General features: G+C 66.5%; 49 protein-coding genes (2 of these 49 only partly in view). 28 read left to right on the top strand and 21 right to left on the bottom strand.

From position 1 onward, the window contains the following. Positions 1-20 carry the 5' portion of a PLP-dependent aminotransferase family protein gene (locus tag ACPTTF_RS27925; protein WP_423369058.1) on the bottom strand. The gene continues 1,447 nt to the left of window position 1, outside the view, so the window shows 20 of its 1,467 coding nt (coding positions 1-20); the start codon lies at positions 18-20; the stop codon falls past the left edge of the window. Between the two features lie 314 nt (positions 21-334). Between ACPTTF_RS27925 and ACPTTF_RS27920 the strand changes: the two genes are divergently transcribed. Further along, complete coding sequence (locus ACPTTF_RS27920) at positions 335-985, top strand: pyridoxamine 5'-phosphate oxidase family protein (protein WP_423369057.1); 651 nt, start codon at positions 335-337, stop codon at positions 983-985. Positions 986-1,123: 138 nt separating this feature from the next. Here ACPTTF_RS27920 and ACPTTF_RS27915 read toward each other — a convergent pair whose 3' ends face one another. Further along, a complete protein-coding gene (locus ACPTTF_RS27915; RefSeq protein ID WP_423369895.1) occupies positions 1,124-2,821 on the bottom strand; it encodes a DUF3300 domain-containing protein in 1,698 nt (565 codons plus the stop codon). 453 nt (positions 2,822-3,274) lie between these two features. Continuing rightward, on the bottom strand, positions 3,275-5,107 hold the full coding sequence (locus ACPTTF_RS27910) for a S53 family peptidase (RefSeq protein ID WP_423369056.1): 1,833 nt from the start codon (positions 5,105-5,107) through the stop codon (positions 3,275-3,277). Positions 5,108-5,891: 784 nt separating this feature from the next. Between ACPTTF_RS27910 and ACPTTF_RS27905 the strand changes: the two genes are divergently transcribed. Then, positions 5,892-6,686, top strand: a complete 795-nt coding sequence (locus ACPTTF_RS27905; RefSeq protein ID WP_423369055.1) for an APH(3')-II family aminoglycoside O-phosphotransferase — start codon at positions 5,892-5,894, stop codon at positions 6,684-6,686. A gap of 294 nt (positions 6,687-6,980) precedes the next feature. On the opposite strand, the gene ACPTTF_RS27900 is transcribed toward ACPTTF_RS27905, so the two are convergent. The 5 genes from ACPTTF_RS27900 to ACPTTF_RS27880 form a co-directional block, all read right to left on the bottom strand. Then, a complete protein-coding gene (locus tag ACPTTF_RS27900) occupies positions 6,981-7,592 on the bottom strand; it encodes an ankyrin repeat domain-containing protein (RefSeq protein WP_423369054.1) in 612 nt (203 codons plus the stop codon). Positions 7,593-7,669: 77 nt separating this feature from the next. Beyond that, the gene (locus ACPTTF_RS27895; RefSeq protein ID WP_423369053.1) at positions 7,670-9,205 is read right to left on the bottom strand and encodes a catalase; all 1,536 of its coding nucleotides are present in this window, start codon (positions 9,203-9,205) and stop codon (positions 7,670-7,672) included. Between the two features lie 333 nt (positions 9,206-9,538). Then, positions 9,539-11,026, bottom strand: a complete 1,488-nt coding sequence (locus tag ACPTTF_RS27890; RefSeq protein WP_423369052.1) for an efflux transporter outer membrane subunit — start codon at positions 11,024-11,026, stop codon at positions 9,539-9,541. A gap of 13 nt (positions 11,027-11,039) precedes the next feature. Continuing rightward, complete coding sequence (locus ACPTTF_RS27885) at positions 11,040-12,626, bottom strand: MDR family MFS transporter (RefSeq protein ID WP_166953784.1); 1,587 nt, start codon at positions 12,624-12,626, stop codon at positions 11,040-11,042. Beyond that, entirely contained in the window at positions 12,619-13,740 is a 1,122-nt protein-coding gene (locus ACPTTF_RS27880; protein ID WP_166953782.1) for an HlyD family secretion protein, read from the bottom strand. The genes ACPTTF_RS27885 and ACPTTF_RS27880 overlap by 8 nt, the downstream gene beginning before the upstream one ends. Positions 13,741-13,832: 92 nt before the next feature. On the opposite strand from ACPTTF_RS27880, the gene ACPTTF_RS27875 reads away from it, so the two are divergent. Continuing rightward, a complete protein-coding gene (locus ACPTTF_RS27875) occupies positions 13,833-14,666 on the top strand; it encodes a CerR family C-terminal domain-containing protein (RefSeq protein WP_423369051.1) in 834 nt (277 codons plus the stop codon). 27 nt (positions 14,667-14,693) lie between these two features. On the opposite strand, the gene ACPTTF_RS27870 is transcribed toward ACPTTF_RS27875, so the two are convergent. Continuing rightward, positions 14,694-17,180: a mechanosensitive ion channel domain-containing protein gene (locus ACPTTF_RS27870; protein ID WP_423369050.1), complete on the bottom strand. Its 2,487-nt coding sequence runs from the start codon at positions 17,178-17,180 to the stop codon at positions 14,694-14,696. A gap of 300 nt (positions 17,181-17,480) precedes the next feature. After that, positions 17,481-18,440 carry an LLM class oxidoreductase gene (locus tag ACPTTF_RS27865; RefSeq protein WP_423369049.1) on the bottom strand — a complete coding sequence of 320 codons (960 nt, stop codon included), beginning with the start codon at positions 18,438-18,440 and terminating at the stop codon, positions 17,481-17,483. Positions 18,441-18,638: 198 nt separating this feature from the next. Between ACPTTF_RS27865 and ACPTTF_RS27860 the strand changes: the two genes are divergently transcribed. Further along, positions 18,639-19,037, top strand: a complete 399-nt coding sequence (locus tag ACPTTF_RS27860) for a lysozyme inhibitor LprI family protein (RefSeq protein ID WP_166953774.1) — start codon at positions 18,639-18,641, stop codon at positions 19,035-19,037. 21 nt (positions 19,038-19,058) lie between these two features. Here the strand turns inward: ACPTTF_RS27860 and ACPTTF_RS27855 are convergent, their stop codons facing one another. Then, complete coding sequence (locus ACPTTF_RS27855) at positions 19,059-19,790, bottom strand: GNAT family N-acetyltransferase (RefSeq protein ID WP_423369048.1); 732 nt, start codon at positions 19,788-19,790, stop codon at positions 19,059-19,061. Between the two features lie 1,036 nt (positions 19,791-20,826). On the opposite strand from ACPTTF_RS27855, the gene ACPTTF_RS27850 reads away from it, so the two are divergent. From ACPTTF_RS27850 to ACPTTF_RS27835, 4 genes are all read left to right on the top strand, one after another. Then, complete coding sequence (locus ACPTTF_RS27850; protein ID WP_423369047.1) at positions 20,827-21,723, top strand: NAD-dependent protein deacetylase; 897 nt, start codon at positions 20,827-20,829, stop codon at positions 21,721-21,723. Next, complete coding sequence (locus ACPTTF_RS27845; RefSeq protein ID WP_423369046.1) at positions 21,720-22,361, top strand: DUF938 domain-containing protein; 642 nt, start codon at positions 21,720-21,722, stop codon at positions 22,359-22,361. The genes ACPTTF_RS27850 and ACPTTF_RS27845 overlap by 4 nt, the downstream gene beginning before the upstream one ends. Before the next feature lie 97 nt (positions 22,362-22,458). Next, positions 22,459-23,871 (top strand): NADP-dependent phosphogluconate dehydrogenase, encoded by a 1,413-nt coding sequence (gndA, locus tag ACPTTF_RS27840; RefSeq protein ID WP_423369045.1) that lies wholly within the window; start codon positions 22,459-22,461, stop codon positions 23,869-23,871. 201 nt (positions 23,872-24,072) lie between these two features. Further along, complete coding sequence (locus tag ACPTTF_RS27835) at positions 24,073-24,417, top strand: DUF4148 domain-containing protein (protein ID WP_166953761.1); 345 nt, start codon at positions 24,073-24,075, stop codon at positions 24,415-24,417. 130 nt (positions 24,418-24,547) lie between these two features. On the opposite strand, the gene ACPTTF_RS27830 is transcribed toward ACPTTF_RS27835, so the two are convergent. Then, positions 24,548-24,868 carry a hypothetical protein gene (locus ACPTTF_RS27830; RefSeq protein ID WP_021160881.1) on the bottom strand — a complete coding sequence of 107 codons (321 nt, stop codon included), beginning with the start codon at positions 24,866-24,868 and terminating at the stop codon, positions 24,548-24,550. 425 nt (positions 24,869-25,293) lie between these two features. Here ACPTTF_RS27830 and ACPTTF_RS27825 point away from each other — a divergent pair, with 425 nt between their 5' ends. Then, positions 25,294-26,025 (top strand): peptidoglycan DD-metalloendopeptidase family protein, encoded by a 732-nt coding sequence (locus tag ACPTTF_RS27825; protein ID WP_166953759.1) that lies wholly within the window; start codon positions 25,294-25,296, stop codon positions 26,023-26,025. A 58-nt stretch (positions 26,026-26,083) separates the two neighbouring features. Here the strand turns inward: ACPTTF_RS27825 and ACPTTF_RS27820 are convergent, their stop codons facing one another. Continuing rightward, complete coding sequence (locus ACPTTF_RS27820; protein WP_166953757.1) at positions 26,084-26,722, bottom strand: Pr6Pr family membrane protein; 639 nt, start codon at positions 26,720-26,722, stop codon at positions 26,084-26,086. A gap of 234 nt (positions 26,723-26,956) precedes the next feature. On the opposite strand from ACPTTF_RS27820, the gene ACPTTF_RS27815 reads away from it, so the two are divergent. The 5 genes from ACPTTF_RS27815 (at position 26,957) to ACPTTF_RS27795 (ending at position 32,594) form a co-directional block, all read left to right on the top strand. Further along, the gene (locus tag ACPTTF_RS27815) at positions 26,957-27,493 is read left to right on the top strand and encodes a cytochrome b (protein ID WP_423369044.1); all 537 of its coding nucleotides are present in this window, start codon (positions 26,957-26,959) and stop codon (positions 27,491-27,493) included. A 155-nt stretch (positions 27,494-27,648) separates the two neighbouring features. Then, positions 27,649-28,017: a DUF2946 domain-containing protein gene (locus tag ACPTTF_RS27810; RefSeq protein ID WP_423369043.1), complete on the top strand. Its 369-nt coding sequence runs from the start codon at positions 27,649-27,651 to the stop codon at positions 28,015-28,017. Positions 28,018-28,100: 83 nt separating this feature from the next. Then, positions 28,101-30,233 (top strand): TonB-dependent copper receptor, encoded by a 2,133-nt coding sequence (locus ACPTTF_RS27805; RefSeq protein ID WP_423369042.1) that lies wholly within the window; start codon positions 28,101-28,103, stop codon positions 30,231-30,233. Positions 30,234-30,461: 228 nt separating this feature from the next. Further along, positions 30,462-31,556 (top strand): esterase/lipase family protein, encoded by a 1,095-nt coding sequence (locus ACPTTF_RS27800; RefSeq protein ID WP_166953750.1) that lies wholly within the window; start codon positions 30,462-30,464, stop codon positions 31,554-31,556. A 3-nt stretch (positions 31,557-31,559) separates the two neighbouring features. Then, a complete protein-coding gene (locus tag ACPTTF_RS27795; RefSeq protein WP_423369041.1) occupies positions 31,560-32,594 on the top strand; it encodes a lipase secretion chaperone in 1,035 nt (344 codons plus the stop codon). 27 nt (positions 32,595-32,621) lie between these two features. On the opposite strand, the gene ACPTTF_RS27790 is transcribed toward ACPTTF_RS27795, so the two are convergent. Then, positions 32,622-34,145, bottom strand: coding sequence for a PLP-dependent aminotransferase family protein (locus tag ACPTTF_RS27790; protein ID WP_423369040.1), 1,524 nt, complete (start codon positions 34,143-34,145; stop codon positions 32,622-32,624). A 108-nt stretch (positions 34,146-34,253) separates the two neighbouring features. Between ACPTTF_RS27790 and ACPTTF_RS27785 the strand changes: the two genes are divergently transcribed. The 6 genes from ACPTTF_RS27785 (at position 34,254) to ACPTTF_RS27760 (ending at position 41,513) form a co-directional block, all read left to right on the top strand. Continuing rightward, a complete protein-coding gene (locus ACPTTF_RS27785; protein ID WP_423369039.1) occupies positions 34,254-35,360 on the top strand; it encodes an ABC transporter ATP-binding protein in 1,107 nt (368 codons plus the stop codon). 77 nt (positions 35,361-35,437) lie between these two features. Then, on the top strand, positions 35,438-36,484 hold the full coding sequence (locus ACPTTF_RS27780) for an ABC transporter substrate-binding protein (protein ID WP_166953742.1): 1,047 nt from the start codon (positions 35,438-35,440) through the stop codon (positions 36,482-36,484). Between the two features lie 111 nt (positions 36,485-36,595). Beyond that, positions 36,596-37,852, top strand: a complete 1,257-nt coding sequence (locus ACPTTF_RS27775) for an ABC transporter permease (RefSeq protein ID WP_423369894.1) — start codon at positions 36,596-36,598, stop codon at positions 37,850-37,852. A gap of 37 nt (positions 37,853-37,889) precedes the next feature. After that, the gene (locus ACPTTF_RS27770) at positions 37,890-38,726 is read left to right on the top strand and encodes an ABC transporter permease (RefSeq protein ID WP_423369038.1); all 837 of its coding nucleotides are present in this window, start codon (positions 37,890-37,892) and stop codon (positions 38,724-38,726) included. Positions 38,727-39,076: 350 nt separating this feature from the next. Next, positions 39,077-40,495 carry an MFS transporter gene (locus tag ACPTTF_RS27765; protein ID WP_423369037.1) on the top strand — a complete coding sequence of 473 codons (1,419 nt, stop codon included), beginning with the start codon at positions 39,077-39,079 and terminating at the stop codon, positions 40,493-40,495. A gap of 85 nt (positions 40,496-40,580) precedes the next feature. Beyond that, positions 40,581-41,513 carry a LysR family transcriptional regulator gene (locus tag ACPTTF_RS27760; protein ID WP_423369036.1) on the top strand — a complete coding sequence of 311 codons (933 nt, stop codon included), beginning with the start codon at positions 40,581-40,583 and terminating at the stop codon, positions 41,511-41,513. Between the two features lie 14 nt (positions 41,514-41,527). Here ACPTTF_RS27760 and ACPTTF_RS27755 read toward each other — a convergent pair whose 3' ends face one another. Continuing rightward, a complete protein-coding gene (locus tag ACPTTF_RS27755) occupies positions 41,528-42,919 on the bottom strand; it encodes an MFS transporter (protein ID WP_423369035.1) in 1,392 nt (463 codons plus the stop codon). 186 nt (positions 42,920-43,105) lie between these two features. Continuing rightward, a complete protein-coding gene (locus tag ACPTTF_RS27750; RefSeq protein WP_423369034.1) occupies positions 43,106-44,839 on the bottom strand; it encodes a S53 family peptidase in 1,734 nt (577 codons plus the stop codon). A 288-nt stretch (positions 44,840-45,127) separates the two neighbouring features. Here ACPTTF_RS27750 and ACPTTF_RS27745 point away from each other — a divergent pair, with 288 nt between their 5' ends. The 4 genes from ACPTTF_RS27745 (at position 45,128) to ACPTTF_RS27730 (ending at position 46,675) form a co-directional block, all read left to right on the top strand. Continuing rightward, entirely contained in the window at positions 45,128-45,322 is a 195-nt protein-coding gene (locus ACPTTF_RS27745; RefSeq protein WP_423369033.1) for a hypothetical protein, read from the top strand. Between the two features lie 164 nt (positions 45,323-45,486). Next, a complete protein-coding gene (locus tag ACPTTF_RS27740) occupies positions 45,487-45,810 on the top strand; it encodes an ArsR/SmtB family transcription factor (protein WP_423369032.1) in 324 nt (107 codons plus the stop codon). Beyond that, positions 45,810-46,241, top strand: a complete 432-nt coding sequence (locus ACPTTF_RS27735) for an SRPBCC family protein (protein ID WP_166953724.1) — start codon at positions 45,810-45,812, stop codon at positions 46,239-46,241. Before ACPTTF_RS27740 ends, ACPTTF_RS27735 begins: the two co-directional genes overlap by 1 nt. Next, positions 46,238-46,675, top strand: a complete 438-nt coding sequence (locus ACPTTF_RS27730) for a DUF1801 domain-containing protein (protein ID WP_423369031.1) — start codon at positions 46,238-46,240, stop codon at positions 46,673-46,675. The genes ACPTTF_RS27735 and ACPTTF_RS27730 overlap by 4 nt, the downstream gene beginning before the upstream one ends. Positions 46,676-46,801: 126 nt before the next feature. Here the strand turns inward: ACPTTF_RS27730 and acnA are convergent, their stop codons facing one another. The 5 genes from acnA to ACPTTF_RS27705 form a co-directional block, all read right to left on the bottom strand. Further along, entirely contained in the window at positions 46,802-49,519 is a 2,718-nt protein-coding gene (gene acnA, locus ACPTTF_RS27725) for an aconitate hydratase AcnA (protein ID WP_423369030.1), read from the bottom strand. Positions 49,520-49,571: 52 nt separating this feature from the next. Continuing rightward, positions 49,572-51,023 carry a bifunctional 2-methylcitrate dehydratase/aconitate hydratase gene (locus ACPTTF_RS27720; RefSeq protein WP_423369029.1) on the bottom strand — a complete coding sequence of 484 codons (1,452 nt, stop codon included), beginning with the start codon at positions 51,021-51,023 and terminating at the stop codon, positions 49,572-49,574. A gap of 22 nt (positions 51,024-51,045) precedes the next feature. Continuing rightward, on the bottom strand, positions 51,046-51,561 hold the full coding sequence (locus tag ACPTTF_RS27715; RefSeq protein ID WP_011355750.1) for a hypothetical protein: 516 nt from the start codon (positions 51,559-51,561) through the stop codon (positions 51,046-51,048). Between the two features lie 230 nt (positions 51,562-51,791). Further along, entirely contained in the window at positions 51,792-52,799 is a 1,008-nt protein-coding gene (locus ACPTTF_RS27710; protein ID WP_423369893.1) for an HpcH/HpaI aldolase/citrate lyase family protein, read from the bottom strand. Between the two features lie 187 nt (positions 52,800-52,986). Continuing rightward, positions 52,987-53,973: a malate dehydrogenase gene (locus ACPTTF_RS27705; protein WP_423369028.1), complete on the bottom strand. Its 987-nt coding sequence runs from the start codon at positions 53,971-53,973 to the stop codon at positions 52,987-52,989. A gap of 288 nt (positions 53,974-54,261) precedes the next feature. Here ACPTTF_RS27705 and ACPTTF_RS27700 point away from each other — a divergent pair, with 288 nt between their 5' ends. From ACPTTF_RS27700 to sdhA, 4 genes are all read left to right on the top strand, one after another. Beyond that, the gene (locus ACPTTF_RS27700; RefSeq protein ID WP_166954159.1) at positions 54,262-55,086 is read left to right on the top strand and encodes a GntR family transcriptional regulator; all 825 of its coding nucleotides are present in this window, start codon (positions 54,262-54,264) and stop codon (positions 55,084-55,086) included. 168 nt (positions 55,087-55,254) lie between these two features. Continuing rightward, positions 55,255-55,671, top strand: a complete 417-nt coding sequence (gene sdhC, locus ACPTTF_RS27695; RefSeq protein ID WP_034185792.1) for a succinate dehydrogenase, cytochrome b556 subunit — start codon at positions 55,255-55,257, stop codon at positions 55,669-55,671. A gap of 4 nt (positions 55,672-55,675) precedes the next feature. After that, the gene (gene sdhD, locus ACPTTF_RS27690) at positions 55,676-56,044 is read left to right on the top strand and encodes a succinate dehydrogenase, hydrophobic membrane anchor protein (RefSeq protein ID WP_011355745.1); all 369 of its coding nucleotides are present in this window, start codon (positions 55,676-55,678) and stop codon (positions 56,042-56,044) included. A gap of 3 nt (positions 56,045-56,047) precedes the next feature. Further along, positions 56,048-56,839, top strand: partial view of a succinate dehydrogenase flavoprotein subunit gene (sdhA, locus tag ACPTTF_RS27685; protein ID WP_423369027.1) — the 5' portion only. Its footprint extends 984 nt past the window's final position; 792 of the gene's 1,776 nt are visible here — the first part of the coding sequence; it begins with the start codon at positions 56,048-56,050; its stop codon lies off the right edge, out of view.

Raw genomic sequence — 56,839 nt, 5'->3', positions numbered from 1 at the left:
ATGAGCAGCGCGAGATCCATGGGCTGGTTCCAGAATTTTTCGTTGGGCTGGTTCTTTTGAAGATTCGTCGCGCATCGTATCGTTCACGTTCTCGCGGTGCCGGCCGGGGCGAGGGGCTTTCCGGCGAACGTCACGGATTGCGGCACGCGCGTATTTTGCTCGATTTGGAGAGCGACTGTCGATGGGCCGATTGACCGGTCGTTCAGACGTGGAAGCTGTACGCGTTCAATTCTATTAACTTCGCAGTACAAAGATATTATGGGCGGATTCCTGCGTCGTGCCGGAACGCGGGCCGCTCGATGCGCGCAACGGTGCGCGAACAGGAAATCGAAACATGAAAGACCAGACCGTCATCTCTTCCACACCCCGCACCACCATTCGCCGCCTGCCGGAATTGGTGAATCGCGATCGCACGATGCTTCATCGCATCGTGGACGAAGCCTACGTCTGCCACATCGCGTTCGGTGCAGGCGAGGACACGCACTGTATCCCGACCGCGCACTGGAGACGGGGCGATGACCTCTATATTCACGGGTCCAACGGCAGCCGGATGATCAAGGCGCTGTCGGCGGGCGCACCGGCCTCCGTCGCGATTACGTTGCTGGACGGGCTCGTGTTGGCCAGGTCGGCCTTCAATCATTCGATGAATTATCGATCTGCGGTGATCTACGGCCGGTTCGATATGGTGGAGGGCAGTGACGACAAGCTGGCGGCGCTGGATGCATTGATGGACAAGATCGCACCCGGTCGCAGGCATGATGCGCGGCCTGGCAACGAGAAGGAAATCAATGCGACCAGCGTGCTGCGGATTGCCCTTGCGGAAGCGGCAGTGAAAGTCAGCGATTCACTGCCGTCCGACAAGGATGAAGATCTCGCGCTCGCTGTCTGGACGGGGATCCTGCCGCTGAAGACGACGCGCGGCGCACCGGTTCATGCCGACGCCAACATGCCGGTGCCGGACTACGTGCGGAACTGGGCCGAGTGAATTGCGCGGCAAGGCCGCGCGGTTTCGTGAAAAACGGCGGCGTACGGCGTGTCGGGTCGTGCCGGCTTCGCATGGCGGCGCGGTGCGTGTTTCGCCGGCCGGCAGCGCGGATGCCGCGCTGTCGTGACGGGATGCGTTTCACTCGGTGCGATGCTCATGCGTTTCGTGCGGCGGATGCGGCTCTGCAGGATGCGGTGCGGGCGCGTGCTCGGGGGCCGGTTGCCGCGGCTGCGGTGCCGTGTGTTCCTGCGGTTGCGCTTCGCTGCGCGGCGACGTCTCCTTGCGCGGTTGCTGCTGAGCCTCGTTGCGTTGCTGCATTTCTTCGTGCTGCTGTTGCTGCGCTGCATTGCGTCGCTGCATTTCCTCGCGCTGTTGTTGCTCTGCTGCGTTGTGTTGCTGCATTTCCTCGCGTTGCTGCTGCTGTGCCGCGTTGTGTTGTTGCATCGCCTCGCGTTGCTGCAGTGCCTCGTTACGCTGCTGTTGCTGCGCTTGCTGTTGTTGGGCGACTGCACGGGTTTCCTGCGCGGCGCGCTCCTGCTGCAGCGCCTGCTGCCGCTCGTCGCGCATCGCGCCGGGCGCATGTTGCGCCGGTATTTCGGCATGTGGTTCGTTCGCGCGGTTCTGCGCGAACGCATCGGGCGACGGCCGCGCGCCGGGGCGCGCGTCGTTCGCGCCGAAGTGCGGCATCGTCATCGGCGCGGCTCCCGGGTGCTGCTCCATGACCTGCCCGCGCATCGGCTGCGCGCCCGGCTGCATCGTGTTGCGTTCGATCGTCGTGTTCGTCGTGTTGTTGGTGACGTTGCCGCCGTAGTTGTTCGTGATGCGCGTGTTGCGGATGTTGGTGATGTTGTTGATCACGGTGGTCGACTTCGACACGTACGTGGTGTGGTTGTACACCACGGCCGGACGCTGCCAGCCGTCGTGCCAGCCGGGGCCTTCCGGACGCGGCGCGCCCCAGTTCATGCCCCAGGCATGCCAGCCCCAGTCGTGGTGCCCGAAGATCGCGGCGCCGACGGCAATGCCGACGCCGAACGTGATCACGCCGGCGGCAACGACTTCGCCCGTGCTGTATGAAGGCGGCCGATACACGTAGCCGGGGTAGGACGAAACCGGTTCGCCGTAGACGACCGTCGGGTTGTAAGACGGGACGTAGACGACGTCGGGCTGGGCGGATTCGATCTCGATGGCCTGTGCGGGCGGCGGCACGATCGCCGGCCCGGCGTAGCCCACGGGCGCATCGGTGGCCGGTGTATAGCCGGTCGGTGCGGCCTGCGCGGCTTGCGTGACCCGCATCTGGCCGCCCGATCGGAGGTGGCCGGACGTCTGCGCGCGCTGGCGCATCACCTGGATCGCGTTCATCACGTCGGTCGGATCGTTGTAGTACGCCTGGCCGAGCGACGTGGTCCAGGCCGGGTTCGACGCCATCTGCGACAGCACGGCGGGGAACGCGGTCAATGCCTTGACGGACGGATCCCAAGGCTGCGTATCGGTGGCAGTTGAGAGTGCCTGGCCCGTCAACGACGGATTCTGCGCCACCCAGTTATTGGCGGCCGTGGCCTGGTCCGGGTACGTTGCGCCCGCAAGCACCAGCGCGACGAGCTTGTCGGGGAAGAGTGCGATCGGCGCGACCATCTGATAGAGCTGGTCGGCAGTCGGCGGCGTGTAGGCGACGGGCGTCGAGGCGGGCTGTGCCGCCGCGGCCGCGCTTGCGTCGCTGGCCGGAGCGGCCGTGCTGCTGTCGCCGTTCTTGTTGCAGGCCGAGAGGCCGAGCAGCGACACGATGAGGGACGACGCGATCAGCGTTCTGACAGGGCGGTATGCACGTGTGTTGTTCATGTTGTTCGTTCGGTGTTGTGTCGGCGTTGGCAGGCACGCGGGCCGCGCGATCGGCTTGAGCACTGTGCCGCGACCGTCTGCGCCTGCTCCGGGGGCATCGGCCGGAGCGGGCGGCAAGGTCGTGTTCGCATGGTGGTTGTCCCGCGACGAATCGGTATATCCAGTTAAACGCACGACACGCGCGGAGGTTGTCCAGGTGTTGTGTAACAGTATGTGTACCTTGCGGTCCGAAAGCGGAATGGCGCTGAAATGTAATTGATATGAAAGTTGCGTGCGCAACAATTGCAAGGCCGGCGAGTGCGTCGTCGCGCCGGCGGCTCGCTCCGCGAGATTGCGCGGAACGCAAAAAAACCCGCGACGGCTTGGCAGCCCTCGCGGGTTATTTGAACGCTCCCATCCGGTTCCGTGCGTGCGCTTCGGCGAGTACGCGGAACCGGGGCGGTCATCGGTCCATCAGCGCGCGAAATCCGGTGTGCTCTGGATGAACGCGTTCAGCTTCGAGATGTTTACGCTGCCGAAGCCGGTCGTTGCGTCCCAGCCGGCCTTCGCCTTGTAGCCGTAGGTGCCGCTGCCGTTGTTGCCGGACGTGACATCGTGCAGCAGCGCCGCGTTGCCCGGGAAGTACTTGTAGAGGCTCGACGCGGGGAACCCGAGCGCATTGTTGTTCGCGGACTGCAGTCGCGCCCAGATGCCCGTGAAGATCGGCGCGGCAAGGCTCGTGCCGCCTTCGTTGTTCAGGTAGCCCGAGCCCCACAGCGTGTCGGACGTCTGGCCGTTCACGACGAGAATCGCGCCGGTGCGCAGGTCGGCATCGAAGCCGACGTCAGGCAGTGCGCGCTTGGTCGATCCCGTGAGGCTCGACGATTGCCACGACGGCGCGGCTTCGTACTTGCTGTACCCGCCGCCCGTCGACCACACGGTGCCCGGCGCCCAGCTCGGATCGTTCCAGACGATCTCGCTGTTGTACGCGTTGGTCGACGTATTGGTGAACAGCGTCGTGCCGCCCACTGCGATCACGTACGGCGACGTTGCCGGCTCGCTCACCGTGTAGGTCGAGCGCGACGGCGTGCCGCCCGCGCATTCGTACGCACCGTGGTCGCCGGCGGATACCGAGAAGGTCTGCCCCTGCGCGATCGCCTGCTTGAAGATGGTATCGTCGGTTGCCTGCGAGCCGGTGCTGTTCGCGGACGATTCGCACACGCCGAGCGACACGTTGATCACCTTCGCGACGTTGTCGGTCACGGCCTTGTTGTACGCGGCGGTGATCGCCGTGAGCGTCATCGACGGTGCGACGTAGAACACGACCTGCTTCACGCTGCCGCCGGCCGCGCCGACGATCGACTGGCTGTCGAGGTTCCATTCGACGGTGCCGTCGGTGTCGGTGTACGAGCTGCCTGACGGGCCCGTCTTCACGATGCTGCTGCTGATCGTGCCGAGGCTGTTGTTCGCGGCGAACGTGTTGAGGTCGCTCACCGTCTGCGACAGGTCGCCTTCGGAGATGATGCCGACGGTGGTCTGCGAGGCCGTCGGCGTGCCGTCGCCGCCGTAGATCGACGAGAACTCGGTCGGGTTGTGCGGCACCGCCGATGCGCCCGCTGGAATCGTCAGGTTGCTGGTGTTGCCTTGCGGCTTGCTGCCCGCGCCCGTGTGCATCAGTTCGACGTTCTGCAGGCCCAGCACCGCGCCCACGACGCCACCGATCGCGTTCGGCACTTGCGCGGCGTCGGTATTCGCATAGACGCTGCGGCCGTTGCGCGTGAAGCGCTTGAGCGTCGTGCGGAACGCGGACTTGATGGTCGCCGCGGTGCCGGACGCGGATACCAGCAGGCGGTTCGGCGCGACGACGATGTTCACGAAGCCTTCCTTGCGCAGATGCGCGACGACCGAGGCGACCTGCTGGTCGGTCGGCGCATATTGCGCGGCGAACTGCGCCGGCGTGAGGAACTGCCGGTAGTGCGGCGAACCGGGCGTATGCAGGTCGTGCAGGTATTGGTCGAGTTGTGCTTCGTTGCGCAGGTTCAGCCCGAGCACGATGTCCACCGATTCGCCGGCCGCCATCTCGACGGCCGCTGTGGCAGCGGCGGCCGTGCTCGCCGCAGGCGCGCCGGCCGTACCGGCTTCGCTCTGCTGCACGAGCGGCAGGAAGCCCTTGGTGTGCGTTTCCGTCCAGCCGGCCGCGGGTGCGGCGTGGACGGTTGACATGCCGAACGATGCGGCTGCCGCGGCGGCGAAGGCGAGCTTGACGAAGCGCTTGTGCTTTTGATTCTTGTCTGCAACCTGGTTCATTTGAATTACCCCTCCGGTTGAACATCGAACGGCACGAACAACAACGGTCGACAGCGGTGCGGGTGATGCGCCGCCGATTTCTGTCGCATGCGTGCGGATGGCGCGGACGCGACAGGGCCTTTCGCCCGATCCGGAAAGGTGTTTTTTTCTCCGGGGGCGAAATACGGAAATTGCGGTAACGAGAGGGCTGCGCCGCGATACGACGCAACCGCGCGGACAGGGCGCGGGCGGGATTGCTAGAGCAACAGTTTCGTTGTCCTGCTCATTTGATTCGATCCTTCGGCCCGCTGCCGGATGGCAGTCGTCCAATGAAATGCATCGGGATGTTGCATGCGCCGGCGCGTGAACGATACGGCTGGCGGCTGGCACTTCGGTGCGGCGGAAGCGAAAAAAACGTGGAGCGGAAGCGATTGCGTGGTGAGCAATTTGTCAGATTGCTTGCATCGGACGGTATCAAGAACGAAAGCGAGGTGTCAAACTTTTTTTGGTTATATGAAACAAAATTAAAGCGAATAAATGCAATGTTTTTGAAAATATTGGCAGTAATTTGTAATATTCGAGGCCAGCAAGGAAAGTAATGCTGAATTCGATTGGACGATCGTTTCTGGTTCGACGCGTAATTGGAACGATTGGCCGACCATGTTCGAGGCATGACTCGAATCGCCGGTGTGCGCCGGTGTGCGCCGGAGAATGCCGGGCCCGCGGGGTGCCGGAAGCGTGGCACGAAGTCGTGAGGTATCCGATGTTCCGCATGCCCGACCATTCAACGAGGATCGAACCTGACATGATCGATAACGACAAGCTTTGCATCGAAGTGCCCGTGACCTGGAAGGCCGCATGGGCAGATTGCCGATGGACGCGACAGACGGAAGGGCAGTCGGATGCCGCGGTGTTCCGGCTCGATGCGCGCGACGGATCGCGCCGGTTCGTCAAGACCGAACCGGCCGGGCCGCTGGCCGAGCTGAGTGACGAGGCGGCGCGACTGCGTTGGCTGGCGACGACGGGCCTGCCGGGCGCGCAGGTGCTCGACGTGGCATCGGCGGCGGGGCGCGAGTGGATGCTGCTGAGTGCCGTGTGCGGCGAAAACCTCGAAGTCGCGCGCCTCGGGCCGGCGGAGAAGGTGGCGATCATCGCCGACGCGCTGTGTGCGCTGCATCGGCTCGAGCCGGCAACGTGCCCGTTCGATCACGGCGCGGCGTTCCGCATCGAGCGTGCCCGCGCACGGATGAACGCGGGGCTCGTCGACGAGGACAACCTCGACGACGCGAACACGGGCGTACAACTCGACGAACTGTTCGCCAGGCTTCTGGCGAGCCGGCCGCCGATCGAGGACAAGGTCGTCACGCATGGCGACGCGTGCCTGCCCAACTTCATGGTCGAAGACGGTCGCTTTTCGGGCTTCATCGACTGCGGGCGCCTCGGTGTGGCCGATCGCTATCAGGATCTGGCGCTGGCGGCGCGTGATATCGAAGCCGATCTCGGCGGTGAATGGGTTGCGCCTTTCTTCGCCCGGTACGGAATCGAGCGGCCCGATCCGCGCCGGATCGCTTTCTACCGGCTGCTCGACGAGTTTTTCTGATTTTTCGCGCGTCGCTCCTTTTTTATAGCAGTCCTGCTTTTCAATCGAAGATTTTCCCGTTCTTTACGGATCTCCTTCGTCAGTCGCACTCGCGCCATGCATGGGTGAAGCGCAGACCGTCGCCGAGCGTGCACTGGAAGACCTGCGCCGCCGCAACCGGCTGATACGTGGTCGGCGAAAGCGCGCACCGTCACCGTCGCGCTTTCATCCGGCATGACACGGTACTGGATCAATTGCCAGCGGCACGATAGCACGATGCGCAGGCATTGTTCAGACGGTTCGGTCGCGGCCGAGTTACCGTTGCGCACCTGCATGCCGCAGCGCATCCGCAGCTTCCGCGTTGTCGCGCGACTGCGCGAGCTGCAGCAGCGACTGGCCGCGCCGATCGACGTGATTCGGATTCGCGCCATGTGCGACGAGGAGCGGGATCAGCTCGAACCGATTGAACAGCGTCGCGAATCCCAGCGCGGTTTCCCCTGCGCCGTTCGTCTGGTCGATCGGGCAATGCGTGTCGATCAGGCGTCGCGCGATGTCGGGTTCGTTCCTGAAGAGGGCGCCCATCAGCGCCGTGTTGCCATGACGGTCGCCGGCGCATGCGTTTGCGCCGGCCGACAGCAGGTAGTCGAGCGCGGCTGGTTGGCCGTCGTAGGACGTGAGTATCACGGCCGTAAAACCGTGGCTGTCGGTGGCGTCGACGGGATAGCCGGCGTCGTGCAACGCACGCAGGATGTCGACGCGCCCGACTCGGGCGGCGTCGAACCAGTCTCCGTCGTAGCGGCGCAGCGATGCAGGGTCGGCCCGCGCATACGCCGGCTGGTCGGGAAGGTGCGCGCAACCGGCGATTGCGGCCAGCGCCAGGGCCGTTGCGGTCGAGCGGATCGCGCGCGTCAGGCGTTCGGATTGCATGGGGAGGTCCTGAGGTGTGGGTAGGGTCGACGTGCGCGGCGCAAACCCGCACGTCGACAGCGACCGGAGCCGCGGGATCAGTTCTCGCTCAGCTTCGCCGCGAGCGATTGCACTTGCCGGATGTCGGCGTGAACGGCCTGCGCGAGACGCGTGCCGTAGTCGGCATCGGCCTTGTAGAAGTACGACAGCATCGCGTACTGGTTGTGCGCGTTCGTCACCTTGCCGAGATCGCTGGACAGCGCGGTGATCAGGTCGTCCCTGTCCTGCTGCGACAAACCGCGGTAATACTCGCCGGCCTGACGGAACCGCAGCTTCTTGTGGATCGCCTCCTGCTGCGTCGTTCCGCCGAGCGTCATGCGGACGGACTTGTACTGCGGGTCCGGCGCGAGTTCATGCAGCGTCGACGGCTCGTAGTTCACCTCGCCCTTGCGGTCGCCGGCATTCATCTTGCCGTCCTGGTTGTTGTTGACCACCGGCACGACGGGCCGGTTGATCGGCAGGTCCATGTAGTTCGCGCCGAGCCGGTACATCTGCGTGTCGGCGTAGGCGAACAGGCGATCCTGCAGCATCCGGTCTTCGGACGGCTCGATGCCCGGCACGAGTCGCGATGGCGCGAACGCCGATTCCTCGGTCGACTGGAAGTAGTTGTCGGGTACGCGGTTCAGCGTCATCGTGCCGATCTTGCGCTCGGGGACGCCGGTCCAGACCTTCGTGTCGTCCAGCGCATCGAAGTCGAACCGGTTCAGGTCCTGCGGCGTGAGCACCTGCACGTACAGATCCCACTTCGGGAAGTCGCCTTGCTTCAGCGCGCCGTACAGGTCGTTCGTCATCATGTTCCAGTCATGCCCGATCGATGCGTCGATGTCTTGCGGACGCAAGCCGTGCACGCCTTGCTGGCTTTTCCAGTGGAACTTCACGTAGTGCACGTCGCCGTGTGCATTGACGAACTTGAACGCATGCACCGCGAAGCCGTCCATGTGACGATACGAATCGGGCATGCCCGCGTTCGTGTACAGCATCGTCAGCATGTTCGTCGCTTCGGGCGTGTTCGCGAAGAAGTCGAATGCGAGGTTCGGATCCTGCACGCCGGTCACGGCGCTCGGCTTGTTCGCGTGAACGAAGTCGGGGAACTTGATGCCGTCGCGAATGAAGAACACGGGCCAGTTGATGCCGACCATGTCCCAGTTGCCCTGTTGCGTATAGAACTTCACTGCGAAGCCGCGCGGATCGCGCGCCTGTTCGGGCGAGCCGCGATAGCCCATGACGGTGGAGAAGCGCACGAACACCGGCGTACGGGTGCCCGGCGTGAAGACCTTCGCTTTCGTCAGGTTCGAGATGTCGGCGGTCGGCACGAACTCGCCGAATGCGCCGGTGCCGCGTGCATGCACGACGCGTTCCGGAATGCGCTCGCGATCGAAGCGCTGCAGTTTCTCGATGAGTGCGGAGTCTTGCAGGAGCACGGGGCCGGCAGGGCCGGCCGTCTGCGAATTCTCGTTGTCGCCGACGGGTGCGCCCGTGTCTCGAGTGAGTTCGGCGGCATGGGGAGACGCGGAAAGTGCAACGCAGATCGTGGCGACTGCGTGTCTCAGCACGCGAAGGGAGGATGAGGACATGACGATGGAACTCCTTGAATCCGATCGGTGGTGGGGAAGCCGACTGAATTAGAAGAGATCGTCAGACGATTGGCTAATTGATATTCGATATGTTTCCGATAGCGCCGGCGTCTATGCGGTGCGAGCCTGGTTGTTATCGGCGCAGATGGTGAGTATTGTTGCGTACGCAATGAGTTGTTGCGTCGCGCATCGTGAAGCGGTCCACGATCCACGATCGTCGAACGAGGTCGGTTGAACCTGCGGCGCGTGCGTGGGCTTCGCGATCCGCATTGCAAGCATCGATGCCGCAGCAGCCTCGACCAACCCGGCCGCGCGGCACCGCTCAATTCGCCGTCAACCCGCGCCCGCCTGCCACCCGAGCCCGAGGCTTTTCTGCAGCGACACGTAGTCCTTGATCAGTTCGGCTTGCCCGGCGATCACGTTCTGCTGCGCGGACAACGCTTCGCGTTGCGTATCGAGCAGGTCGATCATCGATGCGACGCCCGCGCGATAGCGCTCGTCCATCAGCGATCGGGAATGCACGGCGGACGTCTGCACCTTGGTGAGCGCAACGACGTGCTCGCGCTGGTGTCCGTAGCGCTGCAATGCCGTGTTGGCATCCTGCAAGGCACCGAGCACCGCCTTTTGATAGTTCGCTTCCGCTTCGTCGCGCGATGCTTCGGCCGCGCGCACTGCGCCACGCGTGCGCCCGAAGTCGAGAATGTTCCATTGCAGATACGGTGCGCCGATCCAGGTGAAGTTCTGCTTGCGGAACAGGTGGCCCGGGTCCGTCGCGCTGAAGCCGAGATCGCCCAGCAGCGTCACCTTCGGGAAATAATCGGCGACATGCTCGCCGATCTGCGCATTGCTCGATGCAAGCCGGCGCTCGGCCGCGCGGATGTCGGGGCGCTGCTTCAGCAGCGTGGCCGGATCGCCGATCGCGACGCTGCCCGGCAGCGTCGGCAGCGGCGCGTCCGGTGTCGACAGCGCCGCGTCGAGCGCACCCGGCGCGCGACCCGTCAGGATCGCGAGCCGGTCGAGCGATTCCGTTACCTGTGCGTCGAGCGGGATCAGGGATGCGCGCGTGTTTTCGACCTGCGTCGTCAGGCGCTCGATGTCCGCATCGGCTGCGACGCCGCGAGCGCGGCGCTGCTGCGTGAGTTCGAGCATCTTCTGCTGCAACTCGGCGGTGCGCTGCGACAGCGCAAGCCGCTGCTGCTGGTCGCGCAGGTCGACATACGCGTTCGCGACTTCGGCCGCGATCGACACCTGCGTATCGGCGAGATCGGCGTCGACTGCTTCCGCTTGTGCGGACGCGGCTTCGACTGCACGGCGCGTGCCGCCGAACAGGTCGATTTCCCAGGTTGCGTCGAAGCCTGCCGAATAGAGCTGCAGCGGACCCGAGCCGCCCAGCGACGGCGACGTACCGCCCGACTGGTTCGAGCCGTTCGATGGCAGCAGCGAACCGAGCGCACTGACGTCCGGCTCGCGCATGCGGATGGCGGCGACGGTGGCCGACGATTTCGGCAACTGCGCGGCCCGCTGTTGCGCGAGCTGCGCGCGCGATGCGCGCAAGCGTGCCTGCGCGGCGTGCAGGTCGGGGTTGTACACGAGCGCGGCGGTGATCAGGTCGTCGAGCTGGCGATCGTTGAGCGTGTGCCACCACGCGCTCGGCGCGGGGGTGGTGGCGTCGACGCCGGAAGCCGGCGCGCGCACGAAGGTCGGCGCATCCGGTGCGGCGGGCGCGCCGCGGTAGTCGGGGCCGACCGTGCAGCCGGCGAGCAGGCACGCGGCCGCACACAGCGTGAGCGCAGGGCGACAGGGCATTGAGAAGGGTTTCATCGCGTAAGACGGTTCAGTGGCCGGACGACATCGGCTGCGGCCCGCGCGGCGTTCTCAGCAGCAGCGCGAGCGGCACGCAGGCGAGCAGCGCGAGGCCCAGCAGATAGAAGGTTTCGGAATAGGTCATCACGACGGCCTGGATCTGGATCTGCTGCGCGAGCTGTCCGAGCGCGCGCATGTTCGAATATGCGAGATCGCCGGTGTGTGCGAACCAGTTGGCCGCATAGGCTGACAGCCGGTCTTGCCCGATCAGCGAGTTCGCCGTCACCGATTCGCGCAGCGCGGCCGTATGGAAGGTCGTGCGGCGGTCGATCACGGTGCCGATGATCGCGAGCCCGATCGAGCCGCCGAGGTTACGCGCCATGTTGTAGAGCCCCGCCGCATCGCCCGAATCCTCGCGCGCGACGGCCGCCATCGACGCCTGGTTAAGCGGCATCATCGCGAGCATCTGAGCGAGACCGCGGATCAGTTGCGACCATACGAAGTCGTGACCGACGCTCTGCGCGGTCAGGCTGATGTCGAGCATGCAGCTCAGGCAGAACAGCAGCAGCCCCGAGATGACGAGAATGCGGAAATCAACCTTGCCGAGCAGGCGCGGCAGGATCGGCATCACGAGGAACGCGGGCAGCCCCGACAGCAGCATGATCGCGCCGGCCTGCTGCGCGTTGTAGCCGGCGACGATCGCGAGGAACTGCGGCAGCAGGTAGGACACGCCGTACAGCCCGGCGCCGACCGCGGACACAATCACGATCACGCTCGCGTAGCGCGGGTTGCGCATCAGCGACAGCCGCATGATCGGCCGCTTCGCAAAGATCTGCGACAACGCGATCAGGATCATCCCGGCGAGCGACACGAAGCTCAGCGTGACGATCATCTGCGATTCGAACCAGCGTTCGCGCTGGCCTTCCTCGAGCACGACGGTGAGCGAGCTCAGCCCGATCGCGAGGCCGGCGATCCCGAGCCAGTCCGCGTTGAAGAACGTGCTCCATTGCGGGCGGTCGGACGGCAGCCCGAACCACAGCAGCCCCATCAGCAGCAGGCATACGGGCAGGTTGATGAAGAAGCACCAGCTCCAGTTCACGTTCTCCGCGAGCCAGCCGCCGAGCACCGGGCCGAACAGCGGCCCGAGCAGCACGATCAGGCCGAACAGCGTCATGCCGACCGGCAACTGCGACAACGGCAGCCGCGTGCGGATGATGGTCTGCGCGGTCGGGATCAGTGCGCCGCCGGTGAAGCCCTGGCCGATCCGGCCGGCGATCATCATCGGCAGCGAATGCGACCAGCCGCACATCATCGAGAACGCGATGAACAGCGCGGAGTTCGTCAGCAGGAAATTACGCAATCCGAACACGCGCGTGAGCCACGCGGCGAGCGGGATCATCACGATTTCCGACATCAGGTAGCCGGTCGAGATCCAGGTGCCTTCGGTGCCGGTCGCGCCGATTTCGCCCTGGATCTGCGGCAGCGCGGAGTTCGTGATCGAGATGTCGAGCGTCGCCATCAGCGCGCCGAGCGCGCCGGCCGCGACCGCGATCCAGTCGGTCACGCTCGCACGGCCTTCATGCGGCGGCACGGGCGTCGTGGCGGACGGTTCAGCCATGATGCGTCTCGTCGCGGGTCGAGCGCGTATCGACGTCGACCGTCACCGACAGCCCCGGCAGCAGCATGCGTTGCGCGCGGGCGTTCGCGGCGAGGCGGATGCGCACCGGCACGCGCTGGACGATCTTCGTGAAGTTGCCGGTCGCATTCTCGGGCGGCAGCAGTGCGAACTGCGCGCCCGTGCCGGGTGCGAAGCTGTCGACGACGCCGGACAGCGCACCGTCCGGCAGTGCATCGACGTGCAGTTCGACGGGCTGGCCGATGCGCATGTTGCCGATCTGCGTTTCCTTGAAGTTCGCGACGAGGTAGATCGAATCGACGGGCACCACGGTCAGCAGGCGAGTGCCGGGCTGCACGTATTGACCGACGCGTACCGTGCGATCGCCGACGCGGCCGGCGAGGGTGCTGCGCACGATCGTGTTGTCGAGGTCGAGCTGCGCCTGCGCGGCGCTGGCCTGCGCGGCTTCGAGTTGCGCGCGCGCCTGCTGGAGCTGCGCGGTGAACGATGCGATCTGCGTGCGCGCGGCTGCGATCGACGCATTGTTCGCGGCGAGTGTCGCGGCTGCCTGGTCACGCGTGCTCTTCAGGTCGGCCACGCGTTCGTGCGTTTCCGCGCCGGTCGCCGCGAGCGGCGCGTAGCGCGTGTATTCGTCGCTTGCGTGCTGGGCATTGATCCGCGACACCTTCGCCTGAGCGTCGGCCTGTTCGAGATTCGCATGCTGCTGGCCGATGTCGGCCTCGGCGCGTGCGATATCCGCGCGGCGCGCATCGACGGTCGCAAGCGATTGCGCGAGCGCGACCTGGTACTGGCGCACGTCGAGCCGCACGAGCGGATCACCGGCCTTCACGGCCTGGTTGTCGCGGACATACACATCGGTCACGTAACCGGCGACCTTCGGCGCGGCGGTCATGCTGTCCGCCTGCAGGTACGCGTCGTTGGTACTTTCGATGAAGCGGCCGACCGTCCACCAGCGGCCGAGCCAGACGGCGCCGCCGATTGCCGCGAGCACGGTGACGACGAGCAGGATGCGCCGTTTCGATCCGTTTCCGTTTCGCGGCGTTGTTCCGTTTTCCTGACGATCTGCTTTCTGTGGCGAGTCTTGCGGCGTCGACATGCTGGCGTCCAATTTATTCCGAGTGGAAGAATTATTCCAGTTGATAGAATTGTGTCAAGTAGAATGTCGATCGACCGAATGACGAGGAAGGCATGAACGAAGCGAAGAAGCTGCGCCGTACGTCGGCGGGCGGCTACGCCCGCGGCGACGAAACGCGCTTGCGGATCATCGAGGCGGCGATCGAACTGTTCGGCGAGCGCGGGTTCGCGGGGGCATCGACGCGCGAGATCGCCGCGATGGCCGGCGTGAACGCGCCGGCGCTCCAGTACTACTTCGAGAACAAGGAAGGCGTGTACCGCGCGTGCGTCGAGACGATCGCGGAGCACGGCTGGGAGGTGTTCGCACCGTCGGTCGGCCATGCGTGGGCGATGCTCGATGCGGACGCGGACGTCGACGTGCTGATCGACGCGTTCGTCGGGCTGCTGCGCGCGCTGTCGGACCGGATGTTCACGGCGCCGAAGACGATGAACCAGCGGTTGTTCTTCGCGCGCGAGCAGGTCGGCCAAGAGCCGGCGAGCGCGAGCGAAATCCTGATGAAGCGGATGCGCAAGCCTCTCAACGACGTGAGCGCCGAGCTGATCGGCCGCATCTCGGGGCGGCCGGCCGACGATCCCGTCACGCGCTTGCGCGCGATGAGCCTGTTCGGGCAGATCACGGTGTTCCACATCGCGGAGCGTTCTGCGCTGCAGGTGCTCGAATGGGATGCGTTCGAAGGCGAGCGCGCGAAATTGCTGATCGATACGATCGCCGAGCAGACGCGCCTGCTGCTCCAGCAATGGCACGCGCAGCGCGACGTATTGGCTGAGGATCTTGAAGCCGGCTCCAAGCGGGGGCCGGGTGCGACGGCGAAACGCGTGGCGAAGGCGGGGGCATCGACGCCCGCCGCGAAAAGCCCTCGGCGCGTGAACAAGCCCGCCGCGCGCTGAACGCGGCGCCCCATTGGCCCCGGCCGGTCAACCCGGCTTGCGCTCCGGTTCGACGGGCGACGGCGGCCGGGCCGTCGGTTCGGCAGCATGGCCGTTGCCGGTGTTTTCGCCGTTGCTGCCGTTTTCGCCATCGACGACAGGCCGCGATCCGTCCGCGTACGCGACGACGCTGCGCTGCGGATTGGCGATCCGGATACCGCGTTCGCGGAACGTCTCCGCGATCCGCCGGTTGAATTCACGCTGCACGCTCCAGCGCGTCGAGTCCGTGCATTGCATCTGTCCGGCCAGCGCGAGCGTCGCGCCGTCGACCTGGTCGATACCCCAGTAGCTGAAGTCCGACAGGATGCCGTCGCGGTATTTCGGATCGTCGCGCAACGCGGCGCCGATCTCCTTCAGCGTCGCGATCGCGCGATCGATATCCTCGCCATAGGCAATGCTGATCTTGACGGCCGCGTTGCCGAGCCCGCGATTCGTGTTGTTGACGGTCGTCACCGAGCTGAACGGGATCGTGTACAGCGATCCGTCGCCCGCACGCAGTCGCACGGTGCGGATCGACAGGTACTCGACCGTGCCCGACACGCCGGCGAGCGTGACCCAGTCGCCAACCTGCATCGCGTTTTCCATCAGCAGGAAGATCCCGGTGATGAAATCCTGCACGAGCTTCTGCGAGCCGAAGCCGAGCGCGACGCCGAAGATGCTGGCGCCGGCAAGCAGCGGGCCGACGTTCACGCCGAGCTGGCTGAGGCCCGTCAGCACGACGACGAGCGCGATCATCACGAACAGCAGCGAGCGCAACATCGGCAGCAGCGTGCGCAGCCGCGCCGCGCGCACGAGATTGCCTTCGCGTGTCCAGCGCTGCAGGCGGCGCTCGATCGCGATGTTCGCGGCTTCCCACACGATGAGCGCGACGACGGCCGCAACCGCGATCGTCACCAGCGCCGACGCGAGCCGGTGGCCGATCGTGCCGGTTTCGAACGCGCGGAAGATCGGCACGCCCCAGATCTGCAGCAGCAACACGATGGTCACGATGCCGATCGCGCCCGACACGATCTGGCGCAGCAGCGGGTAGTAGCGGTACGCGTGCAGATGGACGAGCGTGCGGTCTTCTTCGTGGCCCTGGAACAGCCGCGCGAGCGCGCCGAACACGACGATCGACACCATCCGCATGCCGATCATCACGGCGATCGAGCGGCCGCCGAGCGTGATCAGCACGCGATAGCCGTTGTGGACGTCGAGTGCCCACACGAACCACAGCGCCATCACGATGAATACCGACACGGGCGCCCATGCGTCGGCGAGCGCATTGGCGACCATCGCGAAGGACGGACGGTCGTCGCCGGCCGCGCGGATTCGCGCGGCGACCGGCTGGCGGCACTGCAGGATCAGTGCCGAAATCATCAGGTGCCCGACGAGCGCGACGGCTTTCAGCAGCGCGACGTGACCGGCCTCGCTGAGACCGAAGTTCGCGGCGATCTCGACGGCGGCCGTGCAGGCGCCGACCACGATCACGATTCGCGCGATCGAGCGTTGCGCGAAATCGGCCCACGCGTCGCTGATATGCAGCAACCGCAATTGCCGTGCATCGGGCTGGAAGAACAGCCGGCTGACGATCGTGACGAGGCGGCAGATCACGTAGATGTCGATCAGCGCCTCGAGCGCGGATTCGATCGGGGTGCCCGTATCGCCGATCGCCGACATCGTCAGGCTCGCGACGCCGACGAACACGAGCAGCGGCACGGCACGCAACGCGAGGCTGACGAGCGCGCGCGGCATCCGGTGCAGCAGCGTGGTGTGACGGCGTGCGTGGCCGCGGCCTTGAGACGATGCGGGGGCGGCGTCGAGGGCGTCGGCGGCGTTGGGTTTGGCGGGTGTGTCCGGCGGCGCGTCGTCGTCGGGCGTGGCGGAGTCTGGCGCGGTGCGGCGCGACGTGTCGGCACGCCGTGCGGCCACCGCGGCCACCGCGGCCAGCGCGCGTCGCAACAGCCGCTTCGCAAACCATTCGACGAAGAGCGCGGGCACGAGCACGGCGATGATGATCCAGAGCGCGTGCGCGAGATCCGCTCGCTCGTCGGCTCGCACCAGCCTGTCATGCCACCAGCTTCCAACCGAGCCGATATCGAGCAGCGAGCGCAGCGACTCCTTCAGCGCACCGCCGATTTCAGTGGTCCAGCGCGATCCCTGCCGGACGAGCATCGACGCGAGGCCGTTCGACGTGAGCGCGCCCGGGGCCGCGGCAGCCGACGCGCCGCTGGCCGCAGCCGCAGCCGCAGCCGCATCGCTCGCCGCGACCGCGGGTGCGGCAAGCGCGCCGACGGCCGCGATCGCACGCAGCGTCGTTTCGACCTGCGCGCGATCGCGCGGATTTTCGAGCACATTGAGTGCCTGCTGCGCCTGTTGCGGTGTCAGCGCGGGCGCGGTGCCGGAAGCGGCCGACGCGGTGGCCGGGGCGGGAGCGGCCGCATGGGCGGCCGAGACGACGGCGGCAAGCAGCCAGCCGAGGAGGATATGTCGCATGGGGTGGGCATGCGGGCGCGCATCGGCGCGCGGCCCGCCGGGCTGAACGATGGACGGAAGTTAACATGATCGCGACCGGAACCGAATAGTTCCGTCGACGACCATTCGAATCGGGCATACCCGATGCGGCGCGGGCATTTTCGGCGCGTTTTCGCGATCATGTGCGTGGCGCAGACTGCAGGCAGTCAGATAGGGTGTCGCGTCTCGATTACCGGATGTGAAAGGATTTTGTAAATCATGCTGGACAGCAACGGTGAGCGATATGCGCATTGCTCGTGATTAATCCGGAGTCCTGCAAAATTACGTTTGCCCGTCGTGAAAAACCGGCAGAACGTGTTCCGCGATTTCTTCGATGACGTCGCGCACGGGCCGGTCCGATCCCGGATTCAGCGTGACGTGATGCGTGCCCGCCGCGCGCATGTCCTGCAGGATGTCGATCAATGCGCGGCGTCCGGTTGCATAGCCGAGCGGCAATGCGGTGGCCGGCGCATCGGGATCCGCGACGAGGTCGAGTCGCATCGACACGCCGAACGCGCGAAAGGCCGGCTGCGCGAGCCGGTCGACCGCTGCGCGCCACATCGAATAGCGTGCGCGCTGCGTGTCCGGATCGCGGTGGTACGTCATCCAGCCGATCGAGTGGCGCGCGATCCAGTCGACGCTTTGCCCGCCCGAGCCGACCGCCAGCATCGGCACCGCGTCGGCGCCGCGCGGCAGCAGCGTGAATTCGGGCGCATCGGGCGGCGCTTCGTCGGGCAGCACACGCGATGGCACGCCGAGCGCGGCCGCGACGATGTCCCAGTGCGCGCGGTACCGGTCGCGTCGCGTTTCCGCATCGACGCCGAACGCCGCATATTCGGGCGGCCGGTCGCCGGAGCCGAGCCCGAGGATGAAGCGTTCGCCCGACAGCGTCGCGACCGACAGCGCGCCTTTCGCGATATGCAGCGGATGACGCAGCGGCAGCACGATCGCGCCGCTGGCGAGCGCAATCCGGCGCGTGCGTGCCGCCAGTGCGCCGAGCAGTACCCACGGGTCGAGGTGGCCGACCGGGTCGGGGTAGTCGGCGCTGTTCAGCGGCACGTCGCGAATCCACAGCGCGCGAAAGCCGAGCGTATCGGCCAGCGCTGCGAGTTCGAGTTGCTCGCCGAAGTCGGCGACGACATGGCCGGTGCGAAGCAGCGGAAGCGTGAGGCCGATCGACAGCTGCCCGGCGGAGAAGACGCGATGCGCGACGTCGGAGCGGGCAGGGGCGGGCGTGGTCATGTCGAGTCCTTGGAGGCGGTGCAAAGCGAACGCGCGACGTTGCGTGTCCGAATGCTAGCGTGTTTGCACGCCGGCCGCGCGGCACGGTGTGCGCGCCGCCCGATCGAGCGCGACCGGCGACGTCGAGCCAAAGAGGGCCATGCGGGCAGCAGGCCGGGCATAATCGGTGCCTTCCGTCATTGAATAAAACGAATCCGGATGAACGCGCTTCAATATGGGGTGATCGGTCTGGCGGCGAGTGCGATGCTCTTCGCGGTCGCGTCCGACGCGCTCGCGGACGATGCGGAGCGTGCCGCCATCTGCAAGACCGCCGAGCAAACGGGCTACACGGCCGACATCCGCAATTGCCTGCGGCTGAAATACGACGCGGCCGACAAACGGTTGAATGCCGCCTACAAGACGAAGATGGCGAGCCTGGATGCGCAGGGCAAGGCGAGGTTGCGCGATGACGAGCGCCGCTGGCTCAAGGCGCGGGATGCCGGCTGCGCCGAATCGCGGCAGCCCGATGCCGGCGGCACGCTCGGGCTCGTGGAGGTTGACGGTTGCTTCGTCGACGAAACCGAACGTCGCGTCAAGGTCATCGAGGCCTTTCGTTGAGATGTTGCGCCGGCCCCGGCGCTACGCCACCCGCAGCGTCGTGCCGCGCAGCGTGAGGCCAAGGCGCGACGCCACGCGTTGCGACGCGCGGTTGCCGCTGTCGGTGCTGTAGAACAGCGTGCGCGTTTGAAGCGACGGCAGCCGCGACCACGCTGCGGTCACTACCGCGGCGAGGCCGCGCCCCCGAAATGCCGGGGCCGTCGCGAGACCGAGTTCGGCACCGACACCGGATAGCCGCGCGGCGAATGCGACGGATGCGACTTCTCCGTCGACGACTGCCGCGCACCATGGCGCCCACAGATCGGCGCCGCTTCGAAACCCCATCGAGAACAGGCCGTCGGGCATCCCGTGTGTAGACAGCGCATGCAGCAGATGCCGGCCTGCGTCGCTGTCGCCGTCGATCAGTGCGACGCGCGCGTCGGTGTCGAAACCGAGTGCGTGCGGCAGCGCGTAGACGAGGCCGATGTTCCAGTGCGGAACAGGGGCGAGCAGCGCGAGATAGCGTTCGAGATGCGCGGGTTGCATGCGGTCCGCCAACGGCGGTTCGCTGTCTGCCAGGCGCGCCAGTTCGTGTGCGACAGGGGTGGGCACGTCGGCGCGTACGCCTGCCACGCTGCCGTCCACGCATCTGCCGAGCCAGAAACGCGGCCCGGGCGAGCAGTCGGGATCGTTCTCGCGTTCGATCCGGCGATCCGGATACAGCCGGAACAGCGTCCGGTAGTCGATATCCAGCCAGTCGTGTGTGTCAGGCATGCGTCGGGTAGAAGGCTCCGGTCAGGTTGTGACGAGGTGCGCGAGGAATGCCGGGGCGGGCCCGCGCGCTATTCACGTGTATGTGGCACTGTGGGGCGATTGTAAGTCGACCGGCGAGCGCGCAGATGCAACGACGTGACATCGGCGCGGACCGGGCCGGCGCGGCATGACGGCATGCCCGGCCGACGCTCGCCGATCCGGCACGCGTTTCAGTTTCGAAACGTTCGCGCTGCTTGCCGGTGCGCGATTCACCACGATGGCCCCGCTTCGGCCCGCGCGGCCTTGCGGCATGAAGCATGGTGCGCTCCTTGCATATCTGTACGGGCCGTGAGCGCGGTCGCGGACGCAGTCGGTCCGGCGATCGCTTCAGTGGGTCGGACGTATCGGAGACGGGGACAAGAGAATGAAAACAGACCGAATCGCAACGTATCGTGTTGCAAACATGAATCGCCGACCTGCCCGCGTATTCGATTCGCCGTTGATTGAGGCGACGTGAGCGCGCGGCTTTCCGCTCCATCCGAGCAATCGGGTTTGTTCTGAACGACGACGTGCAGCTGTGACGCACGAGGCCGACTGGTGCCGGTCGGCCGTCGGGGATGAACTTCGAATGCCTGTGGATGGCCCGGCCCGGATCCCGGATCGTCATGCTGCCGCGCGCAACGCGAGCCGTCGCGCGGCGTAGGTGTGCGTGCGTCGTGCATCGCGTCGGCGTGGCGGGGCAGGGCCGGATCGCACCGGAAAGCAGGCAGCGCATCGATGCATTCGGCATCGCGGAACACATGCAGTCCAGGGGAAGCGTTCGCCGGCCGCAGCATGGCGGACGCCGCGAAATTGTGCTGTCAGTTGATCCACTACCCCGATGGATCAATTGTTGAAGCGCCCATCGCCGAGTGGCGGATGGGCGTCTTTTTTTGTGCGCCGGTTTGCGACGCGAGCCATCGGCCCGGCCGCGCGGCGTTCTGTATCATGTGCTGGCGTGCCTGGCTGCCCGTGCGGGCGCACGGCTTGCCGGCGCGCCTGATCACGCGTTGCCAACATGAACGACAAAGCCCTGCACGACCCCTCAACCGCCGGCATCGATCCGGCCGCGCTCGACGCGCTGCACACGTTCGTCGAGCGTCATCCACGCCTGCTGGTGCTGACCGGCGCGGGCATCAGCACCGACTCCGGCATTCCCGGCTATCGCGACCGCAACGGCCAGTGGATGCGCTCGCCGCCGATCCAGTTCCAGGAATTCCTCGGCTCCGATGCCGCGCGGCGGCGCTACTGGGCGCGCAGCATGATCGGCTGGCCCGTCGTCGGCCGCGCGCAGCCGAACGGGTCGCACGTCGCGCTGGCGCGGCTCGGCAGCGCAGGGCGGATCGAGCGTCTCGTCACGCAGAACGTCGACGGCCTGCACCAGCGCGCGGGCAGCGGCGACGTGATCGAGCTGCACGGCGGCATCGACGGCGTCACGTGCCTCGACTGCGGTGCGCATCACGCGCGCGCGACGATCCAGGTCATGCTCGAGGCCGACAATCCCGAACTGCTGGGTGCGCAGGCCGAGCCGGCCGCGGATGGCGACGCGCATCTCGAATGGACGGCGCTCGACACGTTCCGCATCCCGGCGTGCCCCGCGTGCGGCGGGCTGCTGAAGCCGGCAGTCGTGTTCTTCGGCGAAAACGTGCCGCGCGAGCGCGTGGCGCTCGCGTCGCAGGCGCTCGATGCGGCCGATGCGCTGTTCGTCGTCGGCTCGTCGCTGATGGTGTATTCCGGCTACCGCTTCTGCGTGTGGGCGCAGGCGCAGCACAAGCCGGTCGCCGCGCTCAATCTCGGCCATACGCGCGCCGATCCGATGCTGACGCTGAAGGTCGAAGCGCGCTGCGCACCCGCGCTCGACGCACTGACCGCGCGGCTGGGCCTCGCGGGCCACGCACCGGAGCAGGCATCGTGACCGGCCCGACCTCTTCGCCCGATCCGTCCGCGCGGCTGTCGGCGCCGGCGGCCGAACGCAATCGCGGGCCGATCCTCGACGTCTTGCGCCACGTGTTGCCGGCGAGCGGCCGCGTGCTCGAAATCGCGAGCGGCACGGGCCAGCACGTCGTCCACTTCGCGCAGGCGCTGCCTGGCCTGCACTGGCAACCGAGCGATCCCGATGCGCAGGCGCGGCGCTCGATCGCCGCGTGGGTTGCCCATGCGGGCCTCGCCAACGTTGCCGGGCCGCTGGCGTTCGACGTGCGCGACGCGTCGTGGCCGGTCGACATGCTCGACGCGATCGTCTGCATCAACATGATTCACATCTCGCCCTGGGCCTGTACCGAAGCGCTGTTCGCGGGCGCGTCGCGCCTGCTGCGGCCGGGCGGCGTGCTGTTCCTGTATGGGCCGTATCGCCGCGAGGGCCGGCATACGGCGCCGTCGAACGCGGCATTCGACCTGCAATTGCGCAGCCGCGACCCGTCGTGGGGTGTGCGCGATCTCGAAACCGTCGTCGCGCTCGGCCTCGATCGCGGGCTCGACTGCATCGAGGTGGTCGAGATGCCGGCGAACAACCTGAGCGTCGTGTTCCGGCGGCTGCCGCACGCGGAGCAATGACACGGAAGCGCGCATCGCCGCCGGGTTTCCACTATCCTTTCGCCTGTGCGCGCGACCCGGGTCGGGTCGCGCCCCGTTTTTTCCGGAGAATTGACTAATGGGCAAACAAGCAATCGGTGTGATCGGGCTCGCGGTGATGGGCCGCAATCTCGCACTCAATATCGAGAGCCGCGGTTACGCGGTGTCGGTGTACAACCGCAGCCGCGAGAAAACCGACGAACTGATCGCCGAATTCCCCGGCCGCAACCTGGTGCCGACCTACACGCTCGAGGAGTTCGTCGCGTCGCTCGAAACGCCGCGCCGGATCCTGATGATGGTGAAGGCAGGCGAAGCGACCGATGCGACGATCGCATCGCTCAAGCCGCTGCTCGAGAAGGGCGACGTGCTGATCGACGGCGGCAACACGCACTTCACCGATACGATCCGCCGCAACCAGGAGCTCGCGCAATCGGGCCTGCATTTCATCGGCACCGGCGTGTCGGGCGGCGAAGAGGGCGCGCTGCGCGGCCCGTCGATCATGCCCGGCGGCCAGCGTGACGCGTACGACCTCGTCGAGCCGATCCTCAAGCAGATCGCCGCGAAGGCGCCGTCGGACGGCGAGCCGTGCGTCGCATACATGGGCCCGGACGGTGCGGGCCATTACGTGAAGATGGTCCACAACGGCATCGAATACGGCGACATGCAGCTGATCGCCGAAAGCTACTCGGTGCTGAAGGACGTCGCGGGCCTGACCAACGACGAACTGGGCGCGGTGTACACCGAATGGAACCAGGGCGAGCTCGACAGCTACCTGATCGAGATCACGTCAAAGATCTTCGGCAAGAAGGACGAAGAGACCGGCAAGCACCTCGTCGACGTGATCCTCGATCGCGCCGCGCAGAAGGGCACCGGCAAGTGGACGAGCCAGAACGCGCTGGATCTCGGCGTGCCGCTGCCGCTCATCACCGAGTCGGTGTTCGCGCGCGTGCTGTCGTCGCTGAAGACCGAGCGTGTCGCGGCCAGCAAGATCCTGTCGGGCCCGGCCGCCGCGCCGTTCGACGGCGATCGCGCCGCGTTCGTCGAAGCGGTGCGCCGCGCGCTGTACCTGAGCAAGGTGATTTCGTACGCGCAGGGCTTCGCGCAACTGCGCACGGCATCCGAAGAGTACGGCTGGAGCCTCGATCTCGGGACGATCGCGAAGATCTTCCGCGCGGGCTGCATCATCCGCGCGCGCTTCCTGCAGAAGATCACCGACGCGTATGCGAAGGACTCGGCGCTCGCGAACCTGCTGCTCGATCCGTACTTCAAGGATATCGCCGCGAATTACCAGGCGTCGCTGCGCGACGTCGTGGTTGCCGCGGTGAAGGCCGGCGTGCCGGTACCGGCGTTCGCGTCGGCCGTCGCGTACTTCGACAGCTATCGTTCCGAGCGGCTGCCGGCGAACCTCGTGCAGGCGCAGCGCGACTTCTTCGGCGCGCACACGTTCGAGCGTACCGACAAGCCGGGCAGCTTCCACGCGAACTGGTCGTAACCGGCTGGCGGGGACAGCATTGTTGCGAAAATCTATTCTATGAATAGGGTTTCTCTCTCCCGGATGCCGACATTGTTGGCTCCGGGGAAACAGTGTTTTCGTTCTTTCATGGTTTTCCCTAGGTGTTCCCGGGACTAAACTCTGTTCCATCGCTGCAGACATGGTGTGTGCGGCGGAGCAAAAAAAATCCCGGAGGTAATCATGAAATCGCTGATCGCAACGTTCGCCGCAGCTGCCGTTCTCGCTGTTCCCGCCGTCTCGTTCGCCCAACAGAATGCGCCCGTCACCCGTGCACAGGTGAAGGCCGACCTGGTCGCCGTCCAACAGGCCGGCTACAAGCTGGGCAGCGACCGTACGACGTACCCGGAAAGCATTCAGGCCGCTGAAGCCCGTCTGAACCCGCAACAGAACGTCGCCGCTGCCGACACGACCGGCTATGGCGCACAACCGGCTGCCGCGCAGGAATCCGGCGCACCGGCCAAGGCCAAGACCGGCTGGCAAGTCAAGCGCATCGCTGACGACGCTCCGATCTACAAGGGTCGTTAATGGTGGTTCGGTCGGTGCGGCCGCCTCGGCGGCCTGATCCGGCCCCTGAAGGTCAAACAGCCCGTCGTTCCGTTATCCGGAACGACGGGCTGTTTTCATTGGCGGCGCGCGTATCGCGCCAGCCGCCGGTTCAGTGCAGCGGGCGCCTGCCGCGCCCGATATCCCGGAACAGCGCTTCGGCCGGTTCCAGCACCTGCAGCCACGTTTCGTCGTAGCCGCTCAGCGTGTCGAGCGCGTCGCGCAGCCGCTCGATCGCGAGGACCGGCAGCTCGACGCTATGGCGCGTGGCACCGGTCATATGCGCGACGCTCGCCAGCTGGACGAGTGCATCGGCCGCCTCGGCGACGTCGGTCGCGAACAGCAGGTGCCGGTTGAGCAATTCGACCAGGCCGCTGGAACCGGAGAAATCGTCGGCGTTGAGCTGCACGGAAAGAAACGTCGCGTTGTTCATTGTCATGCTCCTCGTTGTCGTTGGATCGCGCAGTGCATCACCGAGTATAGGTGGCGATCGACGGGGAGAATGTGACGGGATCGATACGGCAGGCGAGGGCGGCGACGCGTGCGGAAGATCCGTGGCAGGCCCGCCCGACGGCCCGCGCGGCGCGGCTTGCAGGCCATCGGCACGCCGGTGCGGCACCGCAAGAATGTTGCAGGATCAGGCATCTGTCGCGGCCTTGACCGCCACAAATGGTATCTTTGCCGGTCGGAACGACGCGAAAAAGGGGCCGGTGAGCCCGTTCGCACCGACGTTCCGCTGTGGAAACTGACGGCCGCGAGAGCGGTCGGATACTGGTTGGTCCGGCCGTCCGGCCGGACATCGTGCGTCGCGCACCGGGGGGCGGTGGGCGGCGCAACGACGCAAATCCGGGAGGACCCTTGAGAGAAACTATTCCCATCCACGATGCGCTGACGCGCTGGCTGCCGCAGGCGGCGCTCGTTGCCGCGGCCATCGCGCTGACGGGCTGCACGATGACGCCGTGGACCGACAGCTGGCAGCCGGCGCGCCAGTCGGCGCCCACGTCGGCCGCGACGCCGGGCGTGATCGCCGGCTATTACCGCGTGAATCCCGGCGATACGCTCGCGGGCGTCGCGAACGCCTATGGGCAGCGCGTCCAGGACGTGGCCAGCTGGAACCACATGGCGCCGACCGATGCCGTGTATCCCGGCCAGGTGCTGCGCGTCGCGCCGCCGCCCGCTGCGACGTCGCTCGGGCAGCCGTCCGCGGCCGCGCAGCCGGGCTCGCTCGCGTGGCCTGCCACCGGTGTCGTGGCGGCGCCGTTCGCGGCCGGCAAGACGCGTGGTGTCGTGATCGCGGCGTCCGGGCCCGACCATTCGGTGCGGGCCGCGGCGGCCGGGCGCGTGGTTTACGCCGGGTCCGGCGTCAAGGCCTACGGCCCGCTCGTGATCCTGAAGCATGAGAACGGGCTCATCACGGCCTACGGACACAACGGCAAACTGCTGGTCAACGAAGGTGACGCGGTGCGCCAGGGCCAGCCGGTCGCCGAAATGGGTACCGACGCAAACGGCCGTTCGACGTTCGAGTTCGAAGTCCGCCAGAACGGCAAGGTCGTCGATCCGATGAACTTCCTGCCGCGCAACGGCGGCTGACGATCCGCCTCACCCCGTGTGCGCCGCCCGGCGCACACGCGCCGGCCTTTTCCCGCCTTCATCCTTTCCAGAGCGTTACCGCGCCGGCCCGTCGCGCGTGATTGCCGAGCCAGCGAATGCCCAGTGCGAGCGCCACCGCGCCGATCGCGATCAGCGAACACTGGACCGCGACCGGCAGGTAGCCGTGCGGCCGCGGATCGACGAACGGGTAGGGATACCAGTTCTCCAGCGCGCCGCGCACGAGCGTATAGCCGAGATAGACGACCGGAAAGCCGAGCCACGCGAACGCGCTGCGCCGGGGGATCGGCAAGCGCGGCTCCACGTACAGCCAGTCGCACAGCATGACGAGCGGCACGATCCGGTGCAGCACCCAGTTGTTGAACGCCGGCGTGACGTGGCGCAGCGCATCGAGCCGTGCGAGCAGGAGTTCGTAGACGATCGCGGTGATCAGGACGTACAGCACCGCGGCGCCGCGCATCGATTCGTAGCGGGCCGAGCCGGGGCGCGCGATGCGCCAGAGCCCGGCGGCCAGCATGACCGCCGCATAGAGGCTGCTCAGTTGCGTGAAGTAGCTGAGAAAGTTGCCGAGCTGGACCGCGGGCATGCCCCAGTAGCCGGCGATGCTGTGCAACGTCGTCGACACCGCGAGCAACGCGGCGGTCAGCCGATAGGCCGCAACGAAGAACGCCTTGCTCATGATGCGCGCGCAACGTCGTCACCAAAGCTTCATCGTGCCACAGCCGTTTCCGCGCGCGATGCGGATTTTCCATATGACAGCTCGCGCGGCACGCGTTGCCGATTCGTCAGATATTTGACCGCGACGCGCAAAACCGGCTGCCCGTGCAGCTACAATCGTGACAACCCTCTGCCGGGCGCCGGCCGGTTCGGCATTCGCCCCTCCCCGCATACAACACGCAACTCGAGACGAAGCATGAGAAACATCCTCGCGAAACAGACGCGCTACAGCTCGCCCGCGATCTTCTTCCACTGGGCCGTGTTCGTGCTGGTGGCGCTGACCTATCTGGCCATCGAGATCCGCGGGCCGAAAGGCAGCGACAGCCGGGTGTTCTGGATGAACGTGCATCTCACCGCGGGCACGCTCGTGCTCGTGCTGTCGGTGCTGCGCGTGCTGTGGCGAGTCGTCAGCCGCGTGCCGGAGGCCATTGCGCAAGCGGCGCTGCTGCGCTGGCTCTCGAAGCTCGCGCATCTCGCGCTCTACGTGTTCATCATCGCGCAGCCGCTGCTCGGCATCATGATGATCAATATGGGCGGCAAGCCGGTGTCGCTCGACTGGCTCGGCGTGTCGTTCACGCTGTTCGGCCCCGACAAGGCGCTGCGGCCGACGATCAAGGAAGCGCACGAGCTGATCGGCAACGCGTTCTACTTCGTGATCGGATTGCACGCGCTGGCGGCGCTCTACCATCATTTCATCCGGCGCGACGACGCATTGCGGCGCATGGCGCCCTGAACGGCACGTTCCGGAAGCATGCAGCAGGCGGGGGCGCATGGTTGTGTTGACAACCATGCGCCCCCGGTTCGTTTACCGTCATCTGCACTGGTCAGCGCGTTGAACATTCTGTAACATCTCGGCTGTTTTTACATTCCGCTTACTCGCTGCCGCGCATGTTGCACCGACATCGTCACCTGACCGCCTGGCTTGGCGTGCTCGCGATCTGGTTCGCGATCGCGGCGCCGCTGGTGTCGCAGTGGCGCGTCGCGCAGGCCGCCACGCCCGACGCGATCGTCTGCAGTGCAGAGCATGGCGCGCATCGGTCAGCCGATGCCGGCCGCATGCACGATCATGCGCTGCATCTCGATGCCTGCGGCTACTGCGGCTTCTTCGCGCACAGCCCCGCGATCGGCGGGCCTGCCGCCGCGGCACTTGCTCCCGTTCCCGTCGTTTCCGTTTCCGCCGTCGCGCCGCGTGCCGTCGCGGCGCGCACCGATCGCTATCCGCGCGCGTATCCGCGCGCCCCGCCCGAGCGCGCCTGACGCGCTGTTTTCGTTCTCTTTCACCGCCGATATCTGTGCGGCCCGTCGAGGCCGTGCGGAGGGCGTCACTCGGGCTTTAGATCATGACCATTTTCCAGTTGCGTGCGCCGCGGGCGTCACGCAATGCCAGTGCGCGGCGCATGCCGCGCGTGCTGAAACTCACCGTTCCCGCGCTCGCAGCCGGCGCGCTGGCCGCGAGCGCCGCGGCAGCCGAAACGGCGCGCGCAACGAGCGCGCCGACCGACGATACGGCCGCGCCGCTGCCGGCCATCGAAGTCGTCGCATCGCCGCTGACGACGCCGCTCGTCGTCGTCACGGATCCGAAGACCCCGCGCCAGCCGCTGCCCGCGAGCGACGGCGCGGATTACCTGAAGACGATCCCCGGCTTCACGTCGATCCGCAGCGGCGGCACCAACGGCGACGCCGTGCTGCGCGGGATGTTCGGCTCGCGGCTGAACATCCTGGCGAACGGGATGTCGACGCTCGGCGCATGCCCGGGCCGGATGGATGCGCCGACGTCGTATATCGCACCGGAAAGCTATGACAAGGTCACCGTCGTGAAGGGGCCGCAGACCGTGCTGTACGGTCCCGGCGCATCGGCCGGCACCGTGCTGTTCGAGCGTGTGACACCGCGATTCGACAAGCCCGGCATGCGCTTCGAAGGCAGCCTCGTCGGCGGATCGTTCGGCCGCAACGACCAGAACATCGACGTGACGGCCGGCACGCCGGACGTCTATGGCCGCGTGACCGCGAACCACGCGCATTCGCAGGACTACAAGGACGGCAACGGCAACACCGTGCCGTCGCAGTGGGACAAATGGAACGCCGATGCGGCGCTCGGCTGGACGCCGGACGACCACACGCGCGTCGAGCTGACCGCCGGCACCGGCGACGGTTATGCGCGCTACGCGGGGCGCGGGATGGACGGCGCGCATTTCCGCCGCGAGACGTTCGGCCTGTCGTTCGACAAGAAGCATCTCGGCGACGTGCTCGACCGGATCGAGGCGCGCGTGTACTACAACGAAGCCGATCACGTGATGGACAACTACACGTTGCGGCAACCGGACCCGACCAGCAGCATGCCGATGCGGATGGCGTCGGAAGTGCGGCGTCGCACGTTCGGCGCGCGTGCAGCCGCGACGTTCCGTTTTGCCGACGACTTCAAGCTCGTGACGGGCGTGGACGCGCAATCGAACCGGCTCGACTCGCGCTCGGCGATGGGCCGGCAGAACTACGGCGACATGCCGTGGGATGCACAGGCGACGATGTGGAACGCGGGCCTGTTCGGCGAACTGACGTGGTACGCGAGCGACGTGTCGCGCGTGATCGGCGGCGCGCGCGTCGACTATGCGAGTGCACGCGACAAGCGTGCAACGACGAGCGGCATGATGAAGAGCAAGCCGAATCCGACCTTCGACGACGATCGCACACGCGTGCTGCCGAGCGGCTTCGTCCGCTACGAGCGCGATCTCGCATCGCTGCCGGTCACGTGGTACGCCGGGATCGGCCATACGGAGCGCTATCCCGACTACTGGGAGCTGTTCTCCGCGAAGCGTGGGCCGGCCGGTTCGGTCAACGCGTTCTCCGCGGTGCAGCCGGAGAAGACTACGCAGCTCGACATCGGCGCGCAATACAAGAGCGACCGGCTCGATGCGTGGGTGTCGGCCTACGCGGGCTACGTGCAGGACTTCATCCTGTTCAACTATTCGGCCGGCATGATGGGCCCGACCACGCAGGCGACCAACGTCAATGCGCAGATCATGGGGGGCGAAGCAGGCGTGTCGTGGCGGCCGGTTGCGTCGTTTCGCGTCGAGACCTCGCTCGCGTATGCGTGGGGGCGCAACGTGGCAAGCGGCGATCCGCTGCCGCAGATGCCGCCACTCGAGGCCCGCATCGGGCTCGAATACACGCGTGGCGCATGGTCGGCGGGGGGCCTGTGGCGGATCGTTGCGCCGCAGCATCGCTATGCACTGAACGAGGGCAACGTGGTCGGCAAGGACTTCGGCCCGAGCGCCGGATTCGGTGTGCTTTCGCTGCATACGCAATACAACGTCAGCAAGACGGTGCAGATCTCGGTCGGCGTGGACAACGTGCTGAACAAGGCCTACACCGAGCACCTGAACCTCGCCGGCAACGCGGGCTTCGGCTATCCGGCAAACTCGCCGGTGATGGAGCCGGGCCGGACCGCATGGGTGCGCGTGAGTGCGAAGCTGTAACGCGTCGCGCGTGTGCGTTGCAGCATGCGCACGCATGAACGCGGCCCCGCCTGAACAGGCGGGGCGCGTCAACCGATTAGAGAACCGTGTCTAGTCAGGGCGCAAACGTTCGCGACTCGTGATTCACTCCCGCATTCGACGCACACGATGCTCGCGACGTTCGCGACGCATAGTGTGCGTCGATCCGGCTTCATTCGCACCGGCAGCACAATAATCAGGAGAACATGCATGGCCAGAACGATGCGTTCCAGGGTGGTGGCAGGAGCAGTGGCATGCGCGATGAGCATCGCGCCGTTCGCGGGGACGACCGCAGTGATGACGCTCGCGACGACGCACGCGGCGATGGCGGCGACCGCGCCCGCCGATGGCTACGCGGCGACGCGTTATCCGATCATCCTCGTGCACGGGCTCTCCGGTACCGACAAGTACGCCGGCGTGGTCGAGTATTGGTATGGCATCCAGGAAGACCTGCAGCAGAACGGTGCGACCGTCTACGTCGCGAACCTGTCGGGGTTCCAGAGCGACGACGGCCCGAACGGGCGCGGCGAACAGTTGCTCGCTTACGTGAAGACGGTGCTCGCGGCGACGGGCGCGACCAAGGTCAATCTCGTCGGTCACAGCCAGGGCGGCCTCACGTCGCGCTATGTCGCGGCCGTCGCGCCCGATCTCGTGGCGTCGGTGACGACGATCGGCACGCCGCATCGCGGCTCCGAGTTCGCCGACTTCGTGCAGAACGTGCTGGCGTACGATCCGACCGGGCTTTCGTCATCGGTGATCGCCGCGTTCGTCAATGTGTTCGGGATCCTGACGAGCAGCAGCCACAACACGAACCAGGACGCGCTCGCCGCACTGCAGACGCTCACTACCGCACGGGCTGCCACGTACAACCAGAACTATCCGAGCGCGGGCCTCGGTGCGCCGGGCAGTTGCCAGACCGGTGCGCCGACTGAAACCGTCGGCGGTAATACGCATCTGCTGTACTCGTGGGCCGGCACGGCGATCCAGCCGACGCTCTCGCTGTTCGGCGTCACGGGTGCGACGGACACGAGCACCGTTCCACTCGTCGATCCGGCGAACGTGCTCGACCCGTCGACGCTCGCGCTGTTCGGCACCGGCACGGTGATGATCAACCGCGGCTCCGGGCAGAACGACGGGCTCGTGTCGAAGTGCAGTGCGCTGTACGGCAAGGTGCTGAGCACGAGCTACAAGTGGAATCACCTCGACGAGATCAACCAGCTGCTCGGCGTGCGCGGCGCGTATGCGGAAGATCCGGTCGCGGTGATCCGCACGCATGCGAACCGGCTGAAGCTGGCGGGCGTGTAATCGATGACGTCACGTGAAGGACGCGCGCCGCTGGCGCGGCGCGCCGTGGTCTATGGTGTCGTGGGGCTGGCGGCGATTGCCGGCGTGGCGATGTGGAGCGGCGCGGGCTGGCATCGCGCAACGGGCGCTTCCGGCGAGTCGCCGGAGGCGTCGGTGGCCGGCGGATCGACCGCCGCACCGCCGCAGGCCGCCGTGCCCGCCGCTGCAGGCCTGCCGCCGTCACTGGCCGGCTCCAGCGCGCCGCGGTTGCCGCTCGATGCCGGCGGGCATCTCGCGAAGTCGCGCGCAGTGCGCGATTTCTTCGACTACTGCCTGACCGCGCAGAGCGACCTGAGCGCGGCCGGCCTCGATGCGTTCGTCGTTCGCGAGATTGCCGCACAGCTCGACGGTACCGTTGCGCAAGCCGAGGCGCTCGACGTGTGGCACCGGTATCGCGCGTATCTCGACGCACTCGCGAAATTGCGCGATGCCGGCGCGGCCGACAAGTCCGACCTGGGCGCGTTGCAGCTCGCGCTCGACCAGCGCGCGTCGATCGCGTACCGCACGCTCGGCGACTGGAGCCAGCCGTTCTTCGGTGCGGAGCAGTGGCGGCAGCGCTACGACCTGGCGCGACTGAAGATCGCGCAGGATCCCACGCTGACGGATGCGCAGAAGGCCGAACGGCTCGCGGCGCTCGAACAGCAGATGCCGGCCGACGAACGCGCCGCGCAGCAGCACATCGACCAGCAGCGCGCGGCGATCGACCAGATCGCGCAATTGCAGAAGAGCGGGGCGACGCCCGATGCGATGCGCGCGCAACTGACGCAGACGCTCGGCCCCGAAGCGGCCGCGCGCGTTGCGCAGATGCAGCAGGACGACGCATCGTGGCAGAGCCGCTACGCGGACTATGCGGCGCAGCGCGCGCAGATCGAATCGGCCGGCCTGTCGCCGCAGGATCGCGACGCGCAGATCGCCGCGCTGAGGCAGCGCGTGTTCACGCGGCCCGGCGAAGCCGTGCGTGCGGCATCGCTCGATCGCGGGGCGGGCAGCGCGCGGTAACGCGGGCGGCGCGGCGCATGACAGTCGCTATGCCGCGCGCGTGAGATCCCGCGGCAGGTGTTGCTCGATGGTGTTCGCGAGCGTGTCGAACGCCGGCTCGATGCCTTCGTGCGCGACGCATGCATAACCGAGCAGCAGGCCGCGCCGCGCGGTGTCGAGGCTGCTGTAGTAGCTGGTGAGCGGGCGGACGATCACGCCCGCATCGAACGCGCTCTGCGTGACCGCGCGATCGTCGCAGGCGTCGGGCAGGCCGAGCACGAGATGCAGGCCTGCCTCGTCACCCATCACGGGCAGCGCGTCGCCGAAGCGCGCGCGGATCGCGTCGATCATCAGTTGCCGGCGCTCGCCGTACAGCGTGCGCATCCGTCTGACGTGCGAAGTCAGGTGGCCGTCCATGATGAATTCGGCGAGCACGGCCTGCTGCATCAACTGGCCCTCGCGGTACAGCTCCGACAACCCGGTGCGGAAGGTGTCGACCAGATGCTCGGGCACGACCATGTAGCCCATCCGCAGCCCCGGGAACAGCATCTTGCCGAGGCTGCCGACGTAGATCACGCGGCCGCCGTCGTCGAGCCCCTGCAGCGACGCAAGCGGGCGGCTGCCGTAGCGGAACTCGCTGTCGTAGTCGTCTTCGATGATCCAGCAGCGGTGCTGGCGCGCGTATTCGAGCAACATCCGGCGCCGTGCGAGGCTCATCACCATCCCGAGCGGGTACTGATGCGACGGTGTGACGAGCACGAGCCGCGGCGGATGCTGCATGTCGCTGGCACGCGGGTCGAGCCCTTCCTGGTCGACCGGCACCGGCATCAGCGTGAGGCCGGTCGCCTGCAATACGCTTCGCACACCCCAGTAGCACGGTTCCTCGACCCACGCGCGATCGCCGATGTCGGACAGCAGCCGCACCGCGAGATCGATCGACTGGTGGATGCCCGTCGTGATGATCACCTGGTCCGGCGAGCATTTGACCGAGCGCGCGACGCGCAGGTAATCGGCGAGCGCGCGCCGTAATGGCCGATAACCGCCGCCCGGCGCATAGGTCAGCAGCTCGGGGTTCGCTTCCTTCCACAGCCGCGCCTGCAGGCGGCTCCACGTGCGGCTCGGGAATTCCGACACGTCCGGCACGCCCGGCATGAACGCGCCCCATTGGCGTCGCGACACCCCCGCGTGCTCGATCAGTTGCCGGCCGCGCATCGACAGGCCGCCCTGCGCGTCCGGCAGCGGCGGTTCATCGGCGCTCGACGGCAGCGGCGCGGCGCCCGGCACGTGGATCGCGGCGGCGTCCGGCCGCGTGTCGGCCACATACGTGCCGCTGCCGGTGGTCGTCAGCACGTAGCCTTCGGCCGTCAGCTGGTCGTACACGTGCAGCACGGTATTGCGCGCGATCGACAGGTCGGCCGCGAGCGTGCGTGAACTCGGCAGCTTGGTTCCTGGCCCCAATTCCCCGGTCAGGATGGCCTGCTGCATCAACTGCAGCAACTGCCGGTACATTGGCTCGGGCGAGCTACGGTCGAGGCGGGCGGAGAGCCAGTCGGCGACGATCACGGTGTCCAAAGTGGTCCCACGCGGAATATTGAAATGGTTCCCTATTGTAGAACCGTGCGCGCCGTATAGTGGCTCGCATCTCAAAATCAATTGTCGCGAAGCAAGGGGACAGCCACGATGAAGTCCGATGATGTGATCGTCAGCTTTCGCGGCGTGCGGAAGACTTACGACGGCGAAACGCTGGTCGTCAAATCGCTCGACCTCGATATCCACCACGGGGAATTCCTGACGCTGCTCGGGCCGTCCGGCTCGGGCAAGACGACCTGCCTGATGATGCTGGCCGGCTTCGAATTCCCGACCGGCGGCGAGATCCGCCTTGACGGCGAGCTGCTGAACAACGTGCCGCCGCACAAGCGCAACATCGGCATGGTGTTCCAGAACTACGCGCTGTTTCCGCACCTGACGGTCGAGCAGAACGTCGCGTATCCGCTGACCGTGCGCAAGCTGCCGGCCGCCGAGCGCGTGGAACGCGTCGCGCATGCGCTGAAGATGGTGCAGATGGAGCGCTTCGCGAAACGGTACCCGGCGCAACTGTCGGGCGGCCAGCAGCAGCGCATCGCGCTGGCGCGCGCGCTCGTGTTCGAGCCGAAGCTGGTGCTGATGGACGAGCCGCTCGGCGCGCTCGACAAGCAGTTGCGCGAACACATGCAGTACGAACTGAAGGCGCTGCACGAAAAGCTCGGCGTGACCTTCGTGTACGTGACGCACGACCAGGGCGAGGCGCTGACGATGTCCGATCGCGTTGCCGTGTTCGACAAGGGCATCGTGCAGCAGCTCGACACCGTCGACCGCCTGTACGAATCGCCGTGCAACGAATTCGTCGCGAACTTCATCGGCGACAGCAACCGGCTGCGCGGCACCGTCGCGCGCGTCGACGGCGAATTCTGCGAATTCCGGCTCGACGACGGCACGACGCTCGTCGGCCGTCGCATCGGTGACGCAACCGAGGGCGCGCCGGCCGTCGCGTGCATCCGTCCCGAACGCATGAGCCTCGCCGCGCACGGCGCGAACGGGCACGCGAACGGTTCGGCCGCCAACCGGCTGAGCGGCGAGGCGCGCAGCCTCATCTATTTCGGCGATCACGTGCGCATGCGCTGCGCGCTGCCGGGCCAGGACGAGTGCTTCGTGAAGGTGCCGCTCGGCACCGGCGCGCTCGATGCGTTCTCGCCCGGTGCACCGGTCGCGCTCGCGTTCGCACCCGAACACCTGCGCGTGTTCGCGTGAGCAGGGTTTCCCCGATTTTCCGCTGTACGTCGTCAACAACAACTGCCCACTTCCACCACGAGAGGAGAGGAACCACCATGAACCGAGCAAGCTTTACCGCGCGTCGTACCGCGCTGGCACTCGCGCTCGCCGTCGTCGGCGTATCGGCATCGGCTGCCGAGCTCACGGTCGTCAACTTCGGCGGCGCGAACGGCGACGCGCAGAAGGCCGCGTTCAACCAGCCGTTCGAGAAAGCGACCGGCAACAAGGTCACGGCCGTCGAATACAACGGCGAGCAGGCGAAAGTGAAGGCGATGGTCGAGGCGAAGCACGTCAACTGGGACGTGGTCGAAGTCGAGTCGGGCGACCTGAATCGCGGCTGCGACGAAGGGCTGTACGAGAAGCTCGACTGGTCGAAGATCGCGAAGAAGTCGGACCTGATTCCGGAGTCGCCGCAGGTGTGCGGCGTCGGCTTCTTCGTGTGGTCGACGGCGCTGTCGTACAACGCGGACAAGCTGAAGTCGGCACCGACCGGCTGGGCCGATTTCTGGAACGTGAAGAAATTCCCCGGCAAGCGCGGCATGCGCAAGGGCGCGCGCTACAACCTCGAATTCGCGCTGATGGCAGACGGCGTCGCGCCGAAGGACGTCTACAAGGTGCTCGGCACGAAGGCCGGCCAGGACCGCGCGTTCAAGAAGCTCGACGAGCTGAAGCCGAACATCCAGTGGTGGGAAGCGGGCGCGCAGCCGCCGCAGTTCCTCGTCGCCGGTGACGTCGTGATGTCGACCGCGTACAACGGCCGCATCGACGCCGCACAGAAGGAAGGCAAGAACCTGAAGGTGGTGTGGAACGGCAGCATCTACGACCTGGACTACTGGGCGATTCCGAAGGGCTCGCCGAACAAGGCGCTGGCCGAGCAGTACATCGCGTACTCGCTGACGCCGAAGCCGCAGCAGGCGTATGCGCAACACATCGCGTACGGCCCCGCGAACATCGCGGCGATCAAGTCGCTCGACGCGAAGACGCTCGCGAACCTGCCGAACTCGCCGGCCAACGGCAAGAGCGCGGTACTGGAGGACATCGGCTTCTGGACCGACCACAGCGACGAGCTCGAGCAGCGCTTCACCGCATGGGCAACGAAGTAACCGGTCAGGCATCCTGAAAGGTGTCCTGATGCAACCGGCCGCGCGGCGCGTTCATCGCGTCGCGCGGCCTTCCGCCGGATCGTCCCCGGCCGGAGAGAAACGTTGAATACGATGACGATCGCGCCTTCCTCGCCGTCGACCGCCGCGCTCAAGCGCGAGCTGAAGGCCGCCGAAGCCCGCAAGCGCACGATGGCGCTGTTGCTGGTCGCGCCGCTCGCGATTTTCCTGCTGCTCATCTTTGTCGTGCCGATCGGCACGCTGCTTACGCGCGCGGTGCAGAACCCCGAGATCGCGACCGCGTTGCCGAACACGGTCGCCGCGCTGTCGGGCTGGGACCGCAAGGCGCCGCCGGCCGATGCCGCGTATGTCGCGCTCGCGGCCGACATGACGAAGGTGGCCGACAGCGAGGCGATGGGTGCGCTCGCGCGGCGCCTGAACACCGAGATTCCCGGCTATCGCTCGCTCGTCGCGAAGACGGCGCGCGCGATGCCGCTGAAAGGCGACAACGATGCGGCGCTGTCGCCCGCGCAGACGCGCGAGAAAATCATCGACCTCGACTCGCGCTGGGGCGACGTCGCGTACTGGCAGTCGATCGCGAAGAACGGCAGCCAGGTGTCGCCGTTCTACCTGCTCGCCGCGCTCGACCACAAGCAGGACGGCTTCGGCCACATCGTGCAGGCCGATCCCGACCAGTCGATCTACCTCGCGATCTTCGGCCGAACGTTCGTGATCGGCGTTGCCGTCACGCTGTTCGCGCTGCTGCTTGGCTATCCGCTCGCGTACTGGATCTCGACGCTCTCGGCGCGCCGCGCGAACCTCGTGATGATCCTCGTGCTGATTCCGTTCTGGACGTCGGTGCTGGTGCGCGTCGCCGCGTGGATCGTGCTGCTGCAGAGCGAAGGGCTCGTGAACAAGGCACTGATCGGCAGCGGGCTGATCTCGCAGCCGCTCGCGCTGCTGTTCAACCGCGTCGGCGTGTACATCTCGATGACGCACATTCTGCTGCCGTTCATGATCCTGCCGCTCTACAGCGTGATGAAGTCGATCCCGCCGACGTACCAGCGTGCGGCGGTTTCGCTCGGCAGCCATCCGTTCGCCGCGTTCTGGCGCGTGTACGTGCCGCAGACCTATCCGGGCGTCGGCGCGGGGGCGCTGCTGGTCTTCATCCTTGCGATCGGCTACTACATCACGCCCGCGCTGCTCGGCGGGCCGAACGACCAGATGGTCAGCTACTACGTCGCGTACTTCACGAACGTGACGATCAACTGGGGCATGGCGTGTGCGCTCGGCGGGCTGCTGCTCGCGGCGACGCTCGTGCTGTACGCGGTGTACGGGCGCTTCACGCGTACCAACGTGAGCCTCGGCTGAGCGCCGCGCGCAACGAAACGGGAAGGGGAATCCGACCATGAAATTCGCCAGGCCGCTGTTCGCGCCGCACATGTCGTTCGTCGAGCGCGCGTGGTACGTCGCGCTGCGCGTGCTCGTCGTGCTGACGCTGCTGTACCTGATCCTGCCGGTGCTCGCGATCGTGCCGCTGTCGTTTTCGTCGAGCACGTTCCTCGTCTATCCGATCCCGGGGTTCTCGATGCGCTGGTACGAGAACCTGATTGCATCGGACGAGTGGCGGATGGCCGCGAAGAACAGCTTCATCGTCGCACCGTCGGCGACCGTCGTCGCGACCGTGCTCGGCACGCTTGCCGCGATCGGCCTCACGAAAGCCGACTTCCGCGGCAAGGGGCTGCTGATGGCCGTGCTGCTGTCGCCGATGATCGTGCCGGTCGTCGTGGTCGGCGTCGGCATGTACCTGTTCTTCGCGCCGCTCGGGCTCGCGAACACCTACACGGGGCTGATCGCCGCGCACGCGGCGCTCGGCGTGCCGTTCGTCGTGACGACGGTCGCCGCGACGCTGCAGGGCTTCAACCAGAACCTCGTGCGCGCGAGCCTGTCGCTCGGCGCGAATCCGGTGTCGACTTTCTTCCGCGTGACGCTGCCGGTGATCGCACCGGGCGTGATGTCGGGCGCGCTGTTCGCGTTCGCGACGTCGTTCGACGAAGTGGTCGTCACGCTGTTCCTCGCGGGCGCGGACCAGACGACGCTGCCGCGCCAGATGTTCACGGGCATCCGCGAGAACATCAGCCCGACGATCGCCGCGCTTGCGACGATCCTGATCATCTTCTCGACGAGCCTGCTGCTCGCGCTCGAATGGCTGCGCGGCCGTAATGCGCGGCGCGCGGTGACGTGATCTGAGCCGGCGCGACGGCGGCGCGCGCACGGCATGCTTCGGCGCATGGCCGATGCGTGGTGCCGCCGGCAGACGCGGCCGGGCCGCCGTCAGCGCCGACACGACGAAGATGGGCACTCGCCCGGAACGCCGCCCGGCGCTCGTTGAGCGCTCAACGATGCCGCGCGCAACGCACGGCATCGCGCAAGCTTTCGTTTACCTGACTGACGTGGCGGCCGCCTGCACGTTCGATGCGGCTCTGCAACAATACGGGGCGCGGCGGCGCGCGTTCCGTGCGGTGCGACCGGAACGCCGCCGCGAGTCCAATCCGCGACGCGGCGCAACGCGTCGCTCGTCAGCCGAGCCTCATCTTGTCCGAATTCGCTTCCCCCGCCGGTGCGCATGAGCCGGCCGTCAACTGGCGCGCGATGTCCGCCGTGCTGCTGGCCGTCGCGCTCGCGACGCTCGACACCGCGATCGCGAACACCGCGCTGCCCGCGATCGCCGCCGACCTGCATGCATCGCCGGCCGCGTCCGTGTGGATCATCAACGCCTACCAGCTCGCGATGGTCGCGACGCTGCTGCCGTTCGCGTCGCTTGGCGACATCGTCGGTCACAAGCGCGTGTATATCGCCGGGCTCGCGGTGTTCACGCTCGCCTCGCTCGGCTGCTCGCTCGCGTCGACGCTGCCAATGCTGACGGCCGCGCGGATCGTGCAGGGCTTCGGCGCGAGCGCGATCATGAGCGTCAACGTCGCGCTGATCCGTGGCCTGTTCCCCGCGCACCGGCTCGGGCGCGGCGTCGGCTTCAACGCGCTCGTCGTCGGCGTGTCGTTCGCGGTGGGGCCGACCATCGCGTCGCTGATCCTGTCGGTCGCCGCGTGGCCGTGGCTGTTCGCGGTGAACGTGCCGCTCGGCGTGTTCGCGCTGGCAGTGGCGATTCCGTCGCTGCCGCAGACGGCGCGCGGCAAGCATGCATTCGATCCGGTCGCGGCATTGTTCAACGTGATCACGTTCGCGTCGCTGATCTTCGCGCTCGGCGAATTCGCGCAGCGCGGGCCGCTTTCCATCGTGTTCGCGTCGGCCGCGGTTGCGCTCGCATTCGGCTGGCTGCTGATCCGCCGCCAGGCCGGGCACCCGGCGCCGATGCTGCCGGTCGACCTGTTTCGCCGGCCGGTGTTCACGCTGTCCGCGCTGACGGCAGTGTGCGCGTTCGCCGCGCAGGGGCTCGCGTTCGTGTCGCTGCCGTTCTATTTCGAAACCGTCCTGCATCGCAACGCGGTCGAGACGGGGTTCCTGATGACGCCGTGGTCGGCGATCGTCGCGCTCGCCGCGCCGATCGCGGGGCGGTTGTCGGATCGCTACCCGCCGGGCCTGCTCGGCGCGATCGGTCTTGCGTTGCTGAGCGCGGGCATGGTGTCGCTCGCCGCATTGCCGGTGTCCCCGAGCGTCATCGACATCGGCTGGCGGATGATGCTGTGCGGCGCGGGCTTCGGCTTCTTCCAGTCGCCGAACCTGAAGGCGCTGATGTCGAGCGCGCCGCCCGAGCGCAGTGGTGGCGCGAGCGGGATCATCGCGACCGCGCGGCTGATCGGGCAGGCGACGGGCGCGGCGCTCGTCGCGCTGTCGTTCGGGATCGCGGGGCGCCACGGGCCGACGCTCGCGCTGATGCTCGGTGCGGGGTTCGCCGGGGCCGCGAGCGTCGCGAGCGGGTTGCGACTCTTTGCGCCGTCGCATCGGGCCGGCGCGCCGGCAGTATCCGAGCGCGTGAGCGAGCGGGCGGCGGAATAGCGGGCGGGGCGCGGCATGCCGGCGTCCTTGACCGAACGCGCGGTCGGGCGCAACGTGCAATTTCACATCGAATTCGCGGGCACCTATGAATCTGCGCAGCGTTGACCTGAATCTGCTCGTCGCACTCGATGCGTTGCTGACCGAGAAGCACGTGACGCGCGCCGCGACGAAGGTGGGGTTGAGTCAATCGGCGATGAGCAGCGCGCTCGGACGTTTGCGGATGCTGATGCACGACGAGTTGCTGATACGCAATGCCACGGGCATGGAGCCGACGCCGCGTGCGCTGGAACTGGAAGCGCCGCTGAGGCAACTGCTTCGCCAGGCGGAGCGGCTCCTCGAGTCGGACGGCTCGTTCGATCCGGGAACGACGCCCCGACACTTCCGGCTGAGGATGTCCGACGTGCTCGAATATCTGCTGATGCCGCCGTTGCTGGCGCAGCTCGAGCAGGAGGCGCCGGGCGTGACGCTCGACGTGGTGCACCTGTCGCCGGGGCAGACCGTGACCGCGCTCGATGCCGACGATATCGATGTCGCGGTGAGCATGGATCTGGAGCATGCGGGTGCGGTGCAAGCGGCGCCGCTGTTCGACGATCGCATGGTCTGCGTGATGGCGCGGGAGCATCCGCGTGCTGCCGAAGCGTTGACGCTCGACCTGTTCCTGTCGCTGCCGCATCTCAAGGTTTCCATCAGCTCGACCGATGGGCGTTATGTCGATGCAACGCTCGCCGGGATGCGCCGCGCCCGGAACGTGGTGCTCAATGTCCCGCACTGGCTGGTCGTGCCGCATCTGTTGCGCCATTCGTCGATGGTCGCCGTGATGTCTGCGCGCCTGGCCGAACGTTTCGCGGAAGACGGCCTGGTGCTCAAGGCGCTGCCGTTCGAGTCAGCGGGCTTCCATTGGTCGATGTACTGGCACCGGCGCCACGACGGCGTACCGGCGCACATCTGGCTGAGGGAGAGGATTCGCGAGGCGGCGAGGCCGCTGCGGTTGCTCGACGCGCAGCGCGCGGCAGGCTGAACGCAGTCGATGCGTCAAGCATGTCGCCAGTGCGGCAATTGTCGAAGGCAGCTGATCGCCGCACCCATCAGGGCAAAGACGCTGCCGGCCCACAGCGCGACGATCGGGCCACCGTGCCCGGAGACGTGAAAGCACAGGGCGACCAGCGCCGCGCCGAGGGTCTGCCCGAGCAGGCGGGCCGTCGCAACGATGCCGCTGGCGCCGCCGCTGCGCTCGGCCGGTGCACTGCCCATCAGCGCCTTGAGGTTCGGTGCCTGGAAGAAGCCGAATCCGGCTCCACACATCATCATGCGCCACACGATATCGAGCGTCGAAGGCGCGGGCGGCAGCATGGCCAGCGACGCCATGCCGATGCACAGGATGAAGAGGCCGACGGTGCCGAGTATGCCCGCCGGGTATCGGTCGGCCAGGCGGCCGGCGACGGGCGCCATGATCGCCACCACGACAGGCCACGGCGTCATCAGGAAGCCGGTGTCGACCTGGCTGTAGCCGAGGCCGGCTTGCAGGAAGAACGGCAGCGACACGAACGCGAGGCCTTGCGTCGCGAACGAGCACACCGACGTGGCCGCGGAAAGGGCGAATACCGGCCGTCGAAACAGGTCGGCGGCGAGCAGCGGAGCGGGATGATGTGCCTGGCGCTTCAGCAGCATGTAGCCGAAGGCTGCCGCGACGATCCATTCAGCCATGACCGTCGGCGACAGGCCGTCGTGCGAAACCGTCCCCAGTCCGAGTATCAGTAATGCGAAGCAACCGGCGCACAGCAGCGCGGCGGTGACATCGAAGCCGTGCCGGGCACGCTCGGTGATCGGCAAGGTGCGGGCCGCCAATGCGACGGCAAGCAGGCCGATAGGGACGTTGACCAGAAACAGCCAATGCCACGACGTGACCGACAGGATGGCCGACGCGACGGTCGGGCCCACGGTGAACGAAACGGCGACGACGAGTGCGTTCAACCCGACGCCGCGTCCGAGCAGCCTGGCCGGGTACGCAAAACGAATCAGCGCGGTGTTGACGCTCATGATCGCGGCCGCCCCTATGCCTTGCAACGCACGCGAGGCTGCGAGCGCGGGGAGCGACCCGGAGACGCCACACGCGAGCGAGCTCGCGGTGAACAGGATCAGCCCGGCGATGTAAATGCGCCGATGGCCGAGTATCTCGCCGAGCGAGGCAAAGGGCAGCAAGGTCGCGACCATCGCAAGCTGATACGCGTTGACGACCCAGATCACCGAGGCAGGATCCGTGTCGATGCTGCTGCCGATGGTCGGCAGCGCGGTATTGGTAATGGCCGTATCGAGGTTGGCCATCGCAACCGCGAGCGAGATGGCGAGCAACGCCGCGATTCGCTGTCGCGCAGGCAGGCCGTCGTGAAGATGCGGGCCGAGAGGGGGCAGGTTGGTCGTCGACATCGCGGGCAGTGCAGGTTTTGTGAATGCCCACTGTCGCATCTGTCCGGTAATTGATCCAACGGATGTTTGTTATGTCGAGATTGATGCGGTGGATAGTACCGATGCCGCGACTCGAGCGGCGTGCGTGCTGTGTTCCGCCAGCCGGCACGCGACGACCACCGCCGCGCGCCGGCCTTCACGCTTCGCTTAGAACCCGCCCGACTTGATCAGCTGGTTGAGGTTCGCGATGTTCAGGCTGCCGAAGCCGGTCGTGTAATCCCAGCCGGTACCTGCGTTATAGCCATACCCCTGATAGCCGTTGTTTCCCGACACCACGTCGTAGCGCACGAGCGACGGGTTCGACGGAATGTCGGCGTAGAACTTGCCGGCCGGGAAACCGAGGCCCGTGCCGTTTGCTGCGAGCAGGCGCGCCCAGAGGCCCGTGAAGATCGGCGCGGCGAGGCTCGTGCCGCCGATCTGCTGCAACTGGCCGTAGTTGTAGATGTACGCGCCGGTGCTTTGCGCGGCGTCGAACGCGACGTCCGGCAACTGGCGGTTGCTGCCCGACTGCCACGACGGTGCGGGCAGGATCGTGCTGACGCCGCCGCCCGTCGCCCACAGCTTGCCGTTGCCGTCGAGGCCTTCGTTCCACACCGTTTCGTTCGAGAACGCACCCGACGACGACGTGTAGAGCGTCGTGCCGCCGATCGCGAGCACGTGCGGCGACGAAGCCGGCCACGACACCGTGTAGTTCGAGCCGTCCGGATAGCCGCGGTTGTTGCACTCGTACACGCCTTCGTCGCCCGACGACACCGAGAACGTCTGGCCTTGCGCCGCGGCCGTCGTGAAGATCTGCTCTTCGGCGTCGATCGTGCCGTCCGCGTTCGCGTCGGTCTCGCACCAGCCGAGCGACACGTTGATCACCTTCGCGGTGTTGTCCGACACCGCCTGGTTGAACGCCTGCGTGAGGCCCGTGTTGCCGCTTGCGTTGAGGTCTGCCATGTAGAACACGAGCTTGCCGACCTGGCCGCCGGCCGAGCCGACGATCGACTGGCTGTCGAGATCCCATTCGCCCTGGCCGTCCTGGTCGTCGGTGTAGCTGCCGCCCGAGCCGTTGGTCTGGACGGTCTGCGTCGAGACGGTGGCGTAACCGTTGCTCGACGTGAACTGCTGCAGGTCCTGCAGCGTTTGCGATACGCCGCCGATCGTGATGATGCCGACGGTGACGCCGGCCGCAGTCGGCACGCCGGTTGCGTTGTAGAGGCCCGGGAATTCCTTCGGATAGTGGCCGGTCGCCGTGCCAGCCGCGAGCGCCTGCGGCTTCGACACGTTGCCGATGCGCAGCAACGGCCGCGCGCGTGCGACGCTCTGCAGCCCGAGCACCGAGCCGACGACATCGCCGAGCGCGCGCGGCACCTGCGCGGTCGACGTGTTGGCGAAGCCCGAGCGGCCCGCGTATTCGAAGTGCGCGAGCGACGTGTTGAATGCGGTCTTCACGGTGGCGGCCGTGCCGCGTGCGGATACCAGCAACCGGTTCGGTGCGACCTCGACGTTCACGAAACCGCTCTTGTGCAGATAGTCGACGACCGATTTCACCTGAGCTGCGGTCGGCGCATAGCTGGCGAGGAACTGCGCGTGCGTGAGGTACTGGCGGTAATGCGCGCTGCCCGGTCGGTTCACGTCGCGCGCCAGTTGCTTGAGTTGCGCGGCATTGCGCAGCTTCAGGCTGACGACGACGTTGGTCGTTTCGCCGGCCGCGAGTTCGAGCGACGGCGCCGCGCTGCGCGCCATCAACTGCGGGCCGGTCAGAAAGGCCTTTGTATGGGTGTCGACCCAGTCCGTCGCCGCATGCGCCGCAGCGGCGGCGAACACGAGCGGTGCCACGCACGCAAGGCGGCGGGGCGACGGCAGGGGCAGGGCAAACCAGGCGTTCCTTTTCATCGGGAGTCCTTTTTAGGAGAGACGACGTTGCTGGAGCCCTCGACCCTTGTGGGATCGCGAGCGGTGACGAGCGTAGGGCGTCGCTGCCGTTCCGGTAGCTGCCAGTTTCCATAGCTGTCAGTTCTGACATCGCGGCGTGTGCGCGCATGCACTGCGTCGTACGCGCAAGCGATCGTGGCTGCGGCGAAGGGAACCGGTTCGCGACACGACGGAGCGGCAATGCACGACGTTCGCACGCACGAGTCGCTCGTCGCGGTGCCGGAACGTGCGCGATCGCGGAGCGGATCGATGCGTGAACGCATGGCGCGCAACCGGTCGTTGCCGCGCGCCGCGTCGCACTATGTGGTCAAACGAAGCGACGCGGCCGCAACGGATTCGCGCATGCACAAAAAAGGGGCCGGCCGAGCGCAAACGTTTCCCGAACTGTGGAACAGCGCGTCGGGCAGTCTTGCAGGCGGCTTTCGGATCGCGTGTCGCCCATGAGGATTAGAGGAAACGCTCGAATTCCGACGCGGGCGCGCGCCAGCGCGGCGGGCGGCAGCCCCGCACGAGCGTGCCCGGCGATGTTCATGAAATTCCGCCTTGACGCACGTCGATCAGTGAATATCCTTCAATCCATAACCAACGGGTTATGAATTGTGAACGACATGCAGAACGCACACGACATGCTTTTCAGGACGCTTGCCGATCCCACGCGCCGCGCGCTCTTCGAGCGGCTGTGCGCGGACGGCGAGCTGACGGTTGCCGCGCTGACGGCCCGTGCGGGCGTCTCGCAGCCGGCCGTCTCGAAGCATCTCGGCGTCCTGAAGCAGGCCGGGCTCGTGAGCGACCGTCACGAAGGCCGGCAGACGCACTACAGCGCGCAGCCGCAAGCGCTGGCCCCGCTGATCGACTGGACGAGCCAGATGGCGGGCTTCTGGCAGAACCGGTTCGATGCCCTCGAAGATCTTCTGAAAAGGATGGACCAGTAATGAACCAGGCCACCACCGAAACGCGCTCCGTCGTCGTCGATCGCGAGCTGCCGCATCCGCCGGAGAAGATCTGGCGCGCACTCACGCAACCGCACCTGATCGAGGCGTGGCTGATGAAGAGCGACTTCGAGCCCGTCGCGGGCCGCGCGTTCAGCTTCCGCGCCGACTGGGGCTCGGTCGACTGCACGGTGCTGGCGATCGAGCCGCCGCGCACGCTGTCCTACACGTGGGCCGCGTACGGCCTCGAAAGCGTCGTCACGTGGACGCTCACGCCGACGCCGGCCGGCACGCACCTGCGGATGGAGCAGGTCGGCTTCCGCACGGACCAGGAGCAGGCATACCGCGGTGCGCAGCACGGCTGGGTCCGGTTCCTCGATTCGCTCGAACAGGTGCTGGCGCGCCCCGACGAAGGCACGGAGGCCCGCGCATGAGCACAACGGACCTCACGCCGTCGGAGCGCATCGACGCGCTGATCGCCGGCATCGCCGACTGGCGCGGCAAGACCTTCGCCGACCTGCGCCAGACGATCCTCGCTGCGCAGGCGGGCATCGTCGAGGAATGGAAATGGATGGGCAGCCCCGTCTGGTCGTGCGACGGGATGATCGCGGTGGCGAACGCGCACAAGGGCAAGGTGAAGCTGACGTTCATGCACGGTGCGCAGTTGCCCGATCCCGACCAACTGTTCAACGACGGCCTCGACGGCAATGCACGACGCGCGATCGATCTGTTCGAAGGCGACCGGCTCGACAAGCGGGCGCTGAAGAACCTCGTGCGTGCGGCGATCGAATACAACCGGACGCATCTGAAGAAGAACACGCGGCGAGCGGGCGCAGCCACGAAAGCGCGGGCCGACAAGGCGGCGTGACGCGCAGCACGACCGGCCACGCCGCGTAGCGCCGCGCAGGCAAAAAAAAGCCCGACACGAGGTCGGGCATCCAAATCGGCCGCAACCGCCCGCGAGGCGGCTGCGGCACCTGCAAAAGCAGGGCGCTTACGCTGCGAGCAGCGAGCGCAGCACGAACGGCAGGATACCGCCGTGCTTGTAGTAGTCGACTTCGATCGGCGTATCGATGCGCAGCAGTACCTGCACGCGCTGCGTTTCGCCGTTCTTGCGGTTGATCACGAGCGTGACGTCCTGCTGCGGCTTGAAGTCGTCGCCGAGGCCTTCGATGTCGTACGTCTCGTCGCCGGTGATGCCGAGCGACTGGATGCTGTCCGAGCCCTTGAACTGCAGCGGCAGCACGCCCATGCCGACCAGGTTCGAGCGGTGGATCCGCTCGAAGCTGCGTGCGATCACGGCCTTCACGCCGAGCAGCTGCGTGCCCTTCGCGGCCCAGTCACGCGACGAGCCCGTGCCGTATTCTTCGCCCGCGAACACGACGGTCGGCGTATCGGCGCCGACATACTGCATGGCCGCGTCGTAGATCGACTGCTGTTCGCCGCTCGGCTGATGGATCGTCAGGCCGCCTTCGACGCGCGAGCCGTCCGCCTTCGCCGGGATCATCAGGTTCTTGATCCGGACGTTCGCGAACGTGCCGCGCATCATCACGTCGTGGTTGCCGCGGCGCGAGCCGTAGCTGTTGAAGTCGGCCTTCTGCACGCCGTTTTCCTTCAGCCACTTGCCTGCCGGCGAGTCTTCCTTGATCGAGCCTGCCGGGCTGATGTGGTCGGTCGTGACCGAGTCACCGAAGATGCCCAGTGCGCGCGCGCCCTTGACCGTCGGGATCGACGCAGCCGGCTCCATCGAGAAGTCGTTGCCGAAGAACGGCGGCTCGGCGATGTAGGTCGACTTCGGCCAGTCGTAGACCTGGCCCGATTCGCCCTCGATCTTGCTCCAGAGGTCGCCCTTCTTGGTCAGCTTCGAGTAGTTGTCCTCGAACTTCTTCGGATCGAGCGCGAACTTGAGCAGCGCGTGGATTTCATCGCTCGTCGGCCAGATGTCGCCGAGGTAGATGTCGCGGCCGCCCTTGCCCTTGCCGACCGGCTCGGTCATCAGGTCGCGCGTGATGTTGCCGGCGATCGCGTACGCGACGACCAGCGGCGGCGACGCGAGGAAGTTCGCGCGGATGTTCGGGTGGATACGCGCTTCGAAGTTACGGTTGCCCGACAGCACGGCTGCCGCGACGATGTCGTTCTTCGTGATCGCTTCGTTCAGCTCCGGCGTCAGGTCGCCCGCGTTGCCGATACAGGTCGTGCAGCCGTAGGCCGCGACTTCGAAACCGAGCTTCGACAGGTAGGGCAGCAGGCCCGTCTTCGTCAGGTACTCGGTGACGATGCGCGATCCCGGCGCGAGCGAGGTCTTGATCTTCGGATCGACCGTGAGGCCGGCCTCGACCGCCTTCTTCGCGAGCAGGCCGGCGGCCAGCAGCACGCTCGGGTTCGACGTGTTCGTGCACGACGTGATCGCGGCGATCAGCACGTCGCCGTTCTTCACGTCGACGTTGTTGCTCGTCGTGTACTGCGTGTTCAGGTCGTCCGCCTTCTTCGCGAAGCCGTTGTCCGCGACCGGCTTCGAGAACAGGTCGGTGAACGTCGACTTGACGTTGCCGATCTCGATGCGGTCCTGCGGACGCTTCGGGCCGGCCAGCGACGGCGCGACCGTCGCGAGATCCAGCGTCACGACCTTCGTGTAGTCGATGTCGCCGGCCTTCGGGATGCCGAACAGCTTCTGCGCCTTGAAGTAGTTTTCGAACGCGGCGATTTCCGCCTTCGTGCGGCCCGTGCCTTCGAAGTAGTCGATCGTCTTTTCGTCGACCGGGAAGAAGCCCATCGTCGCGCCGTATTCCGGCGCCATGTTGCCGATCGTCGCGCGGTCCGGCAGCGACAGCGACTTCGTGCCTTCGCCAAAGAATTCGACGAACTTGCCGACGACCTTCTCCTTACGCAGCATTTCGGTGATCGTCAGCACCAGGTCGGTGGCCGTCACGCCTTCGCGCAGCTTGCCCTTCAGCTCGACGCCGACGACGTCCGGCGTCAGGAAGTACACCGGCTGGCCGAGCATGCCGGCTTCCGCCTCGATGCCGCCCACGCCCCAGCCGACCACGCCGATGCCGTTGATCATCGTCGTGTGGCTGTCGGTGCCGACGAGGGTATCCGGGTAGTACACGGTGTCGCCGCCGTCCGCCTTCTTGTGGACGCCGCGCGCGAGGTATTCGAGGTTCACCTGGTGGACGATGCCGACGCCCGGGGGCACGACCTTGAAGGTGTCGAAGGCCTGCATGCCCCACTTCATGAACTGGTAGCGCTCGTTGTTGCGCTGGAATTCCAGTTTCATGTTCAGGTCGAGCGCGTCCTTCTGGCGGAAGTAGTCGATCTGGACCGAGTGATCGACGACGAGATCGACCGGGACCAGCGGCTCGATCTTCTTCGGGTTCTTGCCCGTGCGCTCCGCGACGCCGCGCATGGCCGCGATGTCGGCGAGCAGCGGCACGCCCGTGAAATCCTGCAGCACGACGCGCGACACCACGAACGGAATTTCGTCGACGCGCTTCGCGGTCGGCTTCCAGTTCGCGAGCTGCTCGATGTGCTCCTCGGTGATTTTCTTGCCGTCGTAGTTGCGCAGCACGGACTCGAGCACGATACGGATCGACACCGGCAGGCGTTCGATCTTCGTCTTCAGTTCCTTGCCGAGCTGCGGCAGCGAGTAGAACTTGCCTTTACCGGAACCGCTGTCGAATTCCTTGAGGGTCTTGTGGAGATTGTGGGCCATGGTGATTTTCCTGGGTTTAAGGCTAGGAAACAAAGAGTCCTGTAGATGACGGCTATATCACATACAGATCGACGTACTCATCGACCGGCATTGCTTCGAGCTTTGCCTGGTCCAGCGACACGTCGAGAATCGCTTGTTGCTGCTTTGCCGGGAAACGGCGGGCAAGGTTGGTCCTGAACTTCTCGACCAGGAGCGGGATGCCTTCGGCACGCCGCCGCTGATGGCCGAGCGGGTAGTCGACCGCCACCTCGGCAAGCTTCGACCCGTCCGTGAACTCGATCGTCAGTGCATTCGCGATCGAGCGCTTGTCCGGGTCGTGGTAATCCTTCGTGAACTGCGGATCCTCGACGCACACGGTTTTCGCGCGCAGCGCGTCGATGCGGGGATCGGCGGCGGCCGAATCTTCGTAGTCGGCCGCGGTCAGCCGGCCGAACAGCAGCGGCACGGCGACCATGTACTGGATGCAGTGGTCGCGGTCGGCCGGATTGGCGAGCGGACCCTGCTTGTCGATGATGCGGATCGCGGCCGCGTGCGTGCGGATCGTGATCCGGCTGATCTCGTCGGTCGTGCGGCCCGCGGCGGCGAGCTGCGCGTGCAGCTGCAGCGCGGCCTCGGCGGCCGTTTGCGCGTGGAATTCGGCGGGGAACGCGATCTTGAACAGCACGTTTTCCATCACGTACGTGCCGTACGGGCGCTGGAAGCGAAACGGCTTGCCGTCGAACAGCACGTCGTAGAAGCCCCAGGTCTTTGCGGTGAGCGCCGACGGGTAGCCCATTTCGCCCGTTTTCGCGATCAGCGCGAGGCGCACCGCGCGGGACGTGGCGTCGCCGGCTGCCCATGATTTGCGCGAGCCCGTGTTCGGCGCGTGGCGGTAGGTGCGCAGCGCCTGGCCGTCGACGAACGCGTTGGACACAGCGTTGATCAGCTCGTCGCGCGTGAGCCCGAGCAGGCGGCCGACGACGGCCGTCGACGCGACCTTCACGAGCAGCACATGGTCGAGCCCGACCGCATTGAACGAATTTTCGAGTGCGAGGCAGCCCTGGATCTCGTGGGCCTGGATCATCGCGACCAGCACGTCGCGCATCGTGAGCGGCTTCCGGCCGGCCGCGACGGCCGTGCGGGAGAGCCAGTCGGCCGTCGCCAGGATGCCGCCGAGATTGTCGGACGGATGGCCCCATTCGGCGGCGAGCCAGGTGTCGTTGAAGTCCAGCCAGCGGATCATCGCGCCGATGCCGAACGCGGCCTGGACGGGATCGAGCTGGAAGGACGTGCCGGGCACCTTCGCGCCGTTCGGCACGATCGTGCCGGGCACGACGGGGCCGAGCAGCTTGGTGCAGGCAGGGTAGGACAGCGCCTCGAGTCCGCATCCGAGCGTGTCGATCAGGCAATGACGCGCCGTCTCCAGCGCGAGCGCGCTGTCGATACCGGCATTCAGCACGTAGTCGACGATATCGACGAGTACCGTATCCGGAGCAGGGCGGACGTTGGAGACCGGGGCGGACATCGAGGGGCCGATGGGAACGCGCTTAGTTCGTTGCCGGCTTCAGTTCGTTCGACTGCGTCGGTGCCGGCGTGCCTTGCGTCATTTCCGGCGTCACGCATTCGTCCGCGAGGCGCTCGCCGCCGTTTGCGTCGGAGAACAGCATCGCCTTGGTCGGGATCACGATCAGCTTGAAGCCTGCTGCCGGATCATAGAACGTATCGGCGCCCGTCGTCGTGGCCTGACGCGGCAGCTTGTAGTTCTTCTTCGCCCAGTGAACCGTGACCACTTGGTCACGCTTCATGTCACCGGCGAGGTCGAACGACAGACCTTCCTTGCAGGACCACTTGACCGCGCCGTCCGGTACCGGATCGACCTTGGCGGCGGCACGTGCCTGTGCCTTCTTGCTGCGCGGGATGATGCGCTTGGCCGGCGCCGGGCGCTTGGCCGTTGCCTTCTTCGCGGTCGTCGTGGTCGTACCCTGGGCAAACGCGCTCGGAGCCGACACCAGCATCGTGGCGGACAAGGCGCCGATGGCGGTAGCGATCAGGAGTTTCTTCATGGAGTCAGAACCTTTCGATAATCAGTTGACAAGGGTCGGCAATCGAAACTGCCGGCCGGTTTGAAACTGCACGCGCCCCGAAAGCGCGCAGCGGCCGCTATTTTCACCTATTTGGCCGCGTACATATCAGGTTTTCGGGCTCCGTTACGTTTTTTGTCGTTTCGCAAACCTCTATCCGGTTCGCGCCCCGTCGAATGCATGAAACTCGTGTATCGGCCGGCGGCGCGCGCTTACGGCGCGCTGCCCTTGGCGGCCGGGCCGAACAGCGGCGCGGCCTCGGCCGGCACGGGCTGGCCGGTGGCCCGCGCGCGGCGCAGCACCGACCAGTAATACCGGTAACTCGCGCGATCGTGCAGCGTATCACCGTGGCGCGTCGGCCCCCAGTCGGCCGCCTGCGCGGCCAGCAGGATCTCGGCGGCCAGCGCGACCTCGTCGGTGCGCGGCGCGAATGCGTCGACGATCGGGCGGATCTGCGCGGGGTGGATACTCCACATCCGCGTGAAGGCGAATTCGTCGCGCGCGCGGCGTGCATCGGCGGCGACGACGCTCATGTCACGCACCTCGGTCGTCACGTTGTGCGACGGTGTCTTGCCGTGCGCGTGGCAGGCCGCGGCGATTTCCAGCTTCGCGCGGCGCACGAGCGGATGCTCGAACTGGCCGGGCGAGCGCATCGCGGCATCGGGAATCGCGCCATGGTGCGCGGAGACGAAATCCATCAGCCCGAAGCTCAGCGTGCCGACCGTCGGCAGCGCGGCGAGGGCGGCCGCCTGCGCGAGCGCGCCGTGCGTCTCGACCAGCACGTCGACCGGGATCGGCTGCGTAATGCCGAGCTCGCGGCGCGTGCCTTCGATGAACGCGGTCATTTCGGCTGCATCGGCGGCACTCGCGATCTTCGGGAGCGTGATGTAGGCGGGTGCGCGCGACGCACGCAGCACGATGCGCACGTCGTCGCGCCAGTGCGGATGGGAAAAGTCGTGGATGCGGACGCCGACGCGGCCGAAGCGGTTTTCGTCGCTGCCGAGCAGGTCGGCGACGAGTGCCGCGTGCGCGGCTTCCTGGCCGACGGACGCGCCGTCTTCGCAGTCGAGCGTGATGTCGAATACGGGACCCAGCTCGGCCTGCAGCGCGAGCGACTTGCGCATCAGCTTTTCGCTGCCCGCGTAGTGATCGCAGCAGGGCAGGATCGCGGGCGGGGACGCCCCGTCGTACAGCACTTGTGCAGGAGTGAGCACGGCCATCTCGTCTACGTCAGGGAAGCGGGTCAACGTGGAGAAAATCGGATTCGGGCAGGTTCTGGGCCGGTGCGCGGCGGGCGCGGGGCGGCAAAACGTGCGCGGATCGGATCGTTCGGCAGGGCCGGCGGCTGGCGCCGGCCCGGGCCGGAACCGGGTGGCCCGAGGGCCGCCCGGCAAAGGCGCGTGATGCTTAGTTCTTCAGCAGGTGGGCGACGCCATCGCGCTCTTCGAGCAGCTCGGCCAGCGTGCCGTCCATCTTCTCGCGCGAGAACGCGTCGATTTCCAGGCCTTCGATGCGCTTGTACTCGCCGTTTTCGCAAACGACCGGCACGCCGTAGATGATGTCTTCGGGGATGCCGTACGAGCCGTCCGACGGGATGCCCATCGTGACCCACTTGCCGTTCGTGCCGAGGGCCCAGTCACGCACGTGGTCGATCGCTGCGTTGGCTGCCGACGCTGCCGACGACAGGCCGCGCGCTTCGATGATCGCCGCGCCGCGCTTGCCGACGGTCGGGATGAACGTGTCGCGGTTCCACACGTCGTCGTTGATCAGCTTCAGCAGCGATTCGCCTTCGGCGGTCGCGAAGCGGAAATCCGGGTACATCGTCGGCGAGTGGTTGCCCCACACGGCGAGCTTCTCGATCGACGCGACCGGCTTGCCCGACTTCGCTGCGAGCTGCGACAGCGCGCGGTTGTGGTCGAGGCGCAGCATGGCCGTGAAGTTCTTCTTCGGCAGATCCGGCGCCGACTTCATCGCGATGTATGCGTTCGTGTTCGCCGGGTTGCCGACGACCAGCACCTTCACGTCGCGGCTGGCGACTTCGTTCAGCGCAGCGCCCTGAACCGTGAAGATTTCAGCGTTTGCCGACAACAGGTCCTTGCGCTCCATGCCCTTCGAGCGCGGACGTGCACCGACCAGCAGCGCGACGTCTGCATCCTTGAATGCAACCTTGGGATCGTCGGTGATTACGACGCCCGCGAGCAGCGGGAACGCGCAATCGTCGAGTTCCATCACGACGCCCTTGACGGCGCCTTGGGCTTGCGGGAGGTCGAGCAGTTGCAGGATGACCGGCTGGTCCTTGCCGAGCAGGTCGCCGTTCGCGATGCGGAACAGCAGGGAGTAAGCGATTTGACCTGCGGCGCCGGTGACGGCAACGCGCTTTGCGGGCTTAGCCATTGAAAATCTCCAGGACGGTTGAAGCGTTGGACGCTAGCGAAAACGCCATTCTATGCGCGTTGTGCGTAACGTTGCATTGAAGCAGGGCGGAGGACTCGCGATGGCAGACGCGGTGAACCTGGAGACGGCCGTGGCACGTAGCCGGGGACGCGCTGTTGCACCCGCGAACCCTTGCTCGACCGGGAGTGTAGGAGCCGTCACGCGCAAAGTCAAACGGTATCATATGTCTTATATAAGACAGATGTTTTGCGGAAATTGAGTGGACGAAAAAGTGCGGTTTGTGATGAAATGCGCGCCATGACATCGAACCAGGCGAATACCGCGAATCAGACCGGCGCAGGCGGCCCAGGGCAGCCGGGCGCGGGCGATCCCGCACCGTCGCCTGCGGCGCCGCCGTCGCCGACGTTCAGCCCGTTATACCAGCAGATTAAGTCATTGATCACGCAAAGTCTCGAAACCGGTGAATGGAAGCCGGGCGAGATCATCCCGAGCGAAGTGGAGCTCGCGGCCCGCTACAAGGTCAGCCAGGGCACCGTTCGCAAGGCGATCGACGAGCTGGCCGCCGAAAACCTCGTGGTCCGGCGGCAGGGCAAGGGTACTTTTGTTGCGACGCACAATGAGGACCGCGCACAGTTCCGCTTCCTGCGCCTGCTGGCCGACGACGGTGCCGAACATCCGCACGTAAGCCGCCTGCTCGAATGCCGGCGCCTGCGTGCGCCGGCCGAGATCGCGCGGCAGCTCGACCTGAAGCCGGCCGATCCGGTCGTGCAGGTGCGCCGCCTGCTGGAGTTCGAGAACGAAGTGACGGTGCTCGACGAGATCTGGCTGCCGGGCGCGATGTTCCGCGGGCTCACGTTCGAGCGGCTGAGCGAGTACAAGGGGCCGCTCTACGCAATGTTCGAGACGGAGTTCGGCACACGGATGATCCGCGCGACGGAGAAGATCCGCGCGGTGGCGGCGGAGCCGGCAGTGGCCGACCTGCTGCACGTGCCGGCGGGTTTTCCTTTGCTGTCGGTCGAGCGCGTGTCCTATACATACGGAGACCGGCCGGTGGAAGTGCGTCGCGGCTGGTATGTCACAACCGGGTACTACTATCAGAATGACTTGAGTTGAGTAGCTTCGGCTCAAGCCGAGTGCTTCGCGATTCCCACGCTCGCGAAGCACGTTTCGGGCCGCCTTTGTTCTTGTTCGCGCAACTATCCAGAGCAGACTTTCGCTGCAGCGCGATATAAAAAGGCGCTAAAATCGCGGATTAGTGTGACAACATAGTAGGGGTCTAGCATGACTGATGCAGTAAGAAAGCCGAGGCCGGAATACCGGAACATCGGATTCGGCGATATCACGATGAAATATCGCATGCCGCTGGCAGCGATATTGTCGATTCTCCATCGAGTCAGCGGCGCGCTGCTGTTCTTGTTCCTGCCGTTCCTGCTGTTCCTCTTCGACCAGAGCCTCACGTCCGAGCTCAGCTTCGAAGTCTTCAAGGCTTTCCTCTCCAACATCATCGTCAAGCTGATCGTCCTCGCACTGTCGTGGGCCTTCTTCCACCATTTCTGCGCCGGCATTCGCCACCTGCTGATGGACGTCAACCACGACGCCGTCACGAAGGAAGGCGGCAAGCGGACGGCAGTCGTCGTCTTTGTCGTCTCGATCGCCCTGACGATCGCCATGGCACTCAAACTGTTCGGAGCATTCTAAGAAAATGGCAGCCAATAACCGAATCGGCTCGAAGCGCCTCGTCGTCGGCGCACACTACGGCCTGCGCGACTGGCTTGCGCAGCGCATCACCGCCACGATCATGGCAGTCTACACGGTCATTCTGCTCGTCCTGTTCTTCGGCGCGCACGATTTCTCGTACGAAGGCTGGGCATCGATCTTCGCCGCGCAATGGATGAAGCTCGCGACCTTCGTGATGCTGCTTTCCCTCTTCTACCACGCATGGGTCGGCGTGCGCGACATCTGGATGGACTACGTGAAGCCCGTCGGTGTGCGCCTGCTGCTGCAATCGCTGACCATCGTCTGGCTGCTCGCATGTGCGGGCTACGCCGCGCAGATTCTCTGGAGAGTGTAAAGAATGGCTGCAATCAAATCTAACCTCCCGCGCCGCAAGTTCGACGTGGTGATCGTCGGCGCGGGCGGCTCCGGCTTGCGCGCAGCGCTGCAACTGTCGCGCGCGGGCCTGTCGGTCGGCGTGCTGTCGAAGGTGTTCCCGACGCGTTCGCACACGGTGGCCGCGCAGGGCGGTATCGGTGCATCGCTCGGCAACATGAGCGAAGACAACTGGCACTTCCACTTCTACGACACGATCAAGGGCTCCGACTGGCTCGGCGACCAGGACGCGATCGAATTCATGTGCCGTGAAGCGCCGAACGTCGTGTACGAACTCGAGCACTTCGGCATGCCGTTCGACCGCAACGCGGACGGCACGATCTACCAGCGCCCGTTCGGCGGCCACACCGCGAACTACGGCGAGAAGCCGGTCCAGCGCGCTTGCGCGGCCGCCGACCGTACCGGTCACGCGCTGCTGCACACGCTGTACCAGCAGAACGTCGAAGCGAAGACGCAGTTCTTCGTCGAATGGATGGCGCTCGACCTGATCCGCGACGCGGAAGGCGACGTGCTCGGCGTGACGGCCCTCGAGATGGAGACGGGTGACGTCTACATCATGGAAGGCAAGACGACGCTGTTCGCGACGGGCGGCGCAGGCCGGATCTTCGCGGCATCGACCAACGCGTTCATCAACACCGGCGACGGCCTCGGCATGGCTGCGCGTTCGGGTATCGCGCTGCAGGACATGGAGTTCTGGCAGTTCCACCCGACCGGCGTGGCCGGCGCGGGCGTGCTGATCACCGAAGGCGTGCGCGGC

Origin of the sequence: Burkholderia crassaminum, assembly GCF_964265005.1 — a bacterium.
In the GTDB taxonomy this organism is placed as follows: Bacteria; Pseudomonadota; Gammaproteobacteria; order Burkholderiales; family Burkholderiaceae; genus Burkholderia.
The sequence above is the reverse complement of the archived record's forward strand: the minus strand, read 5'-3'. Positions and strand labels throughout refer to the sequence as shown.

What these genes read in the sequence shown, in the direction of transcription:
- ACPTTF_RS27855 (WP_423369048.1), bottom strand. Translation starts at nt 19,790, where the DNA reads ATGCCTGACACACACGACTGGCTGGATATCGACTACCGGACGCTGTTC.
- ACPTTF_RS27880 (WP_166953782.1), bottom strand. Translation starts at nt 13,740, where the DNA reads ATGTCGACGCCGCAAGACTCGCCACAGAAAGCAGATCGTCAGGAAAAC.
- ACPTTF_RS27740 (WP_423369032.1), top strand. Translation starts at nt 45,487, where the DNA reads ATGCAGAACGCACACGACATGCTTTTCAGGACGCTTGCCGATCCCACG.
- ACPTTF_RS27775 (WP_423369894.1), top strand. Translation starts at nt 36,596, where the DNA reads ATGACGATCGCGCCTTCCTCGCCGTCGACCGCCGCGCTCAAGCGCGAG.
- ACPTTF_RS27785 (WP_423369039.1), top strand. Translation starts at nt 34,254, where the DNA reads ATGAAGTCCGATGATGTGATCGTCAGCTTTCGCGGCGTGCGGAAGACT.
- ACPTTF_RS27810 (WP_423369043.1), top strand. Translation starts at nt 27,649, where the DNA reads ATGTTGCACCGACATCGTCACCTGACCGCCTGGCTTGGCGTGCTCGCG.
- ACPTTF_RS27895 (WP_423369053.1), bottom strand. Translation starts at nt 9,205, where the DNA reads ATGTCCTCATCCTCCCTTCGCGTGCTGAGACACGCAGTCGCCACGATC.
- ACPTTF_RS27755 (WP_423369035.1), bottom strand. Translation starts at nt 42,919, where the DNA reads ATGTCGACGACCAACCTGCCCCCTCTCGGCCCGCATCTTCACGACGGC.
- ACPTTF_RS27815 (WP_423369044.1), top strand. Translation starts at nt 26,957, where the DNA reads ATGAGAAACATCCTCGCGAAACAGACGCGCTACAGCTCGCCCGCGATC.
- ACPTTF_RS27875 (WP_423369051.1), top strand. Translation starts at nt 13,833, where the DNA reads ATGAACGAAGCGAAGAAGCTGCGCCGTACGTCGGCGGGCGGCTACGCC.
- ACPTTF_RS27760 (WP_423369036.1), top strand. Translation starts at nt 40,581, where the DNA reads ATGAATCTGCGCAGCGTTGACCTGAATCTGCTCGTCGCACTCGATGCG.
- sdhC (WP_034185792.1), top strand. Translation starts at nt 55,255, where the DNA reads ATGACTGATGCAGTAAGAAAGCCGAGGCCGGAATACCGGAACATCGGA.
- acnA (WP_423369030.1), bottom strand. Translation starts at nt 49,519, where the DNA reads ATGGCCCACAATCTCCACAAGACCCTCAAGGAATTCGACAGCGGTTCC.
- ACPTTF_RS27870 (WP_423369050.1), bottom strand. Translation starts at nt 17,180, where the DNA reads ATGCGACATATCCTCCTCGGCTGGCTGCTTGCCGCCGTCGTCTCGGCC.
- ACPTTF_RS27910 (WP_423369056.1), bottom strand. Translation starts at nt 5,107, where the DNA reads ATGAACCAGGTTGCAGACAAGAATCAAAAGCACAAGCGCTTCGTCAAG.
- ACPTTF_RS27905 (WP_423369055.1), top strand. Translation starts at nt 5,892, where the DNA reads ATGATCGATAACGACAAGCTTTGCATCGAAGTGCCCGTGACCTGGAAG.
- gndA (WP_423369045.1), top strand. Translation starts at nt 22,459, where the DNA reads ATGGGCAAACAAGCAATCGGTGTGATCGGGCTCGCGGTGATGGGCCGC.
- ACPTTF_RS27770 (WP_423369038.1), top strand. Translation starts at nt 37,890, where the DNA reads ATGAAATTCGCCAGGCCGCTGTTCGCGCCGCACATGTCGTTCGTCGAG.
- ACPTTF_RS27865 (WP_423369049.1), bottom strand. Translation starts at nt 18,440, where the DNA reads ATGACCACGCCCGCCCCTGCCCGCTCCGACGTCGCGCATCGCGTCTTC.
- ACPTTF_RS27860 (WP_166953774.1), top strand. Translation starts at nt 18,639, where the DNA reads ATGAACGCGCTTCAATATGGGGTGATCGGTCTGGCGGCGAGTGCGATG.
- ACPTTF_RS27835 (WP_166953761.1), top strand. Translation starts at nt 24,073, where the DNA reads ATGAAATCGCTGATCGCAACGTTCGCCGCAGCTGCCGTTCTCGCTGTT.
- ACPTTF_RS27745 (WP_423369033.1), top strand. Translation starts at nt 45,128, where the DNA reads ATGCGTGAACGCATGGCGCGCAACCGGTCGTTGCCGCGCGCCGCGTCG.
- ACPTTF_RS27805 (WP_423369042.1), top strand. Translation starts at nt 28,101, where the DNA reads ATGACCATTTTCCAGTTGCGTGCGCCGCGGGCGTCACGCAATGCCAGT.
- ACPTTF_RS27710 (WP_423369893.1), bottom strand. Translation starts at nt 52,799, where the DNA reads ATGGCCGTGCTCACTCCTGCACAAGTGCTGTACGACGGGGCGTCCCCG.
- ACPTTF_RS27915 (WP_423369895.1), bottom strand. Translation starts at nt 2,821, where the DNA reads ATGAACAACACACGTGCATACCGCCCTGTCAGAACGCTGATCGCGTCG.
- ACPTTF_RS27820 (WP_166953757.1), bottom strand. Translation starts at nt 26,722, where the DNA reads ATGAGCAAGGCGTTCTTCGTTGCGGCCTATCGGCTGACCGCCGCGTTG.
- ACPTTF_RS27720 (WP_423369029.1), bottom strand. Translation starts at nt 51,023, where the DNA reads ATGTCCGCCCCGGTCTCCAACGTCCGCCCTGCTCCGGATACGGTACTC.
- ACPTTF_RS27705 (WP_423369028.1), bottom strand. Translation starts at nt 53,973, where the DNA reads ATGGCTAAGCCCGCAAAGCGCGTTGCCGTCACCGGCGCCGCAGGTCAA.
- ACPTTF_RS27900 (WP_423369054.1), bottom strand. Translation starts at nt 7,592, where the DNA reads ATGCAATCCGAACGCCTGACGCGCGCGATCCGCTCGACCGCAACGGCC.
- ACPTTF_RS27780 (WP_166953742.1), top strand. Translation starts at nt 35,438, where the DNA reads ATGAACCGAGCAAGCTTTACCGCGCGTCGTACCGCGCTGGCACTCGCG.
- ACPTTF_RS27830 (WP_021160881.1), bottom strand. Translation starts at nt 24,868, where the DNA reads ATGAACAACGCGACGTTTCTTTCCGTGCAGCTCAACGCCGACGATTTC.
- ACPTTF_RS27885 (WP_166953784.1), bottom strand. Translation starts at nt 12,626, where the DNA reads ATGGCTGAACCGTCCGCCACGACGCCCGTGCCGCCGCATGAAGGCCGT.
- sdhD (WP_011355745.1), top strand. Translation starts at nt 55,676, where the DNA reads ATGGCAGCCAATAACCGAATCGGCTCGAAGCGCCTCGTCGTCGGCGCA.
- ACPTTF_RS27715 (WP_011355750.1), bottom strand. Translation starts at nt 51,561, where the DNA reads ATGAAGAAACTCCTGATCGCTACCGCCATCGGCGCCTTGTCCGCCACG.
- ACPTTF_RS27920 (WP_423369057.1), top strand. Translation starts at nt 335, where the DNA reads ATGAAAGACCAGACCGTCATCTCTTCCACACCCCGCACCACCATTCGC.
- ACPTTF_RS27700 (WP_166954159.1), top strand. Translation starts at nt 54,262, where the DNA reads ATGCGCGCCATGACATCGAACCAGGCGAATACCGCGAATCAGACCGGC.
- ACPTTF_RS27850 (WP_423369047.1), top strand. Translation starts at nt 20,827, where the DNA reads ATGAACGACAAAGCCCTGCACGACCCCTCAACCGCCGGCATCGATCCG.
- ACPTTF_RS27800 (WP_166953750.1), top strand. Translation starts at nt 30,462, where the DNA reads ATGGCCAGAACGATGCGTTCCAGGGTGGTGGCAGGAGCAGTGGCATGC.
- ACPTTF_RS27735 (WP_166953724.1), top strand. Translation starts at nt 45,810, where the DNA reads ATGAACCAGGCCACCACCGAAACGCGCTCCGTCGTCGTCGATCGCGAG.
- ACPTTF_RS27795 (WP_423369041.1), top strand. Translation starts at nt 31,560, where the DNA reads ATGACGTCACGTGAAGGACGCGCGCCGCTGGCGCGGCGCGCCGTGGTC.
- ACPTTF_RS27750 (WP_423369034.1), bottom strand. Translation starts at nt 44,839, where the DNA reads ATGAAAAGGAACGCCTGGTTTGCCCTGCCCCTGCCGTCGCCCCGCCGC.
- ACPTTF_RS27730 (WP_423369031.1), top strand. Translation starts at nt 46,238, where the DNA reads ATGAGCACAACGGACCTCACGCCGTCGGAGCGCATCGACGCGCTGATC.
- ACPTTF_RS27890 (WP_423369052.1), bottom strand. Translation starts at nt 11,026, where the DNA reads ATGAAACCCTTCTCAATGCCCTGTCGCCCTGCGCTCACGCTGTGTGCG.